General features: G+C 67.7%; 60 protein-coding genes and 1 pseudogene (2 of these 61 cut by a window edge). 31 read left to right on the forward strand and 30 right to left on the reverse strand.

Going from position 1 to position 54,628, the window contains the following annotated elements:
* A protein-coding gene (locus V9K99_RS19075; RefSeq protein WP_337009233.1) for a class I SAM-dependent methyltransferase crosses the window boundary here: on the forward strand, positions 1 to 722 show its 3' portion. The gene continues 46 nt to the left of window position 1, outside the view; 722 of the gene's 768 nt are visible here — the last part of the coding sequence; its start codon lies beyond the left edge, outside the window; its stop codon occupies positions 720 to 722.
* Between the two features lie 3 nt (positions 723 to 725).
* On the opposite strand, the gene V9K99_RS19080 is transcribed toward V9K99_RS19075, so the two are convergent.
* On the reverse strand, positions 726 to 1,253 hold the full coding sequence (locus V9K99_RS19080; protein WP_337009235.1) for a GNAT family N-acetyltransferase: 528 nt from the start codon (positions 1,251 to 1,253) through the stop codon (positions 726 to 728).
* Between the two features lie 60 nt (positions 1,254 to 1,313).
* On the opposite strand from V9K99_RS19080, the gene V9K99_RS19085 reads away from it, so the two are divergent.
* On the forward strand, positions 1,314 to 1,610 hold the full coding sequence (locus V9K99_RS19085) for a hypothetical protein (protein WP_337009237.1): 297 nt from the start codon (positions 1,314 to 1,316) through the stop codon (positions 1,608 to 1,610).
* On the opposite strand, the gene V9K99_RS19090 is transcribed toward V9K99_RS19085, so the two are convergent.
* Together V9K99_RS19090 and V9K99_RS19095 are read right to left on the reverse strand one after the other, a co-directional pair.
* Entirely contained in the window at positions 1,607 to 2,149 is a 543-nt protein-coding gene (locus tag V9K99_RS19090) for a dihydrofolate reductase family protein (protein WP_337009239.1), read from the reverse strand. The two genes, V9K99_RS19085 and V9K99_RS19090, sit on opposite strands and share 4 nt — an antisense overlap.
* Positions 2,150 to 2,209: 60 nt before the next feature.
* Complete coding sequence (locus V9K99_RS19095; RefSeq protein ID WP_337009241.1) at positions 2,210 to 3,628, reverse strand: polysaccharide lyase 6 family protein; 1,419 nt, start codon at positions 3,626 to 3,628, stop codon at positions 2,210 to 2,212.
* 290 nt (positions 3,629 to 3,918) lie between these two features.
* On the opposite strand from V9K99_RS19095, the gene V9K99_RS19100 reads away from it, so the two are divergent.
* Together V9K99_RS19100 and V9K99_RS19105 are read left to right on the forward strand one after the other, a co-directional pair.
* On the forward strand, positions 3,919 to 4,767 hold the full coding sequence (locus V9K99_RS19100) for an SAM-dependent methyltransferase (protein WP_337009243.1): 849 nt from the start codon (positions 3,919 to 3,921) through the stop codon (positions 4,765 to 4,767).
* 159 nt (positions 4,768 to 4,926) lie between these two features.
* Complete coding sequence (locus tag V9K99_RS19105) at positions 4,927 to 5,850, forward strand: DUF3800 domain-containing protein (RefSeq protein WP_337009245.1); 924 nt, start codon at positions 4,927 to 4,929, stop codon at positions 5,848 to 5,850.
* Here the strand turns inward: V9K99_RS19105 and V9K99_RS19110 are convergent.
* From V9K99_RS19110 to V9K99_RS19125, 4 genes are all read right to left on the reverse strand, one after another.
* Entirely contained in the window at positions 5,829 to 6,119 is a 291-nt protein-coding gene (locus V9K99_RS19110; protein WP_337009247.1) for a hypothetical protein, read from the reverse strand. The two genes, V9K99_RS19105 and V9K99_RS19110, sit on opposite strands and share 22 nt — an antisense overlap.
* Before the next feature lie 85 nt (positions 6,120 to 6,204).
* Positions 6,205 to 8,886: an ATP-binding protein gene (locus tag V9K99_RS19115; protein WP_337009249.1), complete on the reverse strand. Its 2,682-nt coding sequence runs from the start codon at positions 8,884 to 8,886 to the stop codon at positions 6,205 to 6,207.
* Between the two features lie 10 nt (positions 8,887 to 8,896).
* A complete protein-coding gene (locus V9K99_RS19120) occupies positions 8,897 to 9,673 on the reverse strand; it encodes an SDR family oxidoreductase (protein ID WP_337009332.1) in 777 nt (258 codons plus the stop codon).
* A gap of 65 nt (positions 9,674 to 9,738) precedes the next feature.
* Positions 9,739 to 10,521 carry a hypothetical protein gene (locus tag V9K99_RS19125; RefSeq protein WP_337009251.1) on the reverse strand — a complete coding sequence of 261 codons (783 nt, stop codon included), beginning with the start codon at positions 10,519 to 10,521 and terminating at the stop codon, positions 9,739 to 9,741.
* Positions 10,522 to 10,896: 375 nt separating this feature from the next.
* Here V9K99_RS19125 and V9K99_RS19130 point away from each other — a divergent pair, with 375 nt between their 5' ends.
* The 5 genes from V9K99_RS19130 to V9K99_RS19150 all read left to right on the forward strand — a co-directional run bounded on the left by V9K99_RS19130 (position 10,897) and on the right by V9K99_RS19150 (position 14,795).
* Positions 10,897 to 11,274: a YciI family protein gene (locus V9K99_RS19130; RefSeq protein ID WP_337009253.1), complete on the forward strand. Its 378-nt coding sequence runs from the start codon at positions 10,897 to 10,899 to the stop codon at positions 11,272 to 11,274.
* On the forward strand, positions 11,271 to 11,648 hold the full coding sequence (locus V9K99_RS19135; RefSeq protein WP_337009255.1) for a VOC family protein: 378 nt from the start codon (positions 11,271 to 11,273) through the stop codon (positions 11,646 to 11,648). The genes V9K99_RS19130 and V9K99_RS19135 overlap by 4 nt, the downstream gene beginning before the upstream one ends.
* Before the next feature lie 136 nt (positions 11,649 to 11,784).
* Positions 11,785 to 12,351: an adenylate kinase gene (locus V9K99_RS19140; RefSeq protein WP_337009256.1), complete on the forward strand. Its 567-nt coding sequence runs from the start codon at positions 11,785 to 11,787 to the stop codon at positions 12,349 to 12,351.
* A 255-nt stretch (positions 12,352 to 12,606) separates the two neighbouring features.
* A complete protein-coding gene (locus tag V9K99_RS19145; protein WP_337009258.1) occupies positions 12,607 to 13,176 on the forward strand; it encodes a TetR/AcrR family transcriptional regulator in 570 nt (189 codons plus the stop codon).
* Positions 13,173 to 14,795 carry a CocE/NonD family hydrolase gene (locus V9K99_RS19150; RefSeq protein ID WP_337009260.1) on the forward strand — a complete coding sequence of 541 codons (1,623 nt, stop codon included), beginning with the start codon at positions 13,173 to 13,175 and terminating at the stop codon, positions 14,793 to 14,795. Before V9K99_RS19145 ends, V9K99_RS19150 begins: the two co-directional genes overlap by 4 nt.
* Here V9K99_RS19150 and V9K99_RS19155 read toward each other — a convergent pair.
* On the reverse strand, positions 14,769 to 15,404 hold the full coding sequence (locus tag V9K99_RS19155; protein WP_337009262.1) for a hemerythrin domain-containing protein: 636 nt from the start codon (positions 15,402 to 15,404) through the stop codon (positions 14,769 to 14,771). The genes V9K99_RS19150 and V9K99_RS19155 overlap by 27 nt on opposite strands.
* A gap of 60 nt (positions 15,405 to 15,464) precedes the next feature.
* Between V9K99_RS19155 and V9K99_RS19160 the strand changes: the two genes are divergently transcribed.
* On the forward strand, positions 15,465 to 15,737 hold the full coding sequence (locus tag V9K99_RS19160) for a DUF1905 domain-containing protein (RefSeq protein WP_337009264.1): 273 nt from the start codon (positions 15,465 to 15,467) through the stop codon (positions 15,735 to 15,737).
* Positions 15,738 to 15,772: 35 nt separating this feature from the next.
* On the forward strand, positions 15,773 to 16,822 hold the full coding sequence (locus V9K99_RS19165; protein WP_337009265.1) for a lipoate--protein ligase family protein: 1,050 nt from the start codon (positions 15,773 to 15,775) through the stop codon (positions 16,820 to 16,822).
* Here the strand turns inward: V9K99_RS19165 and V9K99_RS19170 are convergent.
* Both V9K99_RS19170 and V9K99_RS19175 read right to left on the reverse strand, forming a co-directional pair.
* A complete protein-coding gene (locus V9K99_RS19170) occupies positions 16,806 to 17,633 on the reverse strand; it encodes a PhzF family phenazine biosynthesis protein (RefSeq protein WP_337009267.1) in 828 nt (275 codons plus the stop codon). The two genes, V9K99_RS19165 and V9K99_RS19170, sit on opposite strands and share 17 nt — an antisense overlap.
* A 2-nt stretch (positions 17,634 to 17,635) precedes the next feature.
* Positions 17,636 to 18,001: a hypothetical protein gene (locus V9K99_RS19175; RefSeq protein WP_337009269.1), complete on the reverse strand. Its 366-nt coding sequence runs from the start codon at positions 17,999 to 18,001 to the stop codon at positions 17,636 to 17,638.
* Between the two features lie 111 nt (positions 18,002 to 18,112).
* Between V9K99_RS19175 and V9K99_RS19180 the strand changes: the two genes are divergently transcribed.
* The gene (locus V9K99_RS19180) at positions 18,113 to 18,547 is read left to right on the forward strand and encodes a VOC family protein (protein WP_337009271.1); all 435 of its coding nucleotides are present in this window, start codon (positions 18,113 to 18,115) and stop codon (positions 18,545 to 18,547) included.
* Here the strand turns inward: V9K99_RS19180 and V9K99_RS19185 are convergent.
* The 6 genes from V9K99_RS19185 to V9K99_RS19210 all read right to left on the reverse strand — a co-directional run bounded on the left by V9K99_RS19185 (position 18,492) and on the right by V9K99_RS19210 (position 22,703).
* Entirely contained in the window at positions 18,492 to 18,923 is a 432-nt protein-coding gene (locus V9K99_RS19185) for a DUF1707 SHOCT-like domain-containing protein (protein WP_337009273.1), read from the reverse strand. The two genes, V9K99_RS19180 and V9K99_RS19185, sit on opposite strands and share 56 nt — an antisense overlap.
* Positions 18,920 to 19,588: a PadR family transcriptional regulator gene (locus tag V9K99_RS19190; protein ID WP_337009275.1), complete on the reverse strand. Its 669-nt coding sequence runs from the start codon at positions 19,586 to 19,588 to the stop codon at positions 18,920 to 18,922. Before V9K99_RS19190 ends, V9K99_RS19185 begins: the two co-directional genes overlap by 4 nt.
* A gap of 70 nt (positions 19,589 to 19,658) precedes the next feature.
* Entirely contained in the window at positions 19,659 to 19,814 is a 156-nt protein-coding gene (locus tag V9K99_RS19195; protein WP_337009277.1) for a hypothetical protein, read from the reverse strand.
* A 43-nt stretch (positions 19,815 to 19,857) separates the two neighbouring features.
* On the reverse strand, positions 19,858 to 20,823 hold the full coding sequence (locus tag V9K99_RS19200; protein ID WP_337009279.1) for an aldo/keto reductase: 966 nt from the start codon (positions 20,821 to 20,823) through the stop codon (positions 19,858 to 19,860).
* Positions 20,824 to 20,910: 87 nt separating this feature from the next.
* Positions 20,911 to 21,591: an LmeA family phospholipid-binding protein gene (locus V9K99_RS19205; protein WP_337009281.1), complete on the reverse strand. Its 681-nt coding sequence runs from the start codon at positions 21,589 to 21,591 to the stop codon at positions 20,911 to 20,913.
* Positions 21,592 to 21,743: 152 nt separating this feature from the next.
* On the reverse strand, positions 21,744 to 22,703 hold the full coding sequence (locus V9K99_RS19210; RefSeq protein WP_337009283.1) for an NAD-dependent epimerase/dehydratase family protein: 960 nt from the start codon (positions 22,701 to 22,703) through the stop codon (positions 21,744 to 21,746).
* A 136-nt stretch (positions 22,704 to 22,839) separates the two neighbouring features.
* On the opposite strand from V9K99_RS19210, the gene V9K99_RS19215 reads away from it, so the two are divergent.
* The 3 genes from V9K99_RS19215 (at position 22,840) to V9K99_RS19225 (ending at position 24,808) form a co-directional block, all read left to right on the forward strand.
* Positions 22,840 to 23,526 (forward strand): TetR/AcrR family transcriptional regulator, encoded by a 687-nt coding sequence (locus V9K99_RS19215; protein ID WP_337009285.1) that lies wholly within the window; start codon positions 22,840 to 22,842, stop codon positions 23,524 to 23,526.
* Complete coding sequence (locus V9K99_RS19220; RefSeq protein WP_337009287.1) at positions 23,523 to 24,377, forward strand: RNA polymerase sigma-70 factor; 855 nt, start codon at positions 23,523 to 23,525, stop codon at positions 24,375 to 24,377. Before V9K99_RS19215 ends, V9K99_RS19220 begins: the two co-directional genes overlap by 4 nt.
* Positions 24,378 to 24,460: 83 nt before the next feature.
* Positions 24,461 to 24,808 (forward strand): DoxX family protein, encoded by a 348-nt coding sequence (locus V9K99_RS19225; protein WP_337009289.1) that lies wholly within the window; start codon positions 24,461 to 24,463, stop codon positions 24,806 to 24,808.
* Here V9K99_RS19225 and V9K99_RS19230 read toward each other — a convergent pair.
* The gene (locus V9K99_RS19230; protein ID WP_337009335.1) at positions 24,805 to 26,025 is read right to left on the reverse strand and encodes an NAD(P)/FAD-dependent oxidoreductase; all 1,221 of its coding nucleotides are present in this window, start codon (positions 26,023 to 26,025) and stop codon (positions 24,805 to 24,807) included. The two genes, V9K99_RS19225 and V9K99_RS19230, sit on opposite strands and share 4 nt — an antisense overlap.
* A 59-nt stretch (positions 26,026 to 26,084) precedes the next feature.
* Here V9K99_RS19230 and V9K99_RS19235 point away from each other — a divergent pair, with 59 nt between their 5' ends.
* Positions 26,085 to 26,699, forward strand: a complete 615-nt coding sequence (locus V9K99_RS19235; protein ID WP_337009291.1) for a TetR/AcrR family transcriptional regulator — start codon at positions 26,085 to 26,087, stop codon at positions 26,697 to 26,699.
* Positions 26,700 to 26,715: 16 nt separating this feature from the next.
* On the opposite strand, the gene V9K99_RS19240 is transcribed toward V9K99_RS19235, so the two are convergent.
* Both V9K99_RS19240 and V9K99_RS19245 read right to left on the reverse strand, forming a co-directional pair.
* Entirely contained in the window at positions 26,716 to 26,961 is a 246-nt protein-coding gene (locus V9K99_RS19240) for a hypothetical protein (protein ID WP_337009293.1), read from the reverse strand.
* Positions 26,958 to 27,230 carry a hypothetical protein gene (locus V9K99_RS19245; protein WP_337009295.1) on the reverse strand — a complete coding sequence of 91 codons (273 nt, stop codon included), beginning with the start codon at positions 27,228 to 27,230 and terminating at the stop codon, positions 26,958 to 26,960. The genes V9K99_RS19240 and V9K99_RS19245 overlap by 4 nt, the downstream gene beginning before the upstream one ends.
* 474 nt (positions 27,231 to 27,704) lie before the next feature.
* On the opposite strand from V9K99_RS19245, the gene V9K99_RS19250 reads away from it, so the two are divergent.
* From V9K99_RS19250 to V9K99_RS19265, 4 genes are all read left to right on the forward strand, one after another.
* Entirely contained in the window at positions 27,705 to 28,424 is a 720-nt protein-coding gene (locus V9K99_RS19250) for a GAF and ANTAR domain-containing protein (RefSeq protein WP_337009297.1), read from the forward strand.
* Positions 28,425 to 28,475: 51 nt separating this feature from the next.
* Entirely contained in the window at positions 28,476 to 29,198 is a 723-nt protein-coding gene (locus tag V9K99_RS19255) for a GAF and ANTAR domain-containing protein (RefSeq protein WP_337009299.1), read from the forward strand.
* A 146-nt stretch (positions 29,199 to 29,344) separates the two neighbouring features.
* Positions 29,345 to 29,719, forward strand: coding sequence for a hypothetical protein (locus tag V9K99_RS19260; RefSeq protein WP_337009301.1), 375 nt, complete (start codon positions 29,345 to 29,347; stop codon positions 29,717 to 29,719).
* A gap of 89 nt (positions 29,720 to 29,808) precedes the next feature.
* Complete coding sequence (locus tag V9K99_RS19265) at positions 29,809 to 32,751, forward strand: helix-turn-helix transcriptional regulator (protein WP_337009303.1); 2,943 nt, start codon at positions 29,809 to 29,811, stop codon at positions 32,749 to 32,751.
* On the opposite strand, the gene V9K99_RS19270 is transcribed toward V9K99_RS19265, so the two are convergent.
* The 5 genes from V9K99_RS19270 to smpB form a co-directional block, all read right to left on the reverse strand.
* Positions 32,748 to 33,548, reverse strand: a complete 801-nt coding sequence (locus tag V9K99_RS19270; protein WP_337009305.1) for a SagB/ThcOx family dehydrogenase — start codon at positions 33,546 to 33,548, stop codon at positions 32,748 to 32,750. The two genes, V9K99_RS19265 and V9K99_RS19270, sit on opposite strands and share 4 nt — an antisense overlap.
* Positions 33,549 to 33,557: 9 nt before the next feature.
* Positions 33,558 to 35,474: a TOMM precursor leader peptide-binding protein gene (locus tag V9K99_RS19275; protein ID WP_337009307.1), complete on the reverse strand. Its 1,917-nt coding sequence runs from the start codon at positions 35,472 to 35,474 to the stop codon at positions 33,558 to 33,560.
* 29 nt (positions 35,475 to 35,503) lie between these two features.
* A complete protein-coding gene (locus V9K99_RS19280) occupies positions 35,504 to 35,758 on the reverse strand; it encodes a hypothetical protein (RefSeq protein ID WP_337009309.1) in 255 nt (84 codons plus the stop codon).
* Between the two features lie 182 nt (positions 35,759 to 35,940).
* Positions 35,941 to 36,777 carry a trypsin-like serine protease gene (locus tag V9K99_RS19285; RefSeq protein ID WP_337322861.1) on the reverse strand — a complete coding sequence of 279 codons (837 nt, stop codon included), beginning with the start codon at positions 36,775 to 36,777 and terminating at the stop codon, positions 35,941 to 35,943.
* A 168-nt stretch (positions 36,778 to 36,945) separates the two neighbouring features.
* Positions 36,946 to 37,425 (reverse strand): SsrA-binding protein SmpB, encoded by a 480-nt coding sequence (gene smpB / locus V9K99_RS19290; RefSeq protein WP_337009313.1) that lies wholly within the window; start codon positions 37,423 to 37,425, stop codon positions 36,946 to 36,948.
* 557 nt (positions 37,426 to 37,982) lie between these two features.
* Between smpB and V9K99_RS19295 the strand changes: the two genes are divergently transcribed.
* From V9K99_RS19295 to V9K99_RS19310, 4 genes are all read left to right on the forward strand, one after another.
* The gene (locus V9K99_RS19295) at positions 37,983 to 41,240 is read left to right on the forward strand and encodes a DUF4062 domain-containing protein (RefSeq protein WP_337009315.1); all 3,258 of its coding nucleotides are present in this window, start codon (positions 37,983 to 37,985) and stop codon (positions 41,238 to 41,240) included.
* 9 nt (positions 41,241 to 41,249) lie between these two features.
* On the forward strand, positions 41,250 to 42,830 hold the full coding sequence (locus tag V9K99_RS19300) for a multicopper oxidase family protein (protein WP_337009317.1): 1,581 nt from the start codon (positions 41,250 to 41,252) through the stop codon (positions 42,828 to 42,830).
* On the forward strand, positions 42,827 to 43,537 hold the full coding sequence (locus V9K99_RS19305) for a DJ-1/PfpI family protein (RefSeq protein WP_337009319.1): 711 nt from the start codon (positions 42,827 to 42,829) through the stop codon (positions 43,535 to 43,537). Before V9K99_RS19300 ends, V9K99_RS19305 begins: the two co-directional genes overlap by 4 nt.
* A gap of 277 nt (positions 43,538 to 43,814) precedes the next feature.
* Positions 43,815 to 45,113 (forward strand): S8 family peptidase, encoded by a 1,299-nt coding sequence (locus tag V9K99_RS19310; RefSeq protein WP_337009321.1) that lies wholly within the window; start codon positions 43,815 to 43,817, stop codon positions 45,111 to 45,113.
* A gap of 179 nt (positions 45,114 to 45,292) precedes the next feature.
* On the opposite strand, the gene V9K99_RS19315 is transcribed toward V9K99_RS19310, so the two are convergent.
* Complete coding sequence (locus V9K99_RS19315; protein WP_337000998.1) at positions 45,293 to 45,619, reverse strand: NUDIX hydrolase; 327 nt, start codon at positions 45,617 to 45,619, stop codon at positions 45,293 to 45,295.
* Positions 45,620 to 45,830: 211 nt separating this feature from the next.
* Between V9K99_RS19315 and V9K99_RS19320 the strand changes: the two genes are divergently transcribed.
* Both V9K99_RS19320 and V9K99_RS19325 read left to right on the forward strand, forming a co-directional pair.
* Positions 45,831 to 47,870 (forward strand): glycoside hydrolase family 3 protein, encoded by a 2,040-nt coding sequence (locus tag V9K99_RS19320; protein ID WP_337001000.1) that lies wholly within the window; start codon positions 45,831 to 45,833, stop codon positions 47,868 to 47,870.
* Positions 47,871 to 48,159: 289 nt separating this feature from the next.
* Positions 48,160 to 48,318, forward strand: coding sequence for a hypothetical protein (locus V9K99_RS19325; RefSeq protein ID WP_337001002.1), 159 nt, complete (start codon positions 48,160 to 48,162; stop codon positions 48,316 to 48,318).
* Positions 48,319 to 48,903: 585 nt separating this feature from the next.
* Here V9K99_RS19325 and V9K99_RS19330 read toward each other — a convergent pair.
* The 5 genes and pseudogenes from V9K99_RS19330 to V9K99_RS19345 form a co-directional block, all read right to left on the reverse strand.
* Complete coding sequence (locus V9K99_RS19330) at positions 48,904 to 49,041, reverse strand: hypothetical protein (protein WP_337001004.1); 138 nt, start codon at positions 49,039 to 49,041, stop codon at positions 48,904 to 48,906.
* A 20-nt stretch (positions 49,042 to 49,061) separates the two neighbouring features.
* Positions 49,062 to 49,256: pseudogene (locus V9K99_RS42750) on the reverse strand (hypothetical protein); the annotation flags it as partial.
* A 16-nt stretch (positions 49,257 to 49,272) separates the two neighbouring features.
* A complete protein-coding gene (locus V9K99_RS19335; protein ID WP_337001006.1) occupies positions 49,273 to 49,590 on the reverse strand; it encodes a hypothetical protein in 318 nt (105 codons plus the stop codon).
* 98 nt (positions 49,591 to 49,688) lie between these two features.
* Positions 49,689 to 49,880, reverse strand: coding sequence for a hypothetical protein (locus V9K99_RS19340; protein ID WP_337001008.1), 192 nt, complete (start codon positions 49,878 to 49,880; stop codon positions 49,689 to 49,691).
* Between the two features lie 115 nt (positions 49,881 to 49,995).
* On the reverse strand, positions 49,996 to 50,169 hold the full coding sequence (locus V9K99_RS19345; protein WP_337001010.1) for a hypothetical protein: 174 nt from the start codon (positions 50,167 to 50,169) through the stop codon (positions 49,996 to 49,998).
* A 189-nt stretch (positions 50,170 to 50,358) separates the two neighbouring features.
* Between V9K99_RS19345 and V9K99_RS19350 the strand changes: the two genes are divergently transcribed.
* The 5 genes from V9K99_RS19350 to V9K99_RS19370 all read left to right on the forward strand — a co-directional run.
* Entirely contained in the window at positions 50,359 to 51,528 is a 1,170-nt protein-coding gene (locus tag V9K99_RS19350) for a sensor histidine kinase (RefSeq protein ID WP_337001012.1), read from the forward strand.
* Positions 51,525 to 52,211, forward strand: coding sequence for a response regulator transcription factor (locus V9K99_RS19355; protein WP_337001014.1), 687 nt, complete (start codon positions 51,525 to 51,527; stop codon positions 52,209 to 52,211). The genes V9K99_RS19350 and V9K99_RS19355 overlap by 4 nt, the downstream gene beginning before the upstream one ends.
* Before the next feature lie 177 nt (positions 52,212 to 52,388).
* The gene (locus V9K99_RS19360; protein ID WP_337001016.1) at positions 52,389 to 53,309 is read left to right on the forward strand and encodes an ABC transporter ATP-binding protein; all 921 of its coding nucleotides are present in this window, start codon (positions 52,389 to 52,391) and stop codon (positions 53,307 to 53,309) included.
* Entirely contained in the window at positions 53,306 to 54,103 is a 798-nt protein-coding gene (locus V9K99_RS19365) for an ABC transporter permease (RefSeq protein ID WP_337001018.1), read from the forward strand. Before V9K99_RS19360 ends, V9K99_RS19365 begins: the two co-directional genes overlap by 4 nt.
* Positions 54,104 to 54,371: 268 nt before the next feature.
* Positions 54,372 to 54,628, forward strand: partial view of an isoamylase early set domain-containing protein gene (locus V9K99_RS19370; RefSeq protein ID WP_337001020.1) — the 5' portion only. It continues 25 nt past the right edge of the window; 257 of the gene's 282 nt are visible here — the first part of the coding sequence; its start codon is at positions 54,372 to 54,374; the stop codon falls past the right edge of the window.

A 54,628-nucleotide genomic window follows, 5' to 3' on the forward strand; every position in this document is an offset into this window, starting at 1 on the left:
GCTGGAGCCGGGTGGTCGCAGAAGAGTTCGTCGGTTGGCTGGCCCAGCCCGCCGGCCTGCGCTGGCTCGATGTCGGCTGCGGTACGGGCGCTCTGACCAGCACGATCCTGCGTAGGGCGGACCCCGCCTCTGTGCTCGGCGTGGACCCGTCGGAAGGCTTCATCGGGTACGCGCGCAAGACGGTCGACGACGAGCGGGCCGGCTTCGAGGTGAGGTCCGCGGCCGAGCTCCCGGACGGCCCGTACGACGCGGTCGTCGCCGGGCTGGTGCTCAACTTCATCCCCGAACGGGTCGAGGCCCTGCGTCGGATGCGGGAGATCGGCTCGACGGTCGCGGTGTACGTCTGGGACTACGCCGACGGCATGCAACTGATGCGGTACTTCTTCGACGCGGTGGCCGAGGTGCGGCCGCAGGACCGCGAACACGACGAGGGGATCCGCTTCTCGTTCTGTACGCCGGAGGGCCTCGAGGAGATGTTCATCGCGGCCGGGTTCACCACGGTCGGCACGCGCGACATCGTCGTACCGACGGAGTTCTCCTCGTTCGACGACTACTGGCAGCCGTTCCTGGGTGGGCAGGGCGTCGCGCCGGCCTACCTGCGCAGCTTGCCCGAGGCAGATCAGGAAGTACTGCGGGAAGCGGTGCGCTCGCGGTTGCCGATCGAGGCGGATGGCTCGATCCGATTGACCGCAAGGGCGTGGGCCGCGAAGGCCACCAGCTGAAGGTCAGCTGACGTAGTCGGTGCGGAGGAGGCCGAACAGGAGGTCGTCGGTCCACTCGCCCTTGAACCACGAGTTGGCGCGCCGCAGACCCTCCTGCCGGAAACCGACGCGTTCGAGCAGCCGCGCCGACGCGGTGTTGCGGGCGTCGCACTCGGCCGAGACGCGATGCAGGTTCCGCTCGATGAAGAGGTGATCGAGCAGCCCGCGCACGGCCTCGGTCGCGTAGCCGTTCCCCTGGTACGCCGGTGACAGCGTGAAGCCGAGCTCCGCCTGCATGAGGTTATCGTGCAGGTTGAGACCGAGGTCCCCGATCAGTACGCCGTCCAGGTCGATCGCGTACTGGAACCAGCCGGGCACGGCCGGATCGCCCTGCTCGAAGTCCTGGACCAACTCGAGCGCGTCCGCCAGGCTGACCGGCGCGTCCCACGATTGGTACCGGGCCACCTCCGGCGCCGACCGGTACGCCGCGAAGGCTTCAGCGTCCGCGGTCGTGAAACGCCGCAGGCCCAATCGCTCGGTTCGCACGAACATCCCGCCATCATGTCAAAACCGCGGCCGCGACTCCGTCGTATCAGTGAGAGGAGTACGCCGATGAAGTTCTTGCTGATCCTGTCCGGCGACACCGATGCGGACCTGTGTCGCGACGAGTTCGAGCATGCCGCCCGCGAGGCCGGCGAGCTGGTCGGCGGCGAACTGCTGGCTGATCCACAGCTGGCGATCACCGTTCCCGACCGTGCCCGCGCGGCCCCGATCGACGCGTACTACCTGGTCGATGTGGAGACACCGGCCCGCGCGGTCGAACTCGCGCATCTCCTCCCGGACACCCGCAGTCCTGGCCGCGCGGTGGAGATCCGCGCGGTCATGCACTCCACGGCGGTCGACTTCTAGCCCGAGACCGCGAACCAGAGGTTGGAGGCCAGCGGGTTCTCCGTCAGGCTCAAGCGGTCGAGACCGACGGTGCGGCCGCCGGGGTAGTCGAAGAGCCGGGTGCCGTCGCCGAGCATCACCGGCGCGAAGCAGAGCAGCACCTCGTCGAGTTCGCCGGCCTCGATGCACTGCTTGGCGATGTTCGCGCCGATCACGTTGACGTACTTGTCGCCGGCCGCGTCCTTCGCCATCGCGAGTGCCTTCGCGAACTCTTCGACGTACGTGACACCTGGCTCGGGGCTGGCCGGTGGGCGGTGCGTGACCACGAACATCGGCCCGTCCCATCCGCCGCCGAAGGCCTCGCCCTCGCCGGCTTCGCCCTTGTATGGATCGTCCCCGTCGTGCGACCGCCGTCCGATCAGCAGCGACCCGATCTTCGGGATCAGCTCCTCGATCTCCGGATTCGGCCCGAGGTACGGCCGCATCCATTGCATGTCGCCACTCGGCCCGGTGATGAATCCGTCCACCGACATCGTCACCGAGTACAGCACCTTCGCCATCGTCAAACCTCCGGCTCGCTCGTCCAGTACCCAGGTTGAGACGAGCGAGCCGGAGAAAACTCATCGCGGCCCGACGTCCGCCGGGGTGAGCGGGCGGTTCAGCGGCGCGGCCGGGCTGTACTCGTCGGCGCCGACGTCGGCCCGGCCCGTGCGCGGGTGACCGTCGAGGTCGCGCGTCACGGTCGGGTAGGTCTTGCTGGCCGCGTTGATCGCCGGGCTGGTGGAGCTGAGGCGGCGGACACCGTCGGAACCGGTGGTGAGCTTCGGGTCCTTCCGGCTGAAGCCGCCGGGGATGTTGCCGTCGGCGGCCGCGCCCCAGCAGATGTTGCCGGACCAACTGATGCCTTGCAGATAGGGCATCGAGACCAGTTGCTTGCCCGAATCGCCGACAAGAAGATTGTCGGCAATCGTGCAATCACGCGGCGGCAAGGTGCGCTGCGATTCGCCGCTGATCGCCGTACCGCAGGACAGAACCGTGTTCAGCGCGATCGTCACCCGGTCCGGTGCGTCGTTGCCGCGGCGGCTCTCCGGCGAGTCCTCCGGCTTGTGGTCCTGGACGTTGCCGCTGCCCAGTACGACGCCCGAGCCGCCGATCTGCTCGACATAGTTGTTCACGATCAGGTGATCGTTGCCGTAGATCCGTATCCCGTTGCTTCCAGCAAGGATGAAGTTGCCTTCGACCCGGGTCCGGTTGCCGTGCCGCAGGACGATTCCGCCGAGGCTGTCGCGGATCGTGTTGTACCGGATGGTGTTGCCGGAAGACTTGACCGAGATCGCCTCCGGATCGCCGTCGACCCGCTCGAACAGGTTGTACTCGACCACCGCGCCGGCGTCGCTCAGCGACCGGCCGCTCAGCCCGAGCCGGATCGGTTCGCCGCCGTTGTCACCGGCGAAGGTGTGGTCGGAGAAGTGGTTCCGGGTGATCCGCACGCCGCGCGCCATCCCGTCCGATCCGGGTCCTTCAACCCCGAGGAAGACCCCGAGGGTCGACTTCCCGTGGAAGTGGTTGCGCTCCACGGTCGAGTAGTCGCCGCGGATCATCAGCCAGTGCATTCCTTCGATATCGGCGAGCTGGAAGTCGTTCCGGCTGATCCGGATGTGATGACAGCTCGTCGGCACCTCGAACGTCGACCGCTGCCGGAGCTTGAACCCGCTCACCGTGACGTACGACGAGTCGCCGAACACGAACCCGCGACTCCCGGTCAGCGTCACCCCGCCGGTCGACTCGGCCCGCACGGTGATCGGCGCGTCCGCGGTCCCGCGCTTCCCCTGGACCGCGATCGTCTGGCCGTCCGGTACGTCGTACGTCCCGTTGGCGAGCACGATCTCGTCGCCCGGCCGGGCCGCGGCGATCGCTCGGCGGAGTTCGTCGAGGGTTCTCGCGCGGACGGGTCTGGCCTGCGCACGGGCGGGCGGGACGACGAAGGCGGTGCCGGCGAGAGTGGCGCCGACAGTGGTCAGGAAGGTACGGCGATGCATGAGTGCTCCTCCGGGATCGGGGCGGTGGTCCGGATGTGGCGCTCAGTCTGTGGCTCCCCGGAAGGTCTGGCAAGCGTTTGCCGGTGAATTCGTCCGGATCTCCCGCCGGATGGGACCAAGCAAGCGTTCGGTTCCGCGACACAGCCCCGGTGCGCCGGCCGGTGGCACTGCCGGTAGCCTTCCGGACAATCGGTCTTTTCGGATTTTCGGAACCTTTTCGGACTGCGAGAGCCTCCCGAGGGGTTCGGGCGGCCAGCCCTCGGACGGCGAAGCGGAGGTGGACCCGGGCGATGCCGGACGACGCGCGCCGGTCCACGTCGTACCACCGGGCCGCGGACGCCGCCAATGTCGACGTCAACCGCCCGTCCGACGCCCGGCTCTACGACCTGTTCCTCGGCGGCAAGAACAACTTCGAGGCGGACCGCCTGCTGCACCAGGCGCTGGTGCGGATCGCCCCCGAGGCGCCGCGGCTGGCGAGTGAGAACCGGCGCTGGCTGGCCGAAGCGGTCGATTTGATGATCCGCGAGGGCGGGATAGACCAGTTCCTCGACCTCGGCTCCGGCCTGCCGACGACGCAGAACCTCCACGAGGTCGCCCTGCGGTCGGATCCGGGGGCGCGGGTGGTGTACGTCGACAACGACCTGACCGCGATCTCCCACGGCCAGGCATTGCTCGCCGACGACCAGCACGCCTACTTCGCCGACGCCGACCTGACCGATCCGGCCGCCGTCTTCCGGCACCCGGTGGTCTCCGGCGCGCTCGACCTGGACCGGCCGGTCGGCATCATCCTCGGGCTGGTGCTGCACCTCATCTCCGATACCGATCGGGTACGGCGGATCGTCGCGGACTACCTGGCCGCCGTGCCGTCCGGGTCCTGGCTGGCCATCACCCATCCGCTGAACCCGCGCGACGGCAGCCGCTTGGCCGGCTTCTCCACCTCGCTCGAGAGCAAACTGAAGGACGTCTTCCCGGACGTCCGCTTCCGCACCGCCGACGAGATAGAGGGTCTCCTCACCGGTCTCGACGTGGTCGAGCCCGGCCTGGTCGACCTCGCCACCTGGTGGCCACCCGAGAAGCAGAATCTCGGCCCCTCCGGCACCGCCTTGCTGCTCCTGGTCGCGGTCGCGCGCAAGCCCTGACGCAAATCGTTGGTGGATCCGGCCCGCTGTGGCCGATCATGGGAGACATGTCTCCGAAGGCCGCTGCCGCTCACTGATCCCCGCGACACCTCGCCGGATCACGCCTGTCACCGACGGGCCCTTCAGCGTGCAGCTTTCAAGCCTTGGAGTTCATCACCTATGCACACCCTGGTCGAGATCGCCTGTGACGAATCGGGATTCTCCGGGAGCAACCTCCTGGATCCCGAGTCGCCGGTGATCACCCACGCCGGCGTGGATCTCGCCGTACCGGAGGCCGCCGAGCTGGTCGCCGTACTGCGATCGTCTCGTCGCCGCCGGTCCACCGAGTACAAGTCCAACCTGCTGCTCCGGCCCGAGCATCGACTCGAGCTCGAGTGGTTCCTGACCGCTCTGCGCGGGCGTGCGCACGTCCACGTCATCGACAAGACCTGGTACGTCGCCCGCCGGGTGATCGAGTTGCTCGTCGCCGAACCGTCGTACGGCGCGGGGACCAGCCTGGCTCGTGATCATCACGAGAGTGCGCTCGGCATCTACCGGGCCGAGGGCCGGACCGAGTTCCTGGACGCGTTCGTCACGATGACGCGGACGAAGCGGTTGCGGCTCCTCGATCATGTGCTGATCGACCGGTTCTTCGAGACGATGCCGGCCGGCGTACCGGCGCTGCGGGAGGTGACACGGGCGCGTGTGGAAGACGTGCTGCTGCGGCTGATCGACGACGATCCGGCGATACCGCCTCCGCTCGAACCGATGGTGCCCGCGCTTGCGGAGACCGCGTTGTTCTGGAGTGCGGGTCGTCGGTCGGTGGCGGTCGTGCACGACGAGCAGAGTGCGCTGACCCGGCATCGCATCGCCCGGCTGCGCACCTACCTGGCTGAGGCTGTGTTTCCGTCCCCACCGCCGCTGCTGACCGTGACCCAGGTCGACTCTCGTCGCGACCCTCGGGTCCAAGTGGCCGATCTGCTGGCCGGTATCGCGCGTCGGATGCACCCGCACCCGAGTCCGTTGCTGCAGCCGTACCTGGTGGGCGGGCCACCCTCCCTCGACCCGCCCACCATGCTGGATCAGACCGGCTGGCGGGTGTAGCTACCGGCCACGTCGATCCCGAGGATCTCGGGGCGGCCGGCCGGTTCGGGGCCGAGGACCTTGGCGAGCGCCGGGCCGAGCCGGTCGGCGAAGAAGCGGTCGGCGTGCTCCTTGGTCTCCCAGAGGGTGACCACCCGGAGCCCGTCGGTGGTGGTGCCGACGTACCTGGCCTCCAGGCCGTCGACCTGGTCCTCGCCCAGCTGCTCCAGGACCTTGTCGAACTGCTCGATCGCCGCGAACGGCGGGGTGGCGACTGCGATCCACTGCATGATTCCTCCTCGATGAGTGCTGACCCTCATCACGCTAGGGATCGCGCCGTCACCCCGAATCCGCTGGATGACTCATCCGGGGTACTCACCTTCGGCTCGACCAGGCCGCGATCTGGCTGCGGGTGGTGAAACCGAGCTTGGTCAGGATGTGCTGGACGTGGTTCTGCGCGGTGCGCTCCGAGATCACCAGCCGCTCGGCGATCTGCCGGTTCGTCAGCCCTTCGGCCACCAGCCCGGCGACCTCCAGTTCGCGGGCGCTCAGGCCGTGCGTCTCGTTGCCGTTCAACCGCCCGACGAGAATCGCGGCCCGCTCGGTGTACGCCGTCATACCGAGCGAGTCGACCAGCCGCGCCGCCTCGATCGCGAGCGGCCGGGCCCGGTCCCGGTCGCCGGACCGGTCGCGCGTGAACAGCGTCGAGGCCAGGTGATACTGCGTCTCGGCAACGAATCCGGCGGCTCCGGCGGTCTCGGCCTGCTCGAGCGCCGTGGTCAGATCGTTGACCGCGGCATCCAGGCGTCCGAGCGCCGCCGCGGCCCGTCCGATCGCCAGCTCGGTCGGGCCCATGTACGTGACACCGTTGCCCACGGCATGTTCCCCACGGAACGGCTGCAGCCGGTTCAGCAGTACGGCGAGGTCGTCGTACCGGCCGAGGCCGCAGCAGGCCAGGGTCGCGTACACGTACGCCGGCAGCACGAAGAACGCGGGCAACGACCAGGTGTCGATCGGACCAGCCTGCCGGTACGACGCCGCAGCCTGCTCGGGCGAGTTCGTACAGAGCAAAAGGTGTGCCCGGGACAGCAGGGAGAGCGTGACGAACCGTGGGGGTGGTTCGAACGGGCGCTCGGCGAACCACCGCATCTCGTCGGTGACCCCGACATGGCCGGCCAAGGCGACCTGCAGGGCGAAGTACGCGCCGGTGGCCGGAGCTCGTTCGATCGGCCGCATCCGGTCGAACCCGCGTCGTCCGAGGATCGCCGCTTCGGCGTACAGGCCGCGGGCTTGGGCGATACAGGCGGCGATGCGGTCGTGATGCCAGGCGGCGACCGGGCCGCCGAGGCGGTCGACGGCGACGCGGAGGCGGGGGAGTTCCTCGGCTGCGGCGGCCAGGCGGCCGCTTTCGACCAGGGCGTCGAGCCGCCAGATCTCGCCCCACATCTCGGCCCGCGGGCTGTTCGTCCGCTTGGCGAGCTGGAGCATCTCGGACGCGAGTTCCAGCCGCTCGGCGCGACCGTCGGGACCCGGGCACGCCTCCTGCCGGGCGCGCAGTGCGTCCGCCAAAGCCTTGTCGTCCTTGGCGGATCGGGCGAGGTCGAGCGCCTCGGAGCTGAGCGCGTCCAGTCTTGGCTGTTCGCCGGCGTAGAAGGCGAGGTGGCTGCGCAGGGCAAGCAGTCGGGCGCGGAGTCCGGGATCGATGTCCTGGGCAAGTGCTTCTTCACACAGTCGCTCGGCGGTCGCGTTGATGGTCGGATCGGGAACTGCCTCGAGCACCAGCGCCGCCTCGGCTGCCTGCTCCGGACTCTGCGCCGCCGCGGCCGCATCCACCGCCGCGGCACAACACCCCTGCAGATCGCCGGCCAGGTACGCCGCTTTGCCCAGGGCAATGGAGATCTCGCAACACTCCCGCGCCTCGAGCGGCCGGGTCGTGAGTGCCTGCCGATAGAGCCGAACACCTTCCTCATAAGCCAGTCGTCGGACGGCGTCCTCGGCCGCGCGGACCATCCAGCGCCGAGCCGCCGTGCCGTCGCCGTACTGCGCGAGGAACGCATGGTGACTGGCGATCGTGGCGAGTTGCTCCTCGGGATCGTCTTCCAGTACTGCGGCGACGGCTCGATGGAGCCTGGTCCGTTCGGTGGTCGACAAGGATGCCTCGACCGCGTCGCGGGTGAGGGCGTGAACGAACCGGAAGTCCTCGACCCGGTCCACGAAACCGAGTTTGGTTGCCTCGTCCACCAATGGCAGACAGTCGTCGACTGATCGTTGCAGCGTCGCGGCAACGGTCTGGAGGCGGAAGTCGCGGCCGACGATCGCAGCCGCCTGGACCAGCCGGCGGCAGTCCTCCGAGGCGCGGTCGAGCCGGGTGCCGACGATCTCTCGCACCGAGCGCGGCGGTGGGTCGTTCGGATGCCAGGAGCCGTCGGCGATCGCGCGGGCGAGTTCGCGGACGAACAGCGGGTTGCCGCCGGTGACTTCGTAGACCGTTGCCGCCAACTCGGGATCGGTAGTTGCTGGTGACAACTGCTCGGCGACCTCGGTCTCGGCGAGAGTGTGCAGATCGAGTCGTTCGGCTGTGGAGAGTTCGCCGAGGCCGGTGGTGTCGCGGGCGGTGGCGAGGATCAGTACCCGGAATTCTGCGAGTTGCCCGGCGAGGTGTCGCAGTACGAGCAAGGACGGTTCGTCGGCGCGGTGGACGTCGTCGAGGATGATGACGAGGCCGCGGTCGCCGGCTGTCCGTCGTACCTGGTCGGTCACTTCCTCGAAGAGCCTGAAGCGGTCGTCTCCGGTGAGCACCTGGTCCGCATCCACTTCGAGCGATCGCAGTACCTGCCGCCACGGCCAGTAGGCGGGGGCGCCCTCGGTCTCGATACATCTGCCCCAGGCAACGGCGGCTCCTTCCGCGAGGGCGAAGCCGGCGACTTCCTGGGCCAGCCGGGTCTTGCCTATGCCCGGCTCGCCGGTGCATAGGACCAGGCGCCCGTGACCTGCACGGGCCTCGTCCACCCAGGCGCGCAGGGCCTGTAACTCCCCCCGGCGCCCCACCATCGCCATGGGCCAAGCATCACGCCTCGAGAGGCTTGGCGGAAGTCCCGTCTGTGTGCTCGGCCAGGAAGTCCTCCCAGGTGCGCTCGGCAACGTCGGCGCCGCTGAGCGTAAGGTTGCCGCCGGCCCGGTACACCTTGCCGGCCTTGCCCGGCACCCGGACGGGAAGTGACAGCCGGCGCTTGCCGGTCGCCTTGAGGTAGTCGCGCGCGAGCTCGCCCAGGCTGTAGACCTTCGGACCGACCAGGTCCGGCACGAGCCCGGCCGGTTCGCCGAGCGCGAGCTCGACCAGCCGCTCGGCCACGTCCCGTGCGTCCACCGGCTGGAACCGCAGCCCACCGGGAACGGGCAACACCGGCGACTTCGCCATCGCCTGCACAGCCTTCAACGCGAAGTCGTGGAACTGCGCGGCCCGCAGTACCGTCCACGGCACCGAAGACTCCCGAACGGCCTGCTCAGCGCCGAGCTTCGACTTGAAGTACGTCAGCGGCAACTGATCCACCGCCGTCACCGAGATGTGCACCAGGTGCTTCACCCCGGCCCGCTCCGCCGCCCGGACGAGATTCCGGGTGCCGACGTCGTCACCCTTCGGCCCACCAGCCAGATGGATCACGACCTCGACACCTTCGACCGCGGCGTCGATCCCTTCATCCTGCAGGAGATCCGCCGCGACGTACTCCACTCCATCGCCCCGGTCCCGCGCGTGCCGGCTCAGCACCCGCACCTTCCACCCCGCCGCCTGCACCAACGGCACGACCTGCCGCCCCAGCGTGCCCGTCCCACCAGTCACCAACATCGTGCCCACAACAGCCTCCAGTCATCGGGGGGCCCACCTCACGGGCCCTATCCCTCTGACGGACCTCACGACGCCGGCGTGACAGCCTCCTTTGGAGCCGGGCCGGTGGGGGTGATGTGCACTGGCTCACGAAGGATCCTCAACTCCAAGCCCTTCGTCAGCCAGGAGAGCCCGAAGGCAAGACCGGCGACCGTCTCCCCGATCAGGATCGCGTTGCGTCCTCCGAACCCGTCGATGAGCTTGCTGAGCAACATGAAGAGCACGGCGGCGACGATGGCGAGGGCGCACGACCAGTGGAGCCACCGCCAGAACGTGCTCGAGAACGTGCTCTGCCGGGACCTCCGAACGCCCTCGCGCTTGCCGAAGTCGTAGCTGATGACCGCGAGCGAGAGGATGAAGATCGCCGCACAGATGAAGTGCAGCGTGGTCACGAGACCCTCACCCAGCCGCTCCTGGAGGGGCGTCGCCGGACTGGTGCTGCCGGCCGGCCGCCCGGTCGGAAGCCAGGCGACGCCGAGTGCGGCGACCCCGGCGATCACGCTCAGGACGTTCTCGCGATATTTCTCGAACACCTTGTAGGTGATGAGAAACAGCGCCGTGACGCACAAGCTGCCGACGAAGACGTCGCGCATTCCGGAGTGGTAGTACGCGCTGAGCGAGCCCCTCGCTTCGGTGGTTCCTTTCAGGAACAAGATGTCGCCGACCAGGAGTGCGATCGGAAGAAAGAGGCCGATAAAGCCGATGACGGCCCGCATCACCAGGTAGGACTTGAGATACAGGATCTTGCCGTCGTCCACGGGCAGGTCGGGGCGGTTCCCGGTGTCCTGCGCAGGCTGGAAATTCTGCATGGTTCCTCCCCCTGAGTGCGCCCGGCAGCTGGCTTCCGGTGGGAGGGGTGGATGGCCGGAGCCGGATCGGCCGTGCAGTCCGGCGCACCGCCCCGGCGCCACCTGCCGGGCGCGTCAGAATCAGGTTTGCGCCGACATTCGGTCCGGTCAATGGCTGAACCCGTTTCGATATCAAAGCTGAATTACAAGCAAACGAATGCCTGGATTTCCCGGCGATTGCTCGCGGTGCCGCAATTCGCGCCATGACCTGACCGTGGCGCCCTCTTCGCCGCCACAACGCGCAGCCGATTGTGATACACCTCCGAAGGAGTGTCGAGCAGGGGAGGTCGGGTCCGACGTCTCCTGTGTACCGACTCACATCACCGGAGGACCGTCGTGAAGTACGTGATCCTGATTCACTCCAACCCGCAGCCGTGGGGGCACCCGACCGTCGACTACACCGAGGCGGGCCGGGCGGTTCCGGCGGAGCAGCGGGAGCAGATGTACAAGGAGTTCGATGAACTGCTCGCTGCGCTCAAGGCATCGGGGGAGTTCGTGACCGCCGAGGCCCTCGATGCGCCGGCCTCGTCCACTGTCTACCGGTGGCGGGAGGGGAAGCCGGTCAGCACCGACGGGCCGTTCGCCGAGGCGAAGGAGCAGTTGGCCGGGTTCTTCCTGTTCGACTTCGCCACCCGCGAGCGGGCCGAGGAGATCGCGGCCCGGTTCGCCGGTCCCGGTGACACGGTGGAGCTCCGGCCGGCGATGCAGGGATGACCGACACGATCCGGCTCAGTTCGCCGACCCTGAACTGCCCCGACGCCGAGGAGTTGGCCCGGTTCTACGCGGAGATCACCGGCGGGAAGATCGTGTACGTCGATCCGGTCTGGGCGACCGTGGCCGGGCCAGGCGGGCGGATCGACTTCCAGACCGATCCCGCCTACGTGCCGCCGACCTGGCCGGATCCGGCGGTGCCGATCCAGATGCATCTCGACTTCACCGTCGACGAGCTCGCCGCGACCGAGGCGCGAGTGCTCGCGGCCGGAGCGACCAGATATTCGCATCAGCCGAACGACGACCACTGCCTGGTCTTCGCGGATCCGGCCGGGCATCCGTTCTGCCTGTCGACCTGGGACCCGCTCGACCAGTGACCTGGTCGGCGAGGAACCGCGCCCTCGCCGGCCAGTCAGTCGTCCTCGTCACCGTGCGGACGTGATGTACGCCGTACCGCAGACGCGGAAGTTCTCCTACTCTGATGGAACTTACTGAGAGTCAGGAGTACCGACTGTGACGACCGTCGTCCTGATGGGCCCGCCTGGAGCCGGCAAGGGAACCCATGCCGAGCTGCTCGCCGGTCGTCTCGGCGTCCCCGTCATCTCGACGGGGGACATCTTCCGGGCCCAAGTGGCCGCCGGGACCGAGCTGGGCCGGACCGCGCAGCGGTACCTGGACGCCGGCGAGTACGTCCCGGACGAGGTCACCAACGCGATGGTCCGCGAGCGCCTGGCCGCCGACGACACCCGCCCGGGTTTCCTCCTCGACGGGTACCCACGCACCCTCGACCAGGTCGCGGTCCTGGACGGGATCCGTGACGTCGACGCGGTCGTCGTACTGCAGGTCGATCAGGAAGCCCTGGTACGACGCCTGCTCCGCCGGGCCGAGATCGAGCACCGCTCGGACGACACCGAGGACGTGATCCGCCGCCGCCTCCAGGTGTACGCGGACCAGACCGTCCCGCTGATCAGCCTGTACGGCGACCGCGGCCTGGTCCGCGAGGTCAACGGCAACGGCGACATCGACGAGGTCCGCGAACAGATCCTCAAGGTCGCTTGCACTCTCAAACCGACTGACTGAGCTGTTCACGCCGTACTGCCAGGAAAGTCGAGGGGCTTTCGCAGCGGGTCTTTCTAGCGTCAATGCCTTCGCACGGGGATCGGAACCGACGAAGGAGAAGACAGTGGAAGACGACGACAAGCCCGTCGGCAGGGTGCTCAGCCCCGCCCACCGACATGCCCACCGCAACCCCGACCGCCTGACCCCGAGCCCCGCAGCGTCTTGGGGCTAAGGCTTGTCACTCGTGAGTTATTTGACAAGTGTAAACTCGTCGGCATGAGTGTTGACGAGGTGGTCGGCGACCGGCGCGTGCGGCGGTCGCGCGCAGGCCTGTTCCGGGCAGCCGTGGAGCTGGTCGGCGAGCAGGGGACCTCCAACGTCCCGGTCTCGGAGCTGGCCGAGGCGGCCGATGTCAGCCGGCAGCTGGTGTACCAGCAGTTCGGCGACCGTGACACGCTGCTGCTGGAGGCGGCGCTCGACCTGGCCCGCCGCGAGCTGACCGCGCACATCCACCTCGACCGCGAGGTGAGCGCCTCCCGGATGGTGCTCGCGCTCCGCCATTTCGCGCAGTACCGGAGCTTCTACCGGGCCATGTTCACCGGCCCGAGCGCCTACCCGCTGACGCTGGCGTTGATCGAGCTGTTCAGCCCGTTCAATCGCGAGCTGGTACGGCGGATGGGCGACGTACCGGCCGACGTCGCCGACGACCTGACCACCTTCGTCACCGGGGGCTGGGCCGCGGTCATCAACGACTGGATCATCAACGGTCCGGAACCACTGGACGTCGAGCCGTTCGCCGAGCGGCTCTGGAAGTTGCTCACGGCAATCAACCCGGAGACCCGATGAAGCTCACCAGCCACCTGATCCAGCGCGCGCTGCACCTCGACGCCCCGGTCACCCGCGATGTCGTCGTCCAGCGAAATCTCCGGGTGCCGATGGCCGACGGGGCCGAACTGCTCGCGAACCGCTACGCGCCGCGCGTCGGCGGGGACGGGTTGCCGGTCGCGTTGATGCGCAGCCCGTACGGCCGGTCCGGACTGGTCGGCATGATGATGGCGCGACCGCTGGCCGAGCGTGGCTTCCAGGTGATCGTGCAGAGTGTCCGCGGCACCTTCGGGTCGGGCGGTGACTTCGATCCGCTGCGGAACGAGCGCGCCGACGGTCTCGCGACGATCAAGTGGGTACGGAAGCAGCCGTGGTTCGGCGACTCGATCGTGCTGACCGGAGCCAGCTATCTCGGGTATGTGCAGTGGGCGATCGCGGACGAGTTGCCGCCCGAGGTCAAGGCGATGGTTCCGCAGGTCACCGAGTCGGCGTTGACCTTGGAGTTCCTGCGGAAGGACGGGTTCTCGCTGGAAACGCCGTACGGGTGGGGCGTCCTGGTCGGCTCGCAGGAGCGCCGGGGAGCACTGCTGCGGCAGCTCGTCGAGGGGCGCCGTACTCGTCGCTCGATGGACACGCTGCCGCTGGGCCAAGGCGATGTCGTCGCGCTGGGGGAGCGGTCGGACTACATCCAGGCCATCCTTGCGTACGACGCCGAGCACCCGCACTGGGACGGTATCGACCACCGTGACCGGGTCGCCGCGGTGACGGTGCCGGTGAGTTCGATGGGCGGCTGGTACGACATCTTCCTGCCCGGCCAGCTGCGCGACTTCAAGATCCTGCAGGAGGCCGGCCGGAATCCGCGGCTCACCGTCGGTCCGTGGACGCATCTGTCGATGGACTCGTCGATGATGCTGGAGGCAATCTCCTTCGGTCTCGCGCATGCCCGCGGGGACGAACCGCCGCCGCGGGCACCGGTTCGCCTGTTCGTGATGGGCGAGGACGCCTGGCGCGACTTCGAGTCGTGGCCGCCGGCCGGATACGAGCCGCAACGCTTCCATCTGCAGCCGGACGGGAGATTGTCGAGCGCGGAGTGCGCGTCGGGAAGCAGTACTTATCGCTATGACCCGGCCGATCCGACGCCTGCCGTCGGTGGGGTGCGGATGGTCCGTGGTGGGAGCGGCCGCGTCGACAACACTTCACTCGAGGAACGGGCCGACGTACTGACGTTCACAACGCCGCCGCTCGAGCAAGACGTGGAGGTCGTCGGGGAGGTCGGCGCGGAGATCTGGTTCCAGTCCAGTCGTCCGTACGCCGACGTGTTCGTGCGACTGTGCGACGTCGACGCTGACGGGCGATCCTTCAACGTTTGCGACGGTTTGACGAGCCTTACGGATACCGACACGCTCGGTCCGGCGACGGTCACGCTGTGGCCGACGGCGTACCGGTTCCGGGCCGGGCATCGCATCCGCGTCCAGGTGTCCAGCGGCGCGTTTCCGCGCTTCGCCCGCAACCCGGGCACGGGTGAGTCACCGCTGACCGCGACCACTTTGCTGGCCGCGGATCAGTCCGTGCATTACGGCGTCGACTACCCGTCGGCGGTCATTCTTCCGGTGTCAGCTGCGCCAAACGGGAGCAACTGACTTGCGGTAGTTGCGACCGAAGATGCCGCTGATGACGGTCAGGACCGGCTTGGGCACAGTGCTCGTGATGGCCGCGGATTCTTCCGGGCCGGCGCCGTCGAGAGCCCAGGCGAAGAACGTGCCGCCCTGCGACGGGCTGACCTTGGCGAACTGCCGGCCCATCGCCTTCATCTCGGCGGAGTCCTTGTTCTTCAGGTACACCGGCTCGATCGCGGCCTCCTCGTGATCCAGGTGCAGCACCGTGACTCGCTGCAACTCCTGCATCGCGGTCAGCGCGGCCGCCGCGTCCTCGGCACTCGCCGAGCGCTGCAGGGTCGCGATCGCACTCCGGGTCGCGGTCAGCGCCGCCGCCATCGTGTCGTGCTCGGCGTCCATCTCGGTGAGCAGATCGTGGCTCACGCCGACCGACTCCAGTGCCGGCCAGGCGATGTCGTGCTCACCCTGGTGGTGGTGCGTCAGTTGTTCGTCGAAGTTGGCCCAGGCCGTCGCCAACTGCTCGGCCCGCTGCCGATCCCCCGCCGGAAACCGCCCCAACGCCTGGATGAATCGCTGCAGATCCCGCCGGAACGCGGCATGGATCGCCTTGTTCATACTCATCATTTCCGCCATGTTTTCGGAGTGTAGGCTGAAGTGCCTTTGAAACGGCAGAGGCAAGCCCTGGAGGATGAAATGGGCACAGCCGTCGAATTCTCCGGCACCGTGCGGCGCTGGAACGAGGACAAGCCCGGCGGCCTCGCGGTCGTCGACGTACCGCCGGACTGTGTGGCGCAGTTGGGTGGACGCAAGCAACGCCGGGTGAATGGCACGCTCAACGGCTCCGATTTCACCGGTAGCACCATGCTCGTCGCCGGCGGTGGCTTCTGCGTCGGTGTCAGCAAGGCGGCGCTCAAGGCAGCCGGCGCCTCCGTCGGCGACGAGGTGCAGGTGGCACTCGAGCCTTAGGAACATTTGTGGCTCGCGGCAAGTTGTCTTCGGGTATGCATGGTGAGTACAAAGTGCCGGGCGGGAAGCTGGTTGTCGCGGACCTGGAGGTCGTCGACGAGACGGTACGGCGGGCTCAGCTCAGCGGGGATTTCTTTCTCGAGCCTGATGATGCGCTCGAGCGGATCAATGGGGCGTTGGCCGGGCTGCCGGTGGCGACTCCGGCGGCTCAGGTGGCCGCTCGAGTTCGCGCAGTACTGGGTGATGGCGTGGAGATGCTCGGGTTCTCGCCGGAAGCGGTGGCGGTCGCCGTACGGCGTGCGTTGACCGGCGCGACGGGTTGGCACGATCACGAGTGGGAGTTCGTGCACGACGTACCGCGGGAGCCTGCGTTGCAGATGGCGCTCGACGAGGTGCTGACCGAGCAGGTCGGTTCCGGTGAGCGGCCGCCCACGCTCCGCCTTTGGGAATGGGCGTCGAACGCGGTCATCATCGGCAGCTTCCAGTCGCTCGGCAACGAGGTCGACCTGGCCGGCGCGGCGAAGCACGACGTGACAGTGGTACGACGGATCAGCGGCGGCGGAGCCATGTTCGTCGAGCCGGGCAACACGATCACGTACTCGCTCTACGTGCCCGAGTCACTGGTGTCCGGGCTGTCGTTCGTCGAGTCGTACGCGTTCCTGGACGACTGGGTGATCGGGGCGCTCAACGATCTCGGCATCGCGGCGACGTACCAGCCGATCAACGACATCACCTCGCCGGCCGGCAAGATCGCCGGCGCCGCGCAGAAGCGGTTGGCGGGCGGCGCCGTACTGCATCACGTCACGATGGCCTACGACATGGACGCCGCGAAGATGCTCGAGGTACTGCGGATCGGCCGCGAGAAGCTCTCCGACAAGGGCACCACGAGCGCCAACAAGCGCGTGGACCCGCTTCGCAGCCAGACCGGCCTCGACCGCGCCGAGGTGATCGACCGGATGGTCGCGTCGTTCGCGAACCGCTACGGCCTCACGCCCGGCACCATCGACGGGACGACCGTGGACCTGGCCGAAGACAGGGTGCGGACCAAGTTCGGCACCGACGACTGGCTCACCCGGGTTCCTTGATCGGTACGGCGTTGCCGCTGACCCGGACGCGGTTGTCGTCGGTCCGTAGCTCGACCTGGATCTCACTCGGCCGGCCCAGATCGTCACCCTGGTGGAGTGTGAGCGTGACGGGCGCCTGCACGATGCCTCGCGACCGCAGGTAGGCGCCGAACGCGGCCGCCGCGGCACCAGTCGCCGGATCCTCGACCACACCGCCGACCGGGAACGGGTCGCGAACGTGGAACGTGGTCGCCGACTCCCGCCAGACCAACTGCAGGGTGGTGAGATCGCGCTCGAGCATGTACGCGAGCAGCCGGTCGAAGTCGTAGTCCAGGTCGGCGAGTCGTTGCCGGGTCGACGTACTCAGGACGAGATGACGTGCTCCGGCGTACGCGATGGCTGGCGGCATCGCGGGGTCGAGCTGGTCGGCGCGCCAGCCGAGGATGTCCAGGACCTCGCTGACGTCGCGGACCTCTTCGACGTACGGTTCGACGCTCGTCAGTGTCGCCCGCAAACCTTCGTCCACCACGACCGGCACGATCCCGGCCGCGGTCGAGAACACCAGCTCGCCCGGACCGATCCGCTCCGCCAGCGCGACTGCGGTGGCCACGGTCGCGTGGCCGCAGAATGGGACCTCCGCCTTGGGGGAGAAGTACCTGACCTGGTACTTGCCGGTCACGAAGGCGGTCTCGGAGTACCCGACGTCGGCCGCGATCGCCTGCATCGCCTCGTCGTCCAGACTGCTCGCGTCGAGGACGACGCCGGCCGGGTTCCCGCCCGCCGGATCGGTGGTGAAGGCGGCGTAACGCAGTACTTCGGTCATCTCTGACATGGCTACAGGGTCCAATCCAGTTGGGGCTCCGGGATGCCCAGCTCGCGCCCGAACGCCTGGGCTTCCGACCGGGCTACCGCGTCGCCGCGCCGATACCGGAACACGCGCCCCGGGAACACCACGAAGATCTCCCGGTCGTTGTGGAAGTCGGCGTACCAGCCGGGCTCGTCGATCGTTGCCGCCAGCTCCTTCGACAGCGTCTCGGCGTGCCAGTCCTCCACCTCGAACTCCAGCACCGACCACACCGGAGGCTGACCGGTCGACGCACTGCTCACGTCGTACCGGCTGATCTTCCGCACCACCACCGGAATCTGGGACAACTCGGTCCCGACCCGGAGACTCTCCAGAATCAACACGCCCTCGTACATCCCCGTCCCCTCTCCCTCACTGCCGAGGCTAGACCACACCACCGACAAGGCCGTGTCTGGTAATCCCCCGCCTACTGCGCGGGATTACCAGACACGGCCTAGTTTTGAGTCGTGGAGCTTGGCTATGTGATCTTGTACGTCGAGGATCTCGATGCGTCCGTCGCGTTCTATCGGGACGTGATCGGGTTGCCGTACAAGTTCACCGATGCGGGGTATGCGGAGTTCGGGACGGACGGGACGCGGTTCGCGTTGTACGAGCGGCGGCGGGCGGAGTGGTTGACCGGGCAGGCGGTGACACCCGGCCCTGCCGCCGAGATCGTGCTGATCGTCGAGGATGTGGACGCATGCGCCGATCGCCTCGCGGCTCAAGGCGTGCCGGTGCTCAGCGGTCCGGCGGACCGTCCGTGGGGACATCGGACGGTGCACATCGCCGATCCGGATGGGTTCGTTGTCGAGTTCGCTCAGGAGATCCCTCGGAAACGGGGGCGGGTCAGCGGCGGTGGTGATGGTTCTGGTGCTGCCAGCGCTGGCGATGAGCCCCGCTGAACAAGGCGATCCAGAACAGACCCCACAGCAGCCACGGCGCGGTCAACGTGACCGCGGTGATCACCAGGCCGATCATCAGGATCGGCGCCAGCATCATGAACGGCGGCGGCGGACCTTGGCGTCGCCGGGGCCGGACCGGCTGCGGCGACCACGGCCCCTGGGCGAGTTGCAGCTCGGCCGGGTCCGGGAGGTCGTCGAACAGCAGGGTGAGATCGTCGGCGTACCGGGCCCGCGTCGCGTGCTCGCTGCGCTCCTCGAACTCCTCCTGCGTCAGCCGGCCCGCGACGAAGTGGTCGGAGAGCACGGCCACGGCCTGATCGCGTTCGGCATCGCCGATCCGCACCGGTCCGTGGCGCTCGGGTAGGTACGAGCTCATGACCGGTCCTGCTCGTCGTCGGCGAGGATGCCGTACAGCTTGCGCCGCAGGTCCGCCACCGCGTCCTTGGCCCGCGCTTGCTGCTCCGGCGTACCGGTCGCGAGGATCTGCCACATAGCCGTCGCCACTTGGCCGAGCAGCGGTTTCAGCCCGTTCTCGTCCTCCTCGGCCGGTGCGCTCATCGCCTCCCACGGGGCCGACACCTCGTCGGCGTGCTCGGCGACGTACGTGCGTCCCTCGTCGGTCAGCGTGAAGGTACGGCGGCCGACCTCGGCGTCGGCGGTGACCAGGCCCTCGTCCTCGAGTTGCTGCAGGGTCGGGTAGATCGAGCCCGGGCTCGGTTTCCACACGCCGCCACTGCGCTCGGCGATCTCCTGGATGATCTGGTAGCCGTTCATCGGCTGCTCGGCCAGCACGGCGAGGATGGCCGCGCGGACGTCACCGCGCCGGGCCTTGGGTCCGCGCCAGCGCGGCGGCGGCCCCCACGGCGGCCCGAACATCTGCCCGCCGAACATTCCCCACTGCGCCCCGAACGGGTGGTGCCCGTGATGGGTGCGCCGGCCGGTCATCGCGGCGCGCAACTCGTCCTTGATGTCGTCGAAAGCTGAACAGTGCCGTGCGATGTGCTGCCAGGGCCACCCCGCGGCGTACGTCGATCCGGTCATCCCGACCACCGTCCCTCAGGTGAGAATGCGATACGTCGACGATATATCGCGAACCATCGCAACCCAAGGCTCAGTTCGACGCGCCGGCCAGTAGCGCGACCTCCTCGCGGCGCAGACCCGGGACCCGGCGGTGACCCGTGTGCAGTCCGGCGAATCCGGCCTGCTGCGGGCTGATCTTCGCCCGCCGGCTGGCCAGAAACGCACGGATCTCGCTGCGGTTGTCCATGCTTTCGAGGCTAGCCCGGCCTTTGCAGGGCTGGGGTGCCCTGTCAGTACCAGTTACGCGGCTGGGCGACGTACGGCTCCTCCAGCCGCCGGATCTCATCGTCGGTGAGTTTCAGATCGAGCGCCGCGGCGGCGTCGGTGAGGTGGTGCGGCTTGGTGGCGCCGACGATCGGAGCGGACACGATCGGTCTGGTCAGCAACCAGGCCAGTGCGATCTGCGCCATCGGCACACCGCGATCGGCGGCGACCGCTTCGACGGCATCGACCAGTGCGCGGTCGGTGTCCCGTTCGAGGGCCTGGGCAACCTGGTCGGTTTCCGCGCGCAGCGTCTGCCGGCCCCACGGCTTGCCGAGCCGGCCCTTGGCGAGTGGTGAGTAGGGGATGGAACCGACGCCTTGATCGCCGCAGAGCGCCAGCAACTCGTTCTCGTCGTCGCGCCGGATCACGTTGTACTGGTTCTGCATGGACACGAACCGTGTCCACCCGCCGAGGTCGGCCGCGTGCTGCATCTTGGCGAACTGCCATGCCCACATCGACGATGCCCCGAGATACCGGACCTTGCCGGCCCGCACCGCGTCGTGCAGTGCCTCCATCGTCTCCTCGACCGGCGTCTCCGGATCGAACCGGTGGATCTGGTACAGGTCGACGTACTCGGTCCCGAGCCTGGTCAGCGACGCGTCCAGCTGTTCGAGAATCGCCTTGCGTGACAGGCCGGAACCGCCGGGACCGTCGTGCATCTTGCCCCAGACCTTGGTCGCCAGTACGACGTCCTCGCGCCGGCTGTACCGTTTGATCGCCCGGCCGACGAACTCCTCCGACGTGCCACCGCCGTACGTGTTCGCCGTGTCCCAGAAGGTGATCCCGAGCTCGACCGCCTGCCGGAAGTACGGCTGCGAACTCTCCTCGTCCAGCGTCCACTGATGGAACGCGTTGCGATCGCCGAAACTCATACAGCCCAACGCGATCCGGCTGATCGTCAGTCCTGATCGCCCCAGCTTCAGATACTCCATGCTCCGACGCTAGGGCACATCCCGAACCTCAGGCAGGCACTGTCAGTACACCTCTCCCGAGGGCGCTGCTCTGCCCGCCTAGCCAGCTCAGCCGGCGAACTTGAGGTCGTCGACGGTTGCCACCAGTACGACGGAACTGCCTTCGACGGCGACCTGTTTGAGTGAGGCGCCGAAGGGGAGCTTGGGGAGAGTGATGCCTCGCTCGAGCAGGGAGCTCACCGCATTGCGGAGGACCGACGGGACCGCGTCGGAGAGTTCGTCGACCGCGAGGACGATCCGGCCCTTCTCCACCTTGGGGCTGAGGGTCGCGTCGACGTCGACACCGCGGACCGACAGCTGTGCGTGCAGTTTGCCCTCGACGGTGCGCAGGGTCAGGTCGTCCACACCGGTCGCACGTGCGGCGAGCTTGGCCAGCTCGGCCGGCGACAACCGCACCTTCATATCCGTCGAGTCGATGGTGACCTCAGCGCCGGAACCTCCGGTGACCAACGCGCGCGGAACGTGTACTCCGTTCATCGTCACGGTGAGGTCCTCGGCCGGAACCGACGAGAAGGTCGGCCGGTCCATGGTCAGCGTCACCGTCGAGAACTCTTCCTTCACCACCTGTGGCAGGAACCCGAATCCGCCGATCGCCACCTTGGTGTCCGCGGCCTGGACGTCGTACTGCGCCGCCTCCTCCGCAGCCATCTTCGCCAGCCGATCCTCGGCCACCCATGCGGCGGCCCGATCGGCGCCTACGCCCAGCAGCCCCAGGATCACAACGGTCACCACCAGACGCCGCAACCAGCGCCGTGGTCTCCTCGAACTCATTCCTGCCCTTCCCGACACCGTCCGTGGCTCCCCGTCGATCCGCACAGCCTAGGCCGCCCCGCAAAACCACTGCAGGAACCTACCCCAAGGTTGGTGTCCAGCCGCTGTGCTCACGCAGGTGCTTGGGCGCGGAGGCCGTCGATGGTTTCGCGGAGAGCCTCGTCGGTCGGCGTCGGTTCGATGCCGAAAGCAACGGTCGCGGCGGTGGAGTCGAGGACGAACGGACGTTGCCACTGGTACTGCGTCTCGATCATCTCCCGCGCGGCCGGGTTGAACAGCCCTGCCAACCGCAGCGCAAACCCAGGCATCTTGGCGACCCGAGCAGCCGGTGCTCCGGCGAGCTCAGCAGCACGTCGGGCGAGCTCACGGATCGACAGCGGCGGGGGAGTGGGCACGTGCCACGGCCGACCCCACGCCTTCTCGTCCGCCGCGACCGCGACCAACGTGCGGGCGACATCACCGACGTACGTCCAACTGTGCGGCGCATCCAGGTCTGCCGGCGCCGTACCGCGACGCCCGGCGATCACCTTCGGCAACACCATCACACTGAACGGCGACACCGTCAGCGCGCCCAGATAGTCCGAGCTCCGCACCTCAGCCGTCCGGATCCGCCCAGCCTCATGTGCCGCCAACGCGTCCTGCCACAACCGGGCCCGCACCTGCCCCTTCACCGAATTGGGGCGCAGCGGAGTGTCCTCGGTCATCGGCCCGTCAACCTCGCCGTACCCGTAGAGATTTCCGGTCGTCACCAGTACGGCGCCACTGCTCTCAGCCGCCCGGATAAGCGCCGCACCGATCGGCGGCCAATCGGTCGACCACCGGTGATACGCCGGCCCCGCACACGAATACAACGCAACCGCCCCCTCAACCAGCCGAGCCATCCCTTCCCCATCACTCGCATCCCCCACAACACACTCAATCCCACCCACGTCATCTCGACCCTGGCCGGGGAGCGGTTGGGGGCCCTTGCCGGAGCGGGTGATCAGGCGGACCTGCTCGCCGCGGGCGGCCAGCAGGCGGGCTGTGGCCGAGCCGACCGGCCCGGCTCCGACGATGACGTGCAGGGACATGGCGGGTAACCCTTCGCAGACACGGATGAGAACAGTGTTCTCGAATGAGTTCACTGTACTCATCTCGCCGAGCCACGGTCAAGAACACTGTTCTCGCAGCGTTCCAGTGTTCTCGGATCTATGCCAGACTGGCCCCATGTCCGCACCGTCGCTCCGTGCCCGGGTCCGCTCGGAGATGAGCCAGGAGATCAAGGCAGTCGCCCGCCGGCACCTCGCCACGGACGGCGCCAACCTCTCCCTGCGCGCAGTGGCCCGCGACCTCGACATCGTCGCCTCGGCCCTCTACCGCTACTTCCCGAGCCGCGACGCCCTCCTCACTGCCCTGATCATCGACGCGTACAACGCACTCGCCGCCGCCGCGACCGAGGCGGATGCCGCCGTACCCCGCGACGACCTCCGCGGCCGCTGGCTGGCCGTCGGCCGCGCCGTCCGCGCCTGGGCTCTCGCACACCCCGCCGAGTACGGCCTCATCTACGGCGCACCCGTCCCCGACTACGCCGCCCCGCAGGACACCGTCGAGCCGGCCGCCAAGGTCATCCTGCTGCTCGTCGACATCGTCACCGACGGCCTCGGCCGCCTCAAACCGATCAAGGCCTCGCCACTCACCATGCCGCTCCGCGCAGACCTCCGCCGCCTCATCGACGAACGCCAAGGCGAACTCCTCGAGGAACGCCTCGACCGCGTCCTCGTCGCCTGGACCCACCTCTTCGGCGTCCTCAACTTCGAAGTCTTCGGCCGCCTCGACAACATGATCGCCGCCCGAGCCGAGTACTTCGACCACCACATGACCCTCATGGCCGACCTCACCGGCCTCCCCCAGTGACCGTTGCCGACTTCAACGAACACCGCGGCCTCCTGTACGCAGTCGCCTACCGCATCCTCGGCACCGTCGCCGACGCGGAAGACGTCGTACAAGAGACCTGGCTCCGCTGGAATCGGGTCGACACGGCAACAGTCGAAGACCCCGAGGCCTACCTCGTCAAAGTCGCCACCCGCCTGTCGATCGACCGCCTGCGCAGTGCAGCGGTACGACGTGAGTCCTACGTCGGCCCCTGGTTACCAGAGCCGATGCTCACCACCCCGGACGCCGCCGACCACGTCGTACGCGCCGACTCGGTCTCGACAGCAATGCTGCTTGTTCTAGAGGCTTTGTCACCCACGGAACGTGCGGTCTTCGTTCTCAACGAGGCATTCGGCTACAGCCTCACGGAGATAGCGACCATCCTCGGCCGACGCGATGCGGATGTACGACAACTAGCCCACCGCGCCCGCACGGCGGTCGCCGAACGCCGCCGCAAATACGACACCGACCTGACAACGCAGCAGCAGGTCACGGAGCGGTTCCTGGAAGCCTGTCTCGGCGGAGACCTGAAGTCGCTCATGGAAGTCCTTGCACCAGACGTCACCTTGATCAGCGACGGCGGCGGCCTGACCGGCGCACCACGCAAGCCCATCCACAGCCCGCAGTACGTCGCCCAGGCGCTCGTCCTGCTCTCGCAACGCCGCCCCGCCGACTCACACGTCGTACTGCGTCAGCTGAACGGCGCTACCGGCCTGGTCATCTACTCAGACACCACACCGGTAGTCGCAGCCACCCTCCACCTAGTCAACGGCGTCATCGAAACGATCCACGTCGTCAGCAACCCAGCAAAGCTCAACGGCGTAGCGCCGTGACCTGACTCACCCCACCCGACTGTCACGCTCCAGCAAGCTGTCTCGTCCGTGAAGCGCCCACCTCCCTCGCGGATCGGAGCCTCATGTACGCCGTCTACCTGACAACCACCGTCGTGGCCGCCACCCTGACCGCCTCCGCAGCCGTCGCCAACTTCATCGGCCACTCCTACCCGAAGTCCGAAGCCGACAGGCTGCAAATCCCTCACTCCTACATGCGCCCGTTCGGTGCCCTGCTGGCCGCCGGCTCTCTCGGACTCCTCGCCGGCCTCGCGATTCCGCCCCTCGGAGCACTCGCAGCAACCGGCCTCGTCCTCTACTTCCTCGGCGCCCTGATCGCCCACCTCCGAGTCCACGACCACCAACTAGCCCCCTGGACCCTCTTCTTCGCTACCTCCCTGGCCGCCCTCATCACCAACCTGACCCACCACTAAGCCGCTGCCACGGCGCTGTGGTGGAGGTTGGTCCAGGCGGCGCGGGCGATGGCGGATGGGGCCAGGAGTTGGCGGAGGCCGATCGTTCGGTTGACGAAGGCAAGCATGTGGGCCGCGGTTCTCGGGTCGCGTACGGCGGCGCCGAGCATCAATCGGTCGACCGGTGTCGGTGGACCTGCCTTGGCTTGGTCCTCGATGGTCGATTGATGTCCGTTCAGTGCTTTGCGTCGTCGTACGTACTGGCGTAGCGCCGGCTCGAGCCGGCCGCCGTCGAGCAGTGCCGGTGTGACCGCATCCGCCAGCCACTCCGCGGTCTGAAAGGCCCAGCCGCAGCCGACACCTTGGGACGGGTCTGAAGTCAGCGCCGCGTCTCCGATCAACGCGACGCCGGATCGCGGTACGGCGGTTCGCGTGATGAGTGGACAGTCGGTGGCACCCACGATCCGCGAAACGCGGTTGGCGTCGTCGAAGACCGGTCCGTCCGGCAGTCGTCGCAGACTGGCCAGCAACGCTGACTCACGATCGGCTCGGTACGACGGCAGGTCCGCCTTCACCGGCATGGATGCCAGGACGGTGATGCCATCCTCGTTCGGCATGGCGTACGCGATACCCGGTTCGTGCAGCCAGATCTGGGTCCTCGAACCAGAGGTGAGCCGGACGTTCGTGAACTCCGCGAAGAAGATGAACCGTTCATTGGGCGCCACCCGCTGCCCGGCGCCGGCGAGCTGGGCGACGACGGAGTTGACGCCGTCGGCACCGACGACCAGTCGCCCGCGCACCGAACGCTCCGTGCCGTCGTCACCGCGGAGCCGAACACCCTCGCCGTCAAGCAGCGCGATCGCTTTCTGTCCCAGCATCAAGTCCACACCGCTGGTCCCGGCCGCGAGCTCGCGAACCATCGGATCGAGCCTCGCCCGCCTGATGCTGTAGCCGTGCGGGCTGTCGGGCGGACTGACCACCCACCCCCACGGCGTGAAGCAGTCGAGACCGTTGCGGATACCGCCGGCCGCCTCGATCCGCCGGTCGAGCCCGAGCCGGCGGATCGTCGGTGTCGCGCAGGCCATGACGTGATGGGTGCACAGCACCTTGAAGGTGTCGATGCTGTGATGCCGTTCGACCAGCGCGACCCGTAGACCCGCCCGTCCGAGCAGGGTCGCCGCCGTCGATCCCGCGATACTCGCTCCGACCACGATCACGTCGTACATCTCGGCCTCCATAGATCGCACGACCGTGCTGACTAGTTCATAGATCGCACGGTCGTGCTATCTTGTCAAGAGTGAACCGCCCCCGGCGCTCCGACGGCGAGCAGACGTACGCCGCGATCCTCGACACAGCGGTGCGACTCGCATCGATCGAAGGACTCGGTGCGATCACCATCGGCCGGCTGGCCGACGAGGTCGGCGTGAGCAAGAGCGGGCTGTACGCGCATTTCGGGTCCAAGCAGCGCCTCGAGCTGGACATCATCCAGGCGGCGCGGGACATCTTCGAGCGCGAAGTGATGCAGCCGGCCCTGGCTGCCGACGAAGGACTGCCGCAGCTGGAGCAGATCTGCGCGTCCTACCTGTCGTACATCGAGCGGCGCGTCTTCCCCGGCGGCTGCTTCTTCGCCGGCATGCTCGCCGAATTCGACGCCCGCTCCGGTACGGCGGCGCACGACGAGGTCGCCTCAGACCAGCGAGGGTGGACCGAGCTCCTCGAATCGTTCGCCACCACCGCCCGCGACCACGGCCACCTCAGACCCACGGTCGACATCCCCCAACTCGTCTTCGACCTCACCGCCGCCGTCGAGTTGGCCAACTACTACTACGTCCTCTTCAGCGACCCCGAAGTCCTAGACCGAGCCCGCACGTCAATCCACACAGCCCTCACCGCAGCCACAAAAAAGCCTTGATTTCACAGGGTTTGGCTCACTCCGCGGGCCAGTGGTCGGGGGAGGCGATGCGGTCGGCGGGGAGGTAGTCGGTGATCTCGATGTCGCCGTCGTCGTACTGGACGAGTCCGATCCAGCCGGTCGGCCCGTTTTCCCGGGCGAGCAGCCAGCCGCGTCGCCAGCCTGTGTCGGTCCGGAGGATCACGTGGCCGGGGAGTGGCAGACCCCGGAGGAGCCGCTCGCCGTGGGCGCGCTGAGACGGCCCTTGGGCCGTCTCCGTCATGAGGACAGCCGGCGGCGCAGGCGGAGCTCGTCGCGGATCGCGCGCGGAACGGGCAAGCGGTAGGACTCCAGGGCGCTGGCGTAGGCGCTGAGTGAGTCGGTGAGCCGACGGGAGTTGTTGCGGATGCTCTCGTCCGGACGCTTCGTGCTGCGGGTCGACTGTTCGGCCGCGCGGGCGCTGAGGACCTCGGCGAGCAGATGCGAGAGGTCGTGGTCCGTGGTCGAGCGGTGCCGGATGCTTGGCAGGGCGGCTACTGGGTGGATGGTCATCTGGCATCGCCTCATAGGCTGCTGCCGGGTCCCGACAGACCGCCTGGTATGCCATTGTTCCGGAGTGTCACCAGCTTACCTCGCCGGGAAAGTCTGGGTCCGAAGCTCGTGGTTCCACTTGTGCCGGGTGCGACGTACATTTGAGGGTGTAAGCGCCGTACGTCACGGCGCCGGCGTGCTGCCCCAGACCCGGCCGTCCGCCCACAGGTTGGTGGGTTGTGAGGGGGCCGGGCCATGTTTTTGTCATCGCGTGCGATACCCCCTCCCCGCTTCGCGAGGCCGCTCGGATCCGGAGTTGACGGATCCGAAGCCGCGGCCGCGGGCGGCGCCGACCGCCTCTGCCGGGTCGGGTACCCTCCTGCCGCGACCCGGCGAGGCGGCGTGCGGATGGAGCATCAAGGGGTCAAGGTAGGCCTCACGCCGCATCGATAGCCCATCACAGCGCGCGAACAGCCGAGGACGGTGTAGAGGCAAGTGGGATCGTTGCAGGTCCATCAGATCCTCGTCGACGTTTTCACGGCCCGCGCCGACGCTGTCGGAAGCGTGCTGGACAGACTGTGCGCGGCTTCCGTCGAAGCGTTGCCGGTCGACGGGGCAGGAATGGCCTTGATGACGGCAGCCGGTCATGGTGGCACCTTGGCCGCCACCGACGGGCCGGCCGTGGCGATGGAGAACCTGCAGAGCACCCTCGGGGAGGGCCCGTGCCTGGATGCCTTCCGCGACGGGCGCCCGGTGCTGGAATCGGATCTCGCCTCGACCGGCACGTCGCGTTGGCCGGCGTTCGTGGCCGGCGCGCAGGAGGCCGGTATCACGGCGGTGTTCGCGTTCCCGCTGCAGATCGGCGCGATCCGGCTCGGCGTGCTCGACTTCTACCGGGATGTGATCGGCCCGCTGACCGCTGCCGAGCTCGCGCTGGCGCTGGATTTCGCCGCCGCGGCGACCACGCTGGTCCTCGACCTGCAGAACAAGACCGCGCCAGGCGAGCTGCATCCGCATCTGGCCGACGCGGCGGCAGGTCGTCGTGAAATCCACCAGGCCACTGGCATGATCACCGTTCAGGCCGCGGTCGGATTGACCGAGGCCCTGTTGTTGCTGAGGGCGAGGGCCTACGCCGACGATCGGTCGTTGCTCGATCTTGCCAAGGATGTAGTGGCCCGGAAGGTGACGTTCCGGCCGGAAGACGATCCATCATGAAGAGAGCACCGTGACGACAGGGCTGTGCATGGTCAGGAAGGGCAGCAAGCTATGAGCAGGGAGCAACGCCTCGCACGCGTGTTCGTGGAACTCGCGGACACGCTCATCGACGAGTTCGATGTCATCGACTTTCTGTATGTGCTGTGTGAGCGCAGCGTGGAGTTGCTGCCGGCCGACGCCGCCGGCCTGATCCTTGCCGATCAGCGCGGCCAGCTCGAGGTGGTGGCGTCGACGACCGAGGAGGCTCGGGTACTGGAGCTGTTCGTGTTGCAGAACTCCGAGGGCCCCTGCCTCGACTGCTATCTGAGTGGGCAGCCACAGGTGAACCTCAACCTGTCGGAGGTCGAAACGCGCTGGCCGAACTTCCGGGCAGCAGCCGCCGACGCCGGCTACGAGACGACCCACGCACTTCCGATGCGGCTGCGCGGCCAGGTCATCGGCGCCCTCAACCTCTTCTGCGCACGCCAGGTCAGCCTGACCCCGGACGAGGTGGCGCTGGGTCAAGCGCTCTGTGATGTGGCGACGATCGGCCTGCTCCAGGAACGAACGGTACGGCGCGGGGAGATCCTGGCCGAACAACTCCAGAACGCCCTGAACAGCCGGATCCTGATCGAACAAGCCAAGGGTGTGCTGGCCGAGCGCACCGGAGTCGGCGTAGACGAAGCGTTCATCATGATGCGCGCCTGGGCCCGCCAACACGGCAAGCACCTCCACGCCACCGCGCAGGCAGTAGTGGACGGCACCGCCGAACTCCTCACCCCCCAACCCGGGTAACGCCGGGCAGTCGGAGGAACGCATCACGTATCTGAGGGTTTCTGCCTCAGATCTGAGGGTTTCACTCGGATGTGAGGGCATGGCCTGCGGATCAATCGTGAAGGGGTAGCGGCGAGTCCCGCCGCACAAGTCCCCAGGGAGCGATCATGAACCGCAAGTACGCAACCCTCGCGCTGTCGGCGTTCGCGATGGGCGCTGTCGCCCTCACCGCGACCGAGGCGTCAGCCACGACAGAGCCAGGGCCCGGCTCGACCTCGCAGAGCGTGCCGTCGCTCGGGTCCGGCTGGCCGGAGGAGGGATCCGGCTATCCGGGATCCGGCACCGCGCGCCCGGAGTACAACTATCCGAACTACGACCCGAAGTTCGAGGTGGCGCGCGTCGAGACCGCCGCGACCTCGACCGGTACGTCGGACGACAACGGCGTCGAGGCGCTCCAGTCCGGCGCGTCCGCGCTCGGTGGTGCGGCTGTCGCGTTCGGCGGCCTGTGGTTGTACCAGCGTCGGCGACTGGCGAACGGGTAGAACCGACGTGCGGCACCCGCTCCCGGGCGGGTGCCGCACTTCCATGATGGCTACAGACAGTCCGGTCGGATCGGGTCAGACTGGAGGGCGTGGGAGGGGCATCGATCGCCCGCCCGTCCGGCCTGGCCGGCCGGATCGAGGAAAGAGGGATTCTCGGGGCGGCGATCCAGGGATCAGCCGACGGACGGCCGGCCGCCGTGTTCGTTCACGGCGAGGCCGGCGTGGGCAAGACTCGCCTGGTCAGAGCCATGTGTGACGAGGCGGCTGCGCAGGGCGCATTCGTTCTGTGGGGCCGATGCGTCCGCTTCGGGGCCGTGGACGCGCCGTACGTTCCGCTGATCGGCGCGTTGGAGGGTTGGCTGGAGTCTGCCGAGCCCGACCAGTTGGCCGCCGTACTTGATGCTGTTCCGGCTGCGGGTGAGTTGTTGCCTTCGCTGGGCGGGTACGCGTCCGACAGTGCGGTCCGGCTGTTGTCCGTGGTGGATGCGCTGGTGATGGCGATCGCTTCGCACGGTCCGACGATTCTGGTCGTGGACGACGTGCAGTGGGCCGATCTGGCGTCCCGTGATGCGCTGGCCTACCTGATTGCCGGGTTCCGCCGCCAGCGGTTGGCGGTGCTGGCCACCTATCGGGACGAGGAGCTCGCGTCCGGTGATCCGCTGTACACGTGGCTCGCCGACCTGCGGCGGCTGCCGTCGGTGACGGACGTTCGGCTGGACAGGCTGAGCCGGGACGAGACCGAGCAGCAGCTCGCACTCCTGCTCGGAGATACCCCTGATCACCGCCTAGTGGATGAGGTTGTACGGCGGTCTGACGGCAACCCGTATCTGAGTGAACTGCTGGTCCAGGGGGTCACGAGCACCGCCGTACAGCTGCCCCCCGATCTGCCGGCCGAGCTGACGGGAGCGCTGCTGGCGGCCTGGCATCGGCTCTCGGCGGCAGGGCGGGAGGTGATGCGGGTGATGGCGGCTGCGGGGCGCCCGACGTCGATCGATGACCTGAGGGAGGTTGCGGCGGCAAGTGGGATCGGGCCTGAGGCGCTGACCGCCGCTCTGGTCGAGGCGACCGCTGCTGGCATCAGTGTGGCGCAGGGGCCGGACAGGTGCTGGTTCCGGCACCCCCTGCTGGCCGAGGTCCTGTACGCCACCTTCGTTCCAGGCGAGGCCGAACCTATCCATGCCGCGTGGGCGAAGACGCTCGCGTCACGTGAGGCCACCGGCCCTGACGAGGTGCAACGGCAGGGCGACCTGGCCTTGCACTACGAGCGCGCACGCGACCTGGAGGCATGCCTGGAGGCGTCGCTGCGGGCAGCCGAGCTCGCGAAGTCGATCAGATCGCCCCGTGAGGAGGCCGTCCATCTGCGCCGGGCGGTGCGCCTCTGGCCGATGGTCCACCGCGGGGACGGTGCCGGGCCGCTGGACCTTTGGGAGCGGGTTGCGCGAGCCGACGACCTGCTCGGCGACGGCGAGGCGAGCTTCGCGGCGTGGTCCCGCGCGCTCGAACTCGTCGACGAGCGCACCGACCCGCTCCGCGCGTGCCGCCTGCTGAGGCGATGGGCGGACGCGGCCTTTGCCACCGGCCGAACCAAGGGCAGGCCGATCGCCGCGGCAGAGCAGGCGGTCGAGCTGAGCCGGGCGGCTCCGGACAGCGAGGAGTACGCCGACGCGCTGGCGTATCTCAGTTGGTGTCAATGGTGGAACAACGAGGTCGAGCTCGCTCGGACGTACGGCGAGGACGCGGTCCGGGCAGCCCATCGATCGGGATCGAACGCCGCTCTCGGGCTGGCGTACGCGGTCCGTGGGAATGTGGATGTTTCCGATCCCGACACCGCGGCCGGCCTGCGGTTCGCCAAGCTGACCGGCGACCCCGAGCTGATCTGGCGAACGCTGGTGATCCGGCAGAACTACCTGAGCCGGCGAGGCCGCATCAAGGAATGCATCGAGTTGATGCGAGAGTTCCTCCCACTCGCCATCGATGCCGGTGCCCTTTCGGTGGCGGTGTTCGCTGCTGGACTGCTGGCGCATCACCTGTTGATGTTCGGACGACTGCCCGAAGCCGATGACGTCATCCGTGAGGGTCTTTCCCTGGCCGGCATGCCGAATGCGAGTGCGTTGGTCCGGTTGAGCGCGGCCTCGTTGTCGGTACGGCGAGGAGACCGCGAGGCAGCCGGAATGCACCTGCAACGCGCCAAGGAGTTGATACCGGACGTCGAGAACCGGGCCGGACTTTCTGCGCAGACAGCTCTGGCCGAGTATCTGCTCGCCACGGACAGGGCCGAGCAGGCCCTCGAGCTGCTGTCGCGAACGATGGCTGTCGGCGTCGCCGACACTCGTGACGCGGACGAGATGGTGGTGTGGGGTGCGCGGGCCGCGGCCGACCTGACGGAGGCTGCGCGGGACCGCGGCGACAGCGAAGACGTCCGCAAGGCTCGAGCGGCCTTCGACGACCTCCTGGCCGTGCGCCGAGGCATGCTCCCGCAGCCCTTCGAGGTCGGCCCTGAGGATCTGATCCAGCCCGCGATGCAGGCGCTGTTCGCCGCAGAGAACGCCCGGTGCGCGGGGGAGACGTCCACCTCCGGCGTCTGGGAGGACGCCGTACGTCGGTGCAGCGCAGCGGGCCTGCGCTGGGACGAGGCTGTCGCCTCGTGGCGGTGGGCACAGGCTCTGTTCGACGAGGGAGCCGCCCGGGCCGCCGTCGCCGTACCGCTGAGATCCGCCCACCGCTTCGCGATCGAGGTCGACGCGAGACCCCTGCGGCACCAGGTCGAGACACTGGCCGCCGTCGGCCGGATCCGGCTCGAGGAACCGGCGTCGGCTGCGCACGTCCAGCCACCGGCCCCCTTCGACTCCTTGACGAAGCGCGAGCAAGAGGTGCTGTCCCACCTGGTCGCAGGCCGGACGTACGCCGAGATCGCGAACGCACTGTTCATCAGTGAGAAGACGGTCAGCGTGCATGTGTCGAACCTGCTGCACAAGACCGGGACATCATCGCGTCGCGAGGTCGCGGCTCTGGCTGTGAGACTTGGTCGCTAGCCGTCTTGTAGCCGGCCGAGAGCGCGGCGGGTGGTGCGGTCGGCGGATGACGGGTGGCCGACGGCGACGCCGTACAGGACGATCTCGGACTCGATGTCGAGGCACAGCAGGCTCGACAGTTCGTCGTCGAAGAAGCCGCCGAGATTGACGGTGCCGAGGCCGAGCCCGGTCGCCGCGAGGACGAGGTTCTGCGCTACGTGCCCGGCCTCCAGGAGCAGGTAGCGGTATCCGCGGTCGCCGTACTTGACCAGACTGCGCCCGCAGACGGCGGACAGCACCAGTACGACGGCAGCCTCGGCAGCCCACGGCTGATCCATGAACAGGTGGCTGATTTGGGACGCGGCTACCGGGTGCTCGCGGACCTCTTCGAGGCCGTCCGCGAGCGGCACGTAGTGGTAGATCCCGGCTTGCAGAGCATCGACTGAGCGCGCGACCACGCTCACTTCAAGCGGATAGAGCCCACCGGCGGAGGGCACCGCTCGATCGATCATGTACAGCGGGCCGTCGTCGGTCACTCCGGTGGTGCCGTACCCGCTCCGTAGCAGCGTGGCCAGCTCCGCGAGGCTGATCGGCCGGTCGCGAAACGCGCGGCAGGACACCCGGTCGCGGATCAATTCGGCCAGCGGCGCGACGACCCGTACGTCGGGTGGCAACGGGACCCACCGTGCCGACGGGTCCTCCCGTCCCGGCTGCGGTGGCGGCGAGATCGACTCAGGGGTGCTGACCAGCCGGCCCGCGGTGCCACGGTGGTAGGTCCAGGCCAGCGGCTGATCGGTGCGGAACGCGCCAGGTGTCATTGGCTGTCCTCACGCGAGGGGGTGCGGGTCGAGGTTCAGCTCGTCCAACCGGGCCGGCGCCGGTCGCAGCCTGATCCTGGCCGGCATCTCCAGCAGCCGCGATCCGCCGAGCCGCGCCTGACCCGCACCGAACCAGATCGGCACGAAGCCCGGCACCACCCCGCGTACGACGCGCACCCCGAGGCTGGCGACATCGGGCGGTGTGACATCCACGGCGAGCACATCCGGCGCCACTGCGGCCAGCGATCTGGTCAGGGTTTCGAGATTTCCATTGCTCTGGGCAAATGAATCCGGCCACGGTTCCGGGGTGGCTTCGCGGAGGAATCGCATCCCGGCGGCAGCCGCGGCGGGGTCGGCGTACAAGAGATCGTGGTCGTCCAGGCTCATGACCTTGGCCGGCTCGGACGCCAGTTCGGCCATCCGGGCCTGGACGTTGGGCCGCCGGAGCCTGGTGCGCAGCAGTGGCCGGACCTGCATGGCCTCGAACACCGCGGCACGGGCTGCGGCGACCGGGTCCAGCGCGGCAGCCACTCCGATCACTGCGGCCGGTGCGCGGTGCGACCACGCGACAGCCAGGGCGACGGTCGCCGAGGTGTCTGTCGGCAGCAAGTGCACCATCAGCTCGACACCACGCCGTGCGTGCGCCGCCGCGATCGCCCGGGTCTGTTCGTCCGGTACGTCCGCGGCGGCCACGCATCGGCCGGGGAGTCGATGCGACCATGCGATTGCGAAGGCGTCCCGCTCGATCACCTCGAGCAGTGCGCGCAGCGTGGCGCCGGCCCAGTTCGGCCCGGCCGCGAATCCGTTTGACGTGGCGGGGAACAAGGCGGCCGGTGTCGGTGGGCGGTAGCCCAAATGCGTTGCCAGCAAGGGGATCCAGACCTCGTCGCCGGTTACGAGCGACTGCGCGGGTACCCACTCGAGTTCGGTCTCCGGCCGCCATCGCTGGAACGGCAGGTCGTCGTACTGGTGGTCGGCGAACAGCACCAGGTCCCGCGGATCCAGGCCGGGTCGATCCAGAGCGTCGTACGTCGAACTGATCGTGCGCTCGGGTTGCCAGGTCATCGCGGCGTACCGTTCGAGGGCCTCGCCGAGGGCGCTGTCGCGGGCTTCCTTGATGGTCCAGCCCTTGCCGGAGCAGGAGACGAAGGCGTTGCGGCCGGCGCGGAAGTTCGCGTTCGCCAGTTCGGCTCGGACGATGAATGGTCGCTCGGGCTCGTCGACGTCCTTCGGCATCACCTCCAGTGCGCGAACCAGGCCGGACAACGGATCGACCGCGCGCCGCGCAATGCCGTCGAAGTCGGTCGTGGCTGAAGCCTGCGACGGCAGGCGGGCCTTCTTGGCACACGCCGGGCAGTCCGGGCGCGGCAGCACGGGATGCGGTTTCTCGGTGCCGTCGAGCGCGTCGAGGGTCAGCACGCCGGCGCGCAGCCGCGGCGGTGCGAACAGCTCGGCAACGAGGGCTCTGGTGATGAGCGGCAGGAGTGCCGGCAGCAATGGCCTTGCTGGAGCGTTCGGGAGCCGGAGAGCGTCGAGTTCTTCCTCTCGCGCCATTGCAGCGGTGAAGTCCTCCTCGCAAGCCAGCGCACGCATCCGCCAGCACAGATAGCACGGGCTCTCCCCGGGCAGCACCAGTGGACCGATGGTCGCCCGAGAACGCCGTACATCGGCGTGCAGCGTTGGTATGTCCAACCGCAGCCCGACCAGGTTGACCCACGGATGCAGAACCGGAAGCGAGCCATCACCCGCCGCGACAACGAGATCCGCACCGGCCATCACCGCCGGCAACTCCTCGCGCTCCCGCGGGTACGGCGCCAGAACGACGCGATCCGGCCCTATCCCAACCCCGGTCAACGAGGCGCAGATCGAGTCGACGAGATCCGCCTGCCCGATCAGGACGATGCGTAGCGGGTCGTCTACCTGCACCAAGGGTCCCGTGTTCGGCTGCCTCGAGGTCATCCGCCGAGATCGGCGAACCGCTGAACGGCGCCGGCGTCATACTCGCCGACCTCGCCCGGTCCTGCCGGGGTCTCGAAGATCCCCAACATCGCGCACCTGAAAGCCGGCCTACCATCGTGCCCAGACTCTGACCCGGCCAGAATGTCGTGCACCTTGACGTAGCCCTGCCACTCCGCGTCCGTCACCGTCTCCAGCTTCTCGCGCAGCTCCTGCACCCGCCGCTTGAGCTCCTCGAGCTCCGAAACCGACATCGCTCCCCTCCAACCTTCCGGAAGCGAGGTGCGTCGACTGATCCCCCCTGACCTGATCGGCTACGGCGCCCCCGCACCAACCCAGCGTCCCCAACCGCTCCCCACCGAGTATCAACCCGCCCAGAACACCCCCACAACCCTTCAACCACGAAGGCTTAACAGCCCCTACCGAGTGGCGCCGGTTAGATGAACTGCTCCAAGAAGGCTCGCGCGTACGGTGTGTCGACGCGCTGGTAACCGCCGGTCGCGTTGCAGGTCAGTGAGTTCACGAAGGAAGCGTCACCGGCCACGAACCGGCCGAGGAACACCGGCCCGCCGGAGTCGCCGAAGCAGGAACCGCCGCCGGCCTTGGAGTCGCGGTCGTTGATCTGGAAGGTGACGACCTCATCCTGCACGTTCTTGAGGAACGACGTGGTAAAGCGCCGCTCCGGTACGACGATCTGTGACTTCTTCGCGCCGATGTCAACGCCATAGCCAACCAGAGTGAACGTCTCGTTCTTCAGTGCGCCCTGGTTGCCGTCGAGCGTGCCCACCGGAAGCAGCGGCGCCGGCGTGATGCCCGGCCACTTCGAAGCGGCCGGCGCATCCAGCACCACGACACCCTGGTCGTGCTGCTTGGAGATCGACAGCTTTCCGGTCCAGCCGGGATCGGGGTGTGCCGTGCCGGTGATGTAGTTCGCCGCGCGGGCCGCACGCTCCTGCGGGGTGATGCCCTGCGCGAGCGGGTCGAGTGGCAGGTCCGTGTTGAACGAAACGTAGACGTTCGTCGCCGGGCTCGCGCCAGTGTCCCCGGTGCAGTGGCCCGCAGTGAGCACTACCGTCGGCGAGATCAGCGTGCCGGAGCAGCGGAACCGACCCGATTCGGTAGTGAAGCGAATGACGCCGACGTTGGTGTGCACCTCGTCGCGCTGCCCGCCGGTGATCGCCGCGGCCGGCTGCGCGATGAGCAGCATGCCGGCAACAAGTGACACAGCGCTGAGCACGCTCGCCAGTCGGCCGACCCGAACTCGTCGCATCATGCACTCCCCTCACCCGATCATCACCCGCAGTATGGTCAGGCCTCGTCGACACCTGCAATACCGCAGATCTCGTTGGACCGTGTTCCCCCGCTTGCCGACCTGACTCTGGGGCCGGTCACCAGGACTGGCATGCCTCCGTCGTTCATGGGCGGCCCTGCGCACTGCTGATCAGTCCGGGCGGCCCTTGCGGCGGCGGCTGAGGGCGCGCTCGGCCTCTCGGGTTGCCTCGCGTTCGGCGAGGGCGTGGCGCTTGTCCCAGGTCTTCTTGCCGCGGGCCAGGGCGATCTCCACCTTCGCGCGACCGTCCTTGAAGTAGAGAGTCACCGGGACGATCGTCAGCCCGCTCTCGTTGACCTTGCGCTCGATCTTGTCGATCTGGGCACGATGCAGCAGCAGCTTCCGCTTGCGGCGTGATCCGCCGTCGAACCAGCGGGCCTGGGAGTACTGCGGGATGTGCACGCCGTGCAGCCAGATCTCCCGGTCCTCGACCATGGCGAAGCCGCCGACCAGGGACGCCCGCCCGGCCCGGAGCGCCTTCACCTCCGGCCCCTGCAGCACGATCCCCGCCTCCCAGGACTCGCCCAACTGGTAGTCGTGCGCAGCCTTACGATTGCGCGCCACCACAGGCTCGGCCTCAGGCTTCTTCACACGCCGATTCTCCCCCAACAACCCGACCGACCTGCCGGCCAGCCACCGAAAGCCGCATCCGATAGGTGCCCCGGCAGGATTCGAACCTGCGACGCACGGTTTAGGAAACCGACGCACCCCACCGACATGGCCATCTGCAGGCGTAACCAGCCACCACCAGTTCAGCCAGTCTTGACTCCAGTTGACTCAGACCGAGCCCTCTTTGTTCCCCACGGTGTTCCCAGGCTGAACTGGTGAGCGGGAGGCGGGTGGCGCCGCGCGGAAGGCTGAATTGGAGCGTTTGGCCGGTTCGAGCCAAGGAAGGGCGGAGTTGGCGTCACGCGATGTCAGGCCTTCGGTGACGAGGCGGCGCAGCTCTATCGGCCACGTCGGTCGGCCCTCGCTCAAGCAGGGGGTCGGTAGGTGAGCATCTAACGGCGGGGCGCGTCCTGATCAACAGTTTCCACCGCGAAATTGGGCCTGCCAGCAGCAGTTTGAGACGCCTCGACTCGTCGAGCGCAAAGGTGGAAACTGAGGAAGTCCTGCCTCTTGCACCGAGATGAGGAGGGCAGGCAGGCATGGTGGGCTCCCTGATCCGCACGCCCGATCAGCGGCTTCGGGTGTTTGTCAGTTCTACTCTGGCGGAACTGTCGGAAGAGCGCGCCGCCGTGCGCGAGACGGTCGAGCGATTGCACCTGGCACCGGTGATGTTCGAGCTCGGCGCGCGTCCTTACCCGCCCCGTGACCTCTATCGGGCGTACTTGGAGCAGAGCCAGATCTTCGTTGGCATCTACTGGCAGAGCTACGGATGGGTGGCTCCCAGTGAGACGGTTTCTGGGCTGGAGGACGAGTACAGCCTGTCCCAGGGCTTGCCTCGGCTGCTGTACGTGAAGACTCCCGCGCCGCAGCGCGAGACACGGCTAGACCAACTGCTGCAGCGGATCAGGGACGACGACACGGCTTCCTACAAGCCGTTCCGGTCGCCCGACGAGCTCGCACGCCTGGTGGGCGAGGACCTGGCACTCCTGCTCAGCGAACGGTTCGCGACGCCGAACCTGCCCACTGGCGTGGTCACGTTCCTGGTCGCCGCGGCCGGCGGATCCGCCCAATCATTGGCCGGCGACGACAAGACGGGAGCCATCGCGAAGCTGCACGACGTCTTGCGGCGGGCCACCACGTCGAACGGTGGATACATGTTCAACAGCGTGGGCGTGTCTGTCGGCGCTGCGTTCGCGGAGCCGCTGGCTGCCGTCTCGGCGGCGTTCGATCTCGAGCGCGCGCTGGCCTCGGCGGAATGGGGAGAGCTGGAGCCGCCTGTGGTCCGCGTCGCGTTGCACAGCGGGGTGGCCGAGGTGCGCGACAATGGCTACTTCGGCGCCTCGCTCGAGCGCGCGGCCCGACTGCTGACCGCAGGTCACGGCGGTCAGGTGCTGGTGTCGTCGGCGGTCGTCGATCTACTGGGAGAGACGCCGCCACCTCCGCTCAAGCTTCGGTCGCTCGGCGTGCACCGGCTCTCCGACCTGGGGCGCGCCGAGGAAATCCAGCAACTCGTCATGCCGGGAGTGCGGTCAGATTTTCCGCCGCTGCGGACCCTCAATCGCCGTCGCCACAACCTGCCCGTCCAGCTCAGCAGCTTCGTCGGCAGGGATCGCGAACTGGCCGACGTGAAACGCGCGTTGGATACCGGGCGCCTGGTGACACTGACCGGTGTCGGTGGGTCGGGAAAATCACGCCTTGCGCTTCAGGCCGCCGCGGACCTTGTGGACGATTTCCCCGATGGTGCGTGGCTGGTCGAATTGGCGCCGCTCACTGAAGCCGAACGGATGCCGTCGGCGATCGCCAACGTGCTGGCGATTCCCGAGAACCCGCGCCGACCCTTTGTCGAGACGCTCGCGGACGAGTTGCAATCCAAGCGCTTGCTCATCGTGCTCGACAACTGTGAGCACCTCCTGGCCGCCACTGCCGACCTCACAGCGTCCTTGCTGCAGGCGACCCACGGCCTACGCATCCTCGCGACCAGTCGTGAGGGGATGGCAGTGCCGGGAGAGGTCATCATCGCGGTGCCGTCCCTCCCCGTCCCCACGGACGGAACCGACGTGACGGACCTGGCCGATTTTCCGGCCATTCGACTCTTCGCCGAGCGGGCACAGGCGGTAAACCCGGGGTTCGCAGTCACACCCGCCAACGCAGCGGCCGTAGCACATACCGTCAGGCGCCTGGATGGGATTCCCCTCGCCATCGAGCTCGCCGCAGCTCGGGTCAAGGTACTGTCCCTCGAGCAGATCGCCTCTCGTCTGTCTGACCGCTTCCGCCTGCTCAGCAGCGGCGCCAGGACCGCCTTGCCGCGGCAGCAGACGCTGCGCGCTGCGATGGACTGGAGCTACGACCTGCTCACACCGGCCGAGCAGAAACTGCTGCGGCGCCTATCGGTCTTCATGGGGAGTTGGACCATCGATGCGGCGGAGACAGTCTGTGGCGGTGACGGCGTCGACGCTGCGGACGTACTCGATCTGCTTGGCAGGCTGGTCGACAAGTCACTGGTTGTCGTCGTGGAGGGCACTGACGAGAACCGGTACCGATTGCTGCAGACCGTACGCCAGTACGCGCGCGAACGCCTGATCGATGCGGATGAAACCGACGTAGTACGTACCGGACACCGCGACTGGGGCTGCTCGATCGTCGAAGCCGCCGCCTCCCACATTCGGGGTGGCGAGGAACAGGCGCGCTGGCTCGACCGACTTGAATCTGAGCACGACGACATCCAGGCAGCGCTGGAATGGTCGTTGAGTCAGCGCGATGCAAACACCAGCCTCCGCATCGCGGTGGGTGCCGCCTGGTTCTGGTATTTGCATGGTCACTGGGACGAGGCCCGCAGATCGCTGGAGCAGAGCATCCGCCTGGGCGGGGCAGAGCCGGCCTTGCGGGCGAAAGCCGGCGCGTGGACCGCCATCTTCGCCTGGAAACAGGAGGACCTGGCCCGCGCGAGAGAGCTCGCCAAGGCGAGCATGGACGAGCTGTCCGGCGGCGGGGACGAGGGTGAGGGACTCACTCTTCTCGCGCTGGCTCTGGTCGCCATCTCTCGGACGCAGCTCGAGCAGGCCGATGAGTACGCCCGGCGGGCGCTGAGCGTGTTCCGTGCGCAGCAACACACTTGGGGTGTGACGACGTCGTTGCTGGTGCTCGCGCACATAGCCAGAAACCGGCAAACCGGCGACGTCACCGCGCTCCTGCGGGAATCAGCGGACCTGCTGGCTTCCGGATTGGACAACTGGGGCCGCGCGCACGTGCTTAACCTGCAGGGCTACGAGGCCTTGCGCAGGCTCGACCTCGACCTTGCGAAGGACCTTCACCTCGCCAGTCACGCGCTTGCCAAGGAGCTGGGAGATCGCGCGGGGCAGGCTGAGAACCTCCTCGCGCTTGGCCACATCCACCTGCTGCGCGGCGAGAACGAGGACGCCACCCGCGTGCTGGGTGAAAGCAGGTCCCTGGTCGAGAAGCTCAATGATTTCCATCAGTTGGCGCATACCGACCAGGCGCTCGCATTGCTGGCCGTCTCGCGCGGCAGCGTTGCGGACGGCGATGCGCTCCTGGCGGACATCGCCACACGGTTCGTGGAGATGGGGAGGGCGCCGATGGGAGGCGCCTACGCGATCGGCCTGGCAGACATTTACCGGCATGGCGGCCGGCCAACGCTCGCAGCCGTACTGCTGCGGCACGCCCTGTCGCTCCTCGACGAGAGCCAGAATCCGGCGGAGTACGCCCGGGCCCGTCAGGAACTGGCTGCGCTGGAGGGATCCGCCACCGATGTGGGAAAAGGCCAACAAATCCGCTCTTAGGAGGAGACCATGGCCGACAACACGCACGACACCTCCGCCGACACTGACCTCTTTCCGCAGGAGGTCGACGCGCTCGACGACGCCACGACGTCCACGGTGACGGCGCTGTCCGACGGCGCAGTTTACGCACTACGCATCGCCCCGGTGCGCAAGCGCATCGCCGGCGGGCTGGTGCGCATGCTCGCCTACAACGGATCGATCCCCGGACCGCTGTTGCGGGTGAAACAGGGGACGACCGTCACCGTCGAGGTGACCAACGATGCCGATCTCGCACAGACCGTCCACTGGCACGGCCTCCGGCTGGAGAACCGATTCGACGGAGTGCCCTACGAAACCCAACAGCCGATCCCCGTCGGAGGTCGATACACCTGCCAACTGCGGTTCCCGGATCCCGGCCTGTACTGGTACCACCCGCACGTCCGCGAGGACTACGCCCAGGAGATGGGCCTCTACGGCCAGATCATCGTCGAGTCGACCGAGCCGGACTACTGGCCGCCCGTCAACCGGGAGATCCCGCTGACGCTCGACGACGTGCTACTGGAAGACGGTCGGATGCCGGCCTTCCACCGATCCGGACCCACCTACACGATGATGGGGCGCTTCGGCACCGTCCTGCTCGTGAGCGGAGAGACCGAGCCATCCTTCGAGGTGACGGTCGGCGAGGTGGCACGCCTCTACCTCACCAACACCGCCAACACCCGCATCTTCAACGTGGCGATCACTGGGGCGACGATCAAGCTGGTTGGGGGTGACAGTGGGCGCTTCGAGCGGGAGGAGATCGTCGAGTCGGTCATGATCGCGCCATCCGAGCGCGCGATCATCGACGTCCTCTTCGAAGAGCACGGCACGGCCGTGCTCCAGCACCGCACTCCCGACGACTCGTCGACGCTCGCCACCTTCACCGTTGCGGAGGGAACGCCGTCACCTTCGCTCATCGACGCCTATCGCGAGCTGCGCTACGACGAGGCGCTCACAGCCGAGCGGGCCGGACTGGCAGAGTACCGCGACCGTGCTCCCGACAAGACCCTGCAGTTCGTCGGAGAGATGGACATGAGCGGGATGGATATGAGCGGGATGGACATGAGCATGGGGGAGATGGAGCACGAGGACAGGGGCGCCGATGAAATGGAGCCGATGTCCCAGGCGGAAGCTACGGACGAGGGCGTCGAGTGGGAGGACACGATGGCGGAGATGAACGTGATGTCGAACCGCTCGAACATGTCTTGGAAGCTCGTCGACACCGCGACCGGCGCGGCCAACCGTGAGATCTCATGGGACTTCCGGGTTGGCGACCGGATCAAGATCCGCCTCGACAACTCCGTCGGGTCCGACCACCAGATGCACCACCCGTTCCACATCCATGGCGCCGGTCGTTTCCTGGTACTCGATCGCGGCGGCGAACCGGAGCCCAACCTGGTCTGGAAGGACACCGTGCTGGTCCGCGCCGGCGAGGTGGTCAACATCCTCCTGAACGTGACCAACCCCGGACGTTGGATGGCCCACTGCCACATCGCCGAGCACATCGAGACCGGAATGATGTTCAGCTTCGACGCTCGACAAGGGGCAGAGAAGTCGCAGGTGGCGCCATGAACGACAAGACCATCGCCTTCGTGCTCTACCCGGGACTAACCCCTCTGGACCTCATCGGACCACTGCAGGTCATGAGCGGCCTGGAGACCGCCGAAGCAATGTTCGGCGTCCAGCCCCGGCACCACGTCGTGGTCGTCGCCGAGAGCCTCGACGACGTCCCCACTGACACCCCCGTCCGCATCGCCGCCACGTCGACCCTCGACGAGGTGCCCGAACCGGACGTGGTTCTCGTCCCCGGAGGCGGCGCGCCCACGCTCCGCCAACTCGCCAATCCCACACTCCTCGACTACCTGCGCAAAGTCGACCGCACCGCCGAGGTGATCGCTTCCGTCTGCACGGGTTCGCTGATACTCGCAGGAGCGGGCCTCCTCGAAGGACGCCGAGCCACCACTCACTGGGCATACCACCGATTCCTCAACCGCCTAGGAGCGACGTACGTACCGCAGCGCTGGGTCGAGGACGACCGGTATCTGACGGGCGCCGGAGTGTCAGCAGGCATTGACACGGCCTTACAGCTTGCGGCCAGGTTGACCAACGACGACCTCGCCCGGGCGGTACAGCTCGGCATCGAGTACGACCCCCATCCACCCCACGGCGGCATCGACTGGACCCGAGTCGATCGCGACATGCTCGCACCCCGGGTCGAGGGATTCGCGAGGGAGGCACTTGCCGAGCACCCCGCGATGCTGGGCCGCCTCCTCGGATGACAGCCGAGAGGTCGGTAGCGCAGTCTCACCAGCCCGCCAGGACGAACGGCGGCACCGACCTAGCACCCACGCGCGCATTTCACTCGGATAGGCGTGCCGCATCTCATCCGGGCAGCGCGCCGAGGGTGCTGCATCCCCCTGCAGTTCCCTTCCCGCGGGAACGACCTTGGCCGAGGCGTTGCAGGACTCCCTGCGCGGATCGATCATGAGGCGTTGATTGGGCGGTGCGCCGGTTCCGTTCTGAGTCGTCCGCGCCTCCCTGGGGAAGGGGAATCAGATGAGGAAGTTTGTGCTGCTCGTGGGGGCCGTGCTCACGCTGTCGCTGGGGTTGCTGACCCCAGCGACAGCGGTCACACCCGGCGCGCTGACCCCGGCGGCGGCCTCTGCCAACTGCCAGGCCTTCTTCGGCGTCGCAGCTGGACCTGAGCCGCTGTCCGCCTGTCAGTGGGACATGCGTTCGATCGGAGTCGGTGCGGCGTCGTACGCCAACGCAACTGGTGCCGGCGTCGACGTGGGGGTGATCGACAGCGGGGCCGACTTCACCCACCCCGACCTTGTCGGCAGCATCGACGTCGCTCGGTCGTGCTCGTTCATCTTCTCGACCACGCCGACGGCCGACCCGCGGGAGGTCGCCAACGGTGACTGTAGCAACAAGGCCGCAGCGCAGGATCTGCAAGGCCACGGCACGCACGTGTCCAGCACGATCGCAGGCCGGGTCAACGGCGTCGGCATCGCCGGCGTGGCACCCAGCGCCAAGATCGTGGCCATCAAGGCCTGCACCATCGCGGGCTTCTGCTTCGCCGACTCGGTGGCTGCCGCGCTTCGGTACGCCGGTGACCAGCGCCTCGACGTCGTCAACCTGAGCCTGTTCGCCGACCCGTGGCTCTACTTCTGCGGCAACGACGCCGAGCAGCGAGCGATCCTCGCGGACCTGCGGAGTGCTGCACGGTACGCACAGCAGCGCGGCGTCGTGGTCGTGGCCGCGGCCGGCAACGAGGCGCAGGATCTGGGTCACCCGACCACCGACACCATCAGCCCGGACTGGCCGCCGGACACAGCCGTGACCCGCGAGGTACGCAACAACTGCCGAGTCACGCCTGCTGAACTCCCCGGTGTGGTCACGGTGTCGGCCTCTGGCGTGACCACGCTGGCCAGCTACTCCAACACCGGAGGTCCGACCGTGGACGTGACGGCGCCAGGCGGCGACGCGGCGCAGACTCCTGGTACGACGTTCGGCCGGGTCCTTGCCGCCTGGTCGAGCACTGATGGCACCGGCCAGTGGGAGGCACTGGCCGCCGCCGGGCGCGGGGTCGAGGACGCCAACGGCGCCCGCTGGGTCTGGATCAGTGGGACATCCATGGCATCGCCTCACGTGGCTGGGGTGGCAGCGCTGATCCGTCAGCTCCACCCCAACTGGAGCCCGGGTGCCGTGGCAGCGCAGATTCGGCGCACTGCGACGCCGACGGCATGCCCGGCCGTCTGGCCGGCCGACGACGTCCGCCAGTGCACCGGCGGGCCGTCGAGCACCACCTTCTTCGGCGCCGGCATGGTGAACGCCTTGGCGGCCACCTCCTGACACCGAAGCGCTGAGTGGGGCGGGCACCAGCCCGCCCCACTCTCGCCGTCTGTGACTCGAAGTCCCGCGCTCGTCGCGACCGCCGACAGGGGTTGCTCAGGCCGAGGCTGGGCCAGCTCGCCAGGCGTCGACGGCGACGTCCACGATGTCGGCACGAGGTTCCTCTCGCCCAATCTGGTCTAGCGGAATCCATTCCGCGTAGTCCGTGGTGCCATCCACCTCGACTTGAACGGCCGGGGCCTTTCCGGCTCTCCGGGTGCGGTAAACGAGTGCACCGCCAAGGGCTCAGGAAGAACTACCCGGTGACCCGTCTCTTCCAAGACTTCGCGGATGACGGCCTCCTCGACGGATTCGTCATACTCGACACCTCCGCCGGGGAGGGGCCAGCAGGGTTCGCCCCGACCAGTGCCGTTGTACCAAGCGAGGAGGATCCGCTCGGTCTCGTCAACGATCAGAGCGTAAGCCGCGAGCCGCGTGTGGTACTCCGTAAAGTGCACTCGGGCCATCGTATTGCGACAGATCGAGTACAACGTGATGCGTGACGAGGACCGGCTTCGCTTCGTCCGCGATTGCCAGTTCCATCTCGAAGTCTCCAACAGGCCGGATCTCGCGTTGCCGTCCGGCGCAGCGGCGGGCACAACGTCTTGACCTCGGGTGCGTGTCGCTGGAGCGTGGCGATGAAAGCGCTCCACCGCCTACTCGCCCGAGGAGCTCGTCATGCGTTTGAGTGAATCACCACGTAGCATCTGGGCGCGCCGGACCACTCACGCAGCGATCGCAGGCGCACTCGTCCTTGCACTCGCCGCCACGCCGTCCGCTGATGCCGGGAGAACCGCCTTTGCGGCCGACCCGGGCCTGACGTCGTACCCGACGGATGCATTTGGCCGTCCGCTGATCAGCAACACCGGGCAGGCCTATCTCGACCCGAAACTGCCGGTGAGGTCGCGCGTCCAGGATCTGCTGAGTCGGATGACACTGGAAGAGAAGGTCGGCCAGATGACGCAGGCCGAGCGTGGCGCCGTCTCGGACGACCCGTCACTTGTCACCGCCTGGCGGCTCGGTTCGGTGCTGTCCGGTGGCGGCTCGGTGCCGACGCCGAACACCCCGCAGGCATGGGCTGACATGGTCGACCGGTTCCAGGCAGCCGCGTTGCGGACCCGATTGCAGATCCCGCTGCTGTACGGCGTTGACTCGGTCCACGGTCACGGAAACTTGCTAGGGGCAACGGTCTTCCCACACAACATCGGCCTGGGCTCGACCCGGGATCCGCGACTGGTCGAGCGGATCGAGCATGTCGTCGCCGAGGAGACCCGCGCGACCGGTCCGCAATGGGCCTTCGCACCCTGCATCTGCGTTGCGCGGGACACCCGCTGGGGAAGGACCTACGAGAGCTTCGCCGAGGATCCGGAGTTGGTCACCCGGTTCGCGTCGGCCATTGGAGGCTTCCAGGGCACCCGGCTGACAGACGCCGACCGGGTACTGGCGACCGCCAAGCACTACGCCGGTGATGGCGACACCGAATTCGACACCGCGGCCGGCGACTACACCATCGACCAAGGTGTGACCATCACGAACCGGCACGACTTCGCGCGGATCGACCTCGCGCCGTACCAGGCCGCCGTACGACGTCACGACACCGGCACCGTGATGCCGTCGTTCTCCAGCGTCGACTGGACCGAGGACGGCATCGGGAACCCGATCAAGATGCACGCGAACCGTGAACTCATCACCGACGAACTCAAGGGCAAGCTCGGGTTCGACGGTTTCGTGATCTCCGACTGGGAGGGCATCCATCAGATCCCTGGCGACTGGCCGACGCAGGTCCGGACCGGGGTGAACGCCGGCACCGACATGTTCATGGAGCCGTTCTCGGCGCTGCAGTTCGAGACCACCCTGCTCGACGAGGTTCGGGCCGGCCGGGTGTCGCGGGCGCGCATCGACGACGCCGTACGACGGATACTGGCGAAGAAGTTCGAGTTGGGCCTCTTCGAGAAGCCGTACACCGACCGCACGCACATCGCCGAGGTGGGGTCTGCGGAGCATCGGGCGCTCGCGCGCGAGGCCGTCGCGAAGTCGCAGGTGCTGCTGAAGAACACCGGCGGTCTGTTGCCGTTGCGGAAGGACGCCAAGGTGTACGTCGCCGGCCGCAACGCTGACGATATGGGCAACCAGGCGGGCGGCTGGACGCTCAGCTGGCAAGGCGCATCGGGCCAGCACCGGGTGCCCGGCAACACGATCCTCGAAGGCATCCGGCAGGTCGCTCCGGGTGCGCAGGTGACGTACAGCAAGGACGGGTCGGCCCCGACCGCGGGCAGTGATGTTGCGGTCGTGGTCGTCGGCGAAACGCCGTATGCGGAAGGCTTCGGCGACGTCGGTGGTCCTGAGTGGGCGTACGACCCGGAGGACGGTGGAGTGCCGCGCGAAGCGAAGAGCCTCGATCTGCAAGGTGTGGACCAGGCCGTCATCGACAAGGTGTGCGGTGCGATCGCCAAGTGCGTGGTGCTGGTCGTATCCGGCCGACCGCAGGTGATCCCGCCGGCGCAGCTCAGCACGATCGATGCCCTGGTGGCGTCTTGGCTTCCTGGTTCACAGGGTGAGGGCGTGGCCGACGTAGTGTTCGGCCGGCGTCCATTCACCGGCAAGCTGTCCCACACCTGGCCGCGCAGCGCCGACCAGGAGCCGATCAACATCGGCGACCGTGACTACGACCCCCTGTACCGCTTCGGCTGGGGTCTCCGAACCACCGTCAGCCGCTAGACCGATGCGCGTAGGGATCGACTTTCTGTGAGCACGATCCGGAGAATGCCACGGCAACGGCCCGCAGCCAATCGAGTCGTACTCGGTCGTCGCCTGCCCCGTTCACGACCTGATCCGGCTCACTGACTCCGGCGGCCGCGAGTCGCGGCCGCCGGAGACCAGATCAGCGCCGGCCCAGCCGATCGCGACAACGCTCGAGCTAGCGCCTCACCCGTGTCGGCACGTCGGCCCGCCCCGCCGGCCTGGTCTCGTTCGTGGTGCTGTTCGTGGTGCGAAGTGGTGTCAACCCATGCGAGAAGACGCGCACAACCCCCTGCCGCTGACGTGGCTGGTGATCTTGTCGGTTGCCGGGGCCGCTGGGTTCGGGATGGGCCTGATGGCCGGACCGATTGGCGGTGTCGGTACAGCGCTCGGCGTGGTCGGTCTGCTGAACAAGATCGTCGACTGACGGCACGTGCCGGTCTGCCTCAGGTCCCCGCGGCCTCCCACCCGGCCCCCAAAGCAACAAGCCCCGAACCCAATGAGGGTTCGGAGCTATGCCGATGTCCTGAGACATCACCATTGTGCCCCCGGCAGGATTCGAACCTGCGACGCACGGTTTAGGAAACCGGCGCACCCCAGCGACATATGCCCCTCCAGGCGTGTCTAGCCGACTCCAGTTCGGCCGATCTTGACTCCAGTTGACTCGGATCGACTCCTCTTTGTTCCCACGCTGTTCCCACGCTGAACTGATGAGCGTGCGTACCACGGCCGTCCCCACCGTCGACCGCCGTCTGCGTCGAATGGCACCCCGAGGAAGCGGGGCGGGTTGTGCGGGTTGTTCCAGACGAGCTCTGAAGCTGAGTGTGAGGTCGTCGGCGACGTCGCGCGTCAGTTCGAGTATGGCTCGCGGAACTCCACACCTGCCGGCTCTGCAGGTATGGAGTTGCGAGGATGCTGTCCGGAAGGGGTGGGTCGAGTGTTAGCGAGTGCGAGCCCGATCACGAAGGAGAAGGCCCTTTGTGAACTGTGGACCGCGATTCCGATGAGGGAACTACGCCAGCGACGCGAGGGCAGGGCCTCGGCGAACGTCGACCAGGAGCGTTTGCGGGATCACCCACGGCTCGTGCAGGTGGTAGCAGGCGAAGAGCACGCCGTTGACCAGCCAGTCGGCTCGGCCGAACGTCCCCATCCGGGCAGGAGGAGACCTCGGAACAACAGCTCTTCGCCGAGAGCGGTGTTGAAGATGAACACGATGATGAGGAGGGCGAACCAGATCCAGTTGCCGGACATCCACGCCTGCCCGCTGTCAGACGCGAAGAGGAGACTGTTGTCGCGGGCAACCGGAGTAGGAAGTGATGGCAACACTTCTTCGAGGGCCAGCAGCGCCATCAGCGGCACTACCATCCACCAGAGCCGGTTACTACGAGTTCCGGTGCGTGGGCTGACCGGGGCGTTGAGCCACAGTGCCGCCTTGACGACTGGCCAGCGCAAGTTGCCTTTGTCCGCGTCGTACGACGATGAGAACAAGGACGAACTGCCAGATCAATCCAGCCGCGAGGCACAGGATGAGTGCTTGTGGAACGGCCATGGGCCCCGAGAAGACGTGCGCCAGCGCGGGCGCGACGACCCAGGCGAGTACTCCCATGGGGAGTGCGGCCGCTGCCCACACCTGCAGTACGGTGCCGCGGGTCCAGGTTGGGATGTGCACTGCCCGGGTAGCGGTGTCGGATGTCGTCATGTCAGGTTCCTTCGCTGGTGAGGTGCCTGCCCTCGCAGTGACGTGGGTGATGGGCGGTTGCTGGTCATCGGTTGGCTCCCTTCTGCGTTCCGGTGCGATCATCGGGCGAAGGCGCGACGGAAAGCCCTGATCCGCCAGGTACGGCGGGGCTGCGAGATGGACGACTGGGCGCGAGCCGCGCGTCGGACCTCGCGAGCGGTACGACGCGCCTCGGCGGCACGGATCCGCTCGTCGACCTGCTGCGTGGCGATCTGGATGGCGAGATTGGGGTCGGTGATCATCGAGAACATGAGTTCCTCCTTTGTGGTTGATGCCGTCGGAGGCCGGCACCACGACGCCCGTTCGGTCAGGAAGCAGGCGGCGCGTCGGTCCGGGTCTTGGTGTGCGCCGGGGCTTCTCGCCGGGTCAGTGGTGAGGCTGCGGCTGGGCCAGATCACGGCAGACGGTCATCAGTGCGTCGAGTTGGCTCTGCGCGGGCGGTGGTGGGTCGCTGAAGTCGCCGGCGTAGTAGCCGTTGTGCGGGTGGATCGAACCGGTCCAGGTCCCCGACTCTTCTTCGATGATCAACGATGCCGCCATGTCGTCCACTTCCGTCGGTTCCGGGGCTGAGGCTGGTTCTCAGCGGTCCTGGTGACGTTCACGACGCTATGGACGCGGGCCCCCCGAGCGCGTCGTCGGAAGGCCTTGTTCGCGGCGGCACCAAGCGATGAGGGGCCGTCCGACTTTGGTAGGACGCAAACAACGATCGTGTTGACGTACGTTGACCAGGTGAGCCGAGCGCGGCTGTTCTTCTCGAAGTACGGTCTCGACCTCCTGATTGTGATTGCGGCGGTCGAGAGCGCAATCAGTACGGCGTTGCGCGACGACCCGGGCCACCCGACCGGCCCGATGCTGTGGTTCGAAGTGCTTGCAGTCACCGCCGTCGTTCTCATCCTGCTCGGGCGACGCCACTTCCCCTTCGCCGCACCGGCGGTCACCTGGCTGTTCAGTGCGGCGCTTTCCTTCCTGGACGGCCTCCTCATCGTCGACAAAGCCGGGCTCTTCGTCGCCGGAATGGGTGCTGCCCTGCTGCTCGGCAACCTGCGCCGCGACACGCAGGCACGGGTCGGCCTGGCGATCGTGCTCAGCGGCGCAGCGATCGTCATCTACAACGACCCGGATCACGCGAGAGGCGACCTCATCTTCACGCCGGTGCTGTTCGCGATCGGCTGGCTCGTCGGCTTCGCGCTACGGGAGCGAACCGAGCAGATCGAGGCCGCCGAGGAGCGCGCGACTCGGGCCGAGAGAGAGCGGGAGGCGGCGGCTCGCGTGGCGGTGGCCGAGGAGCGCGCACGGATCGCACGAGAGCTCCATGATGTCGTCGCGCACGCCGTCAGCGTGATGGTCCTCCAGGTGGGGGTGGTGCGCCACCGGATGCCCGAGACCGACACGGAGGATCGGGAGACGCTCAAGAACGTCGAGCAGGCTGGACGTACGGCACTCGTGGAGATGCGGCGCCTTCTCAACGCGATGCGACATGACGGCGACGAGCTCGAGCTCCTGCCGCACCCGGGGCTCGGCAACCTCGACTCGCTCGTGGACGACGTGCGAGCTGCGGGGCTGCCCGTACGGCTCCAGATCCGCGGTGAGCCGTTCGCGCTGCCGCCAGGCCTCGACCTCTCCGCCTACCGCATCCTGCAGGAGGGGCTCACCAACGCCCTCAAGCATGCCCGTGCGAGCCAGGCGGAGGTGGAGGTGTGCTACTCCGCCACAGAGCTTCGACTCGAAGTACGTGACGACGGCCCCGGTGGGCCGTCCACCGACGCCGGTCTCGGCCACGGACTGGTCGGCATCCGCGAGCGCGTCAGGATCTTCGGCGGGGACATGACCGCGGGCGCCTCCCGTACCGGCGGCTTCGTGCTCCGCGCGCAGCTTCCAATGGACGGCGGTGCCAGATGACCATCCGTGTCCTCGTGGTGGACGACCAATCGATGGTGCGGGCGGGGTTCCGGCTGCTCCTCGCCGACGAACCCGACATGGAGGTCGTGGCGGAAGGAAGCAACGGCCTCGAGGCGGTGGCCCAGGCAGCTCGCTTCCACCCGCACGTCATTTTGATGGACATCCGGATGCCGGAGCTCGACGGGCTCGAAGCGACCCGACGGATCCTGGCGGCCGATGCGTCTGCGCGGATCCTCATCCTCACCACCTTCGATCTCGACGACTACGTCTACCAAGCACTGCGAGCCGGCGCGAGCGGCTTCGTCCTCAAGGACGACCCTCCCGAGCAGCTGATCGCCGCTGTGCGAACCGTTGCCGCCGGAGATGCCCTCCTTTCGCCCGCCATCACCAAACGGGTGATCCAGCACTTCACCCGCCTCCACCGACAGGCTCCGCCGAAGGCGGTGGATACCTTGACCACCCGGGAGATGGAAGTGTTCCGCCTGATCACGCGGGGTCTGTCCAACGCCGAGATCGGGCAGGAGCTCTTCATCAGCGACACGACGGTCAAGACGCACGTCACACGCCTGCTGCAAAAGCTCGACCTGCGCGACCGCGCACAGGCGATCGTCCTCGCCTACCAGACAGGCCTGTTCGACGCGTCCGAGATGCGGCCCCAGGACCGACCTGACGGCTCATCCTGACTCTGCTCGCCCGGGTCCTCGGACCGCCGAGTCCTACCTTGGTGGGACTCCCCACTCATCGGCTGGTCGGACTCGAGCGCGACCTCATGACGACGCGCTGACGCCGCCGCGTTCCTAGCGTTGAGGCATGCAGTCAACCTCTCCAAGGAGCAACGCCATGAACCACCAAGAGCGGGCATGGACACAAGGGGGCGCTCGTCCGTGATCACCATCGACTCTCTGTCCAAGAGGTACGGCGCCAGCACTGTCGTCGACGACATCAGTTTCGTTGCGCCGGCGGGCCGGGTGACCGGCTTCCTGGGTCCGAACGGGGCCGGCAAGTCCACCTCGATGCGCATGATGGTCGGCCTTACCTCACCCACCTCGGGAAGCGCCACCATCGCCGGTCGCAGGTTCGCGGACCTTCCCAACCCAGGCCGCGAGGTCGGCGTGATGCTTGACGCTTCCGCCCAGCATGCCGGCCGCACCGGCCGCGAGATCCTCACCATCGCCCAGCGGATGATGGGGCTACCCGGCCGTCGGGTCGCCGAGATGCTCGAGCTGGTCAGCCTCACCGAAACCGAGGCGAACCGTCGGGTGGGCAACTACTCGCTCGGGATGCGCCAGCGGCTCGGCATCGCCACCGCCCTGATCGGCGACCCGACCGTGCTGATCCTCGACGAACCAGCCAACGGGCTCGATCCGGCCGGCATCCGCTGGATGAGGGACCTGCTCCGCGACTACGCGGACCAGGGAGGAACCGTCCTGCTGTCCTCGCACCTGCTGGGCGAGATCGAGGTCATCGCCGATGACATCGTGATGATCGGCAACGGCAGGATCGTCTGCCAGGGCTCCAAGACGCAGCTCCTGCAGTCCGCGGGCACCGTCGCCCGTGCCGCAGACCTGTACGCCCTCAAGCGGGCACTCGACACGTCCGGTCTCCACACCACCGTCTCGGATGACGGGGCTCTGCGCACCGAGGCGGACCCGGCGCGGGTCGGACGAGTGGCGCACGAGGCAGGCGTGGCTCTCATCGAGTTGCGCACCGCCGACGGCGGACTGGAGGAGATGTTCCTTCAGCTCACCGCCGACACCCAACGAGAAAGGAAAGCCGCATGACCGCCATCGTCATCGACCCCGTCCGTGGGCAGCGTGCCGACGTCTACCCGGTGCCCCTCTCGCGAGTCGTCAACGTCGAGCTGCGCAAGATGTTCGACACCCGGTCCGGCTTCTGGCTGATGGCGAGCATCGCCATCACCGCCCTCCTGACCACGATCGGGACGATCGCGTTCGCCCCCGACGCGGACCTCACCTATTACACCTTCGCCAAGGCGATCGGATTCCCGATGACGGTCGTCCTGCCGATCATCGCCATCTTGTCGATCACCGGCGAGTGGAGCCAACGCAGCGGTCTGACGACGTTCACGCTGGTCCCGCACCGAAATCGGGTCATCGCAGCCAAGGCAGTCTCGTCGGTCGCCGTGGCCATCGCCTCGATGCTGTTCGCCTTCGTGATCGGAGCGATCGGCAATCTGGTGGGAACCGCGATCGCCGGGACGGACGTGGTGTGGGACGTGTCGCTCGCCGAGGGCGTGAACATCGTGCTGGGCAGCCTGCTCTGTCTGCTGACCGGCACCATGCTGGGCATGTTGATCCGCAGCTCGGCGGGAGCACTGGTGGCGTACTTCGTCTACTCGCTCCTGCTGCCCACCGTCGCTGGCATCCTGGCCTCCAGCCAGGAGTGGTTCCGGGACCTGCGGTCATGGGTGGACCTCAACTACGCCCAGGCCGCCTTGTTCGAAGGCACCCTTACCGCTGAGCAGTGGGCCAACGTCGCGGTCACAGCGTCAACGTGGCTCGTCCTGCCCGCCATCCTCGGACTCCGGCTGGTCATGAAGTCAGAAGTCAAGTAGACGCCCCGCTGTTCCTACGACGGCCTCCCGTCGCTGTCACCGGCTCAGAGGCCCTGTTGCTCGACCGAGCGACAGGGCCTCCCACCTGGCCGGTGCCCGCCGATGCCGTTGCCGACGGCAACTCGCAGCACATCCGATCCCTCGCCGGCAAGGCAAGCACGCTACGGGCCTGACCCGAGCATCGACGGCTGGACGGCGTGGCTTCTTCTCGCTGCGGGCTCGTTCCGTCACTGTTGGGCTGACAGCGTACTTGTACAAGGAGGGGACCGTGATCCGTCGTACCCGGGACAAGCGCTCCACCGATGTTCGTCTGACCTTCGTCATTCCTCTCGACGCGCACGACGGCCCGGTTTCTGTGGTGGGAGACTTCAACGGTTGGACACCAGGCGCACACGCGCTCGTCAAGCGCAGTAACGGCACCCGGTCGGCGGTTGTGTCGTTGCCGGCCGGCGCGGAGGCGCGGTTCCGGTACCTCGGCGACGGCGGACGGTGGTTCGACGACCCGGATGCCGATTGGCTCGACGA

The sequence above is a fragment of the Kribbella sp. CCNWLW201 genome, assembly GCF_037203805.1.
Taxonomy (GTDB): domain Bacteria; phylum Actinomycetota; class Actinomycetes; order Propionibacteriales; family Kribbellaceae; genus Kribbella.

Coding starts and splice junctions, on each gene's coding strand:
- V9K99_RS19155 (WP_337009262.1), bottom strand. CDS start 15,404: ATGGCGGAAATGATGAGTATGAACAAGGCGATCCATGCCGCGTTCCGG.
- V9K99_RS19085 (WP_337009237.1), top strand. CDS start 1,314: ATGAAGTTCTTGCTGATCCTGTCCGGCGACACCGATGCGGACCTGTGT.
- V9K99_RS19095 (WP_337009241.1), bottom strand. CDS start 3,628: ATGCATCGCCGTACCTTCCTGACCACTGTCGGCGCCACTCTCGCCGGC.
- V9K99_RS19335 (WP_337001006.1), bottom strand. CDS start 49,590: ATGACGACATCCGACACCGCTACCCGGGCAGTGCACATCCCAACCTGG.
- V9K99_RS19115 (WP_337009249.1), bottom strand. CDS start 8,886: ATGGCGATGGTGGGGCGCCGGGGGGAGTTACAGGCCCTGCGCGCCTGG.
- V9K99_RS19285 (WP_337322861.1), bottom strand. CDS start 36,777: ATGATGCGACGAGTTCGGGTCGGCCGACTGGCGAGCGTGCTCAGCGCT.
- V9K99_RS19165 (WP_337009265.1), top strand. CDS start 15,773: ATGCATGGTGAGTACAAAGTGCCGGGCGGGAAGCTGGTTGTCGCGGAC.
- V9K99_RS19120 (WP_337009332.1), bottom strand. CDS start 9,673: ATGTTGGTGACTGGTGGGACGGGCACGCTGGGGCGGCAGGTCGTGCCG.
- V9K99_RS19195 (WP_337009277.1), bottom strand. CDS start 19,814: ATGGACAACCGCAGCGAGATCCGTGCGTTTCTGGCCAGCCGGCGGGCG.
- V9K99_RS19125 (WP_337009251.1), bottom strand. CDS start 10,521: ATGCAGAATTTCCAGCCTGCGCAGGACACCGGGAACCGCCCCGACCTG.
- V9K99_RS19175 (WP_337009269.1), bottom strand. CDS start 18,001: ATGTACGAGGGCGTGTTGATTCTGGAGAGTCTCCGGGTCGGGACCGAG.
- V9K99_RS19105 (WP_337009245.1), top strand. CDS start 4,927: ATGCACACCCTGGTCGAGATCGCCTGTGACGAATCGGGATTCTCCGGG.
- V9K99_RS19080 (WP_337009235.1), bottom strand. CDS start 1,253: ATGTTCGTGCGAACCGAGCGATTGGGCCTGCGGCGTTTCACGACCGCG.
- V9K99_RS19090 (WP_337009239.1), bottom strand. CDS start 2,149: ATGGCGAAGGTGCTGTACTCGGTGACGATGTCGGTGGACGGATTCATC.
- V9K99_RS19245 (WP_337009295.1), bottom strand. CDS start 27,230: ATGACCATCCACCCAGTAGCCGCCCTGCCAAGCATCCGGCACCGCTCG.
- V9K99_RS19345 (WP_337001010.1), bottom strand. CDS start 50,169: ATGGCGGCATCGTTGATCATCGAAGAAGAGTCGGGGACCTGGACCGGT.
- V9K99_RS19310 (WP_337009321.1), top strand. CDS start 43,815: ATGAGGAAGTTTGTGCTGCTCGTGGGGGCCGTGCTCACGCTGTCGCTG.
- V9K99_RS19240 (WP_337009293.1), bottom strand. CDS start 26,961: ATGACGGAGACGGCCCAAGGGCCGTCTCAGCGCGCCCACGGCGAGCGG.
- V9K99_RS19150 (WP_337009260.1), top strand. CDS start 13,173: ATGAAGCTCACCAGCCACCTGATCCAGCGCGCGCTGCACCTCGACGCC.
- V9K99_RS19200 (WP_337009279.1), bottom strand. CDS start 20,823: ATGGAGTATCTGAAGCTGGGGCGATCAGGACTGACGATCAGCCGGATC.
- V9K99_RS19230 (WP_337009335.1), bottom strand. CDS start 26,025: ATGGAGGCCGAGATGTACGACGTGATCGTGGTCGGAGCGAGTATCGCG.
- V9K99_RS19270 (WP_337009305.1), bottom strand. CDS start 33,548: ATGACACCTGGCGCGTTCCGCACCGATCAGCCGCTGGCCTGGACCTAC.
- V9K99_RS19160 (WP_337009264.1), top strand. CDS start 15,465: ATGGGCACAGCCGTCGAATTCTCCGGCACCGTGCGGCGCTGGAACGAG.
- V9K99_RS19135 (WP_337009255.1), top strand. CDS start 11,271: ATGACCGACACGATCCGGCTCAGTTCGCCGACCCTGAACTGCCCCGAC.
- V9K99_RS19110 (WP_337009247.1), bottom strand. CDS start 6,119: ATGCAGTGGATCGCAGTCGCCACCCCGCCGTTCGCGGCGATCGAGCAG.
- V9K99_RS19330 (WP_337001004.1), bottom strand. CDS start 49,041: ATGGGGACGTTCGGCCGAGCCGACTGGCTGGTCAACGGCGTGCTCTTC.
- V9K99_RS19360 (WP_337001016.1), top strand. CDS start 52,389: ATGGACACAAGGGGGCGCTCGTCCGTGATCACCATCGACTCTCTGTCC.
- V9K99_RS19320 (WP_337001000.1), top strand. CDS start 45,831: ATGCGTTTGAGTGAATCACCACGTAGCATCTGGGCGCGCCGGACCACT.
- V9K99_RS19170 (WP_337009267.1), bottom strand. CDS start 17,633: ATGTCAGAGATGACCGAAGTACTGCGTTACGCCGCCTTCACCACCGAT.
- V9K99_RS19210 (WP_337009283.1), bottom strand. CDS start 22,703: ATGTCCCTGCACGTCATCGTCGGAGCCGGGCCGGTCGGCTCGGCCACA.
- V9K99_RS19315 (WP_337000998.1), bottom strand. CDS start 45,619: ATGGCCCGAGTGCACTTTACGGAGTACCACACGCGGCTCGCGGCTTAC.
- V9K99_RS19340 (WP_337001008.1), bottom strand. CDS start 49,880: ATGTTCTCGATGATCACCGACCCCAATCTCGCCATCCAGATCGCCACG.
- V9K99_RS19100 (WP_337009243.1), top strand. CDS start 3,919: ATGCCGGACGACGCGCGCCGGTCCACGTCGTACCACCGGGCCGCGGAC.
- V9K99_RS19365 (WP_337001018.1), top strand. CDS start 53,306: ATGACCGCCATCGTCATCGACCCCGTCCGTGGGCAGCGTGCCGACGTC.
- V9K99_RS19300 (WP_337009317.1), top strand. CDS start 41,250: ATGGCCGACAACACGCACGACACCTCCGCCGACACTGACCTCTTTCCG.
- V9K99_RS19295 (WP_337009315.1), top strand. CDS start 37,983: ATGGTGGGCTCCCTGATCCGCACGCCCGATCAGCGGCTTCGGGTGTTT.
- V9K99_RS19215 (WP_337009285.1), top strand. CDS start 22,840: ATGTCCGCACCGTCGCTCCGTGCCCGGGTCCGCTCGGAGATGAGCCAG.
- V9K99_RS19305 (WP_337009319.1), top strand. CDS start 42,827: ATGAACGACAAGACCATCGCCTTCGTGCTCTACCCGGGACTAACCCCT.
- V9K99_RS19355 (WP_337001014.1), top strand. CDS start 51,525: ATGACCATCCGTGTCCTCGTGGTGGACGACCAATCGATGGTGCGGGCG.
- V9K99_RS19260 (WP_337009301.1), top strand. CDS start 29,345: ATGAACCGCAAGTACGCAACCCTCGCGCTGTCGGCGTTCGCGATGGGC.
- V9K99_RS19325 (WP_337001002.1), top strand. CDS start 48,160: ATGCGAGAAGACGCGCACAACCCCCTGCCGCTGACGTGGCTGGTGATC.
- V9K99_RS19185 (WP_337009273.1), bottom strand. CDS start 18,923: ATGAGCTCGTACCTACCCGAGCGCCACGGACCGGTGCGGATCGGCGAT.
- V9K99_RS19225 (WP_337009289.1), top strand. CDS start 24,461: ATGTACGCCGTCTACCTGACAACCACCGTCGTGGCCGCCACCCTGACC.
- V9K99_RS19255 (WP_337009299.1), top strand. CDS start 28,476: ATGAGCAGGGAGCAACGCCTCGCACGCGTGTTCGTGGAACTCGCGGAC.
- V9K99_RS19190 (WP_337009275.1), bottom strand. CDS start 19,588: ATGACCGGATCGACGTACGCCGCGGGGTGGCCCTGGCAGCACATCGCA.
- V9K99_RS19145 (WP_337009258.1), top strand. CDS start 12,607: ATGAGTGTTGACGAGGTGGTCGGCGACCGGCGCGTGCGGCGGTCGCGC.
- V9K99_RS19280 (WP_337009309.1), bottom strand. CDS start 35,758: ATGTCGGTTTCGGAGCTCGAGGAGCTCAAGCGGCGGGTGCAGGAGCTG.